Source organism: Campylobacter concisus (assembly GCF_002913945.1).
GTDB lineage: Bacteria > Campylobacterota > Campylobacteria > Campylobacterales > Campylobacteraceae > Campylobacter_A > Campylobacter_A concisus_P.
In genome coordinates, this window is the sequence record NZ_POZK01000038.1 from 115,343 (window position 1) to 171,857 (window position 56,515).

67 protein-coding genes (2 of these 67 cut by a window edge) are annotated in these 56,515 nt (G+C 34.6%); 28 read left to right on the plus strand and 39 right to left on the minus strand.

Annotated elements, in window-relative coordinates; genetic code table 11:
* The 4 genes in view from CYP64_RS09485 to CYP64_RS09500 are tightly spaced (at most 2 nt apart) and all read left to right on the plus strand, a layout consistent with a single transcriptional unit that may run on beyond the window.
* On the plus strand, nt 1-85 hold the 3' end of the coding sequence (locus CYP64_RS09485) for a prohibitin family protein (RefSeq protein ID WP_103618761.1). The gene continues 1,034 nt to the left of window position 1, outside the view; the window shows 85 of its 1,119 coding nt (coding positions 1,035-1,119); its start codon lies off the left edge, out of view; its stop codon occupies nt 83-85.
* 2 nt (nt 86-87) lie between these two features.
* Nucleotides 88-822, plus strand: coding sequence for a bifunctional phosphoribosyl-AMP cyclohydrolase/phosphoribosyl-ATP diphosphatase HisIE (hisIE, locus tag CYP64_RS09490; RefSeq protein WP_103649552.1), 735 nt, complete (start codon nt 88-90; stop codon nt 820-822).
* Nucleotides 812-1,342 carry a DUF2393 family protein gene (locus tag CYP64_RS09495; protein ID WP_103649553.1) on the plus strand — a complete coding sequence of 177 codons (531 nt, stop codon included), beginning with the start codon at nt 812-814 and terminating at the stop codon, nt 1,340-1,342. The genes hisIE and CYP64_RS09495 overlap by 11 nt, the downstream gene beginning before the upstream one ends.
* Complete coding sequence (locus tag CYP64_RS09500; protein WP_103649554.1) at nt 1,342-1,893, plus strand: DUF2393 family protein; 552 nt, start codon at nt 1,342-1,344, stop codon at nt 1,891-1,893. The genes CYP64_RS09495 and CYP64_RS09500 overlap by 1 nt, the downstream gene beginning before the upstream one ends.
* Nucleotides 1,894-1,949: 56 nt before the next feature.
* Here the strand turns inward: CYP64_RS09500 and CYP64_RS09505 are convergent, their stop codons facing one another.
* The 24 genes from CYP64_RS09505 to mqnP all read right to left on the minus strand — a co-directional run bounded on the left by CYP64_RS09505 (nt 1,950) and on the right by mqnP (nt 19,169).
* The gene (locus tag CYP64_RS09505) at nt 1,950-2,612 is read right to left on the minus strand and encodes a hypothetical protein (protein WP_103649555.1); all 663 of its coding nucleotides are present in this window, start codon (nt 2,610-2,612) and stop codon (nt 1,950-1,952) included.
* The gene (gene purF, locus CYP64_RS09510) at nt 2,609-3,946 is read right to left on the minus strand and encodes an amidophosphoribosyltransferase (protein WP_103649556.1); all 1,338 of its coding nucleotides are present in this window, start codon (nt 3,944-3,946) and stop codon (nt 2,609-2,611) included. Before purF ends, CYP64_RS09505 begins: the two co-directional genes overlap by 4 nt.
* A gap of 9 nt (nt 3,947-3,955) precedes the next feature.
* The gene (locus tag CYP64_RS09515; RefSeq protein ID WP_103649557.1) at nt 3,956-4,264 is read right to left on the minus strand and encodes a DUF2314 domain-containing protein; all 309 of its coding nucleotides are present in this window, start codon (nt 4,262-4,264) and stop codon (nt 3,956-3,958) included.
* A complete protein-coding gene (gene dapB / locus CYP64_RS09520; RefSeq protein WP_103649558.1) occupies nt 4,257-5,027 on the minus strand; it encodes a 4-hydroxy-tetrahydrodipicolinate reductase in 771 nt (256 codons plus the stop codon). Before dapB ends, CYP64_RS09515 begins: the two co-directional genes overlap by 8 nt.
* Nucleotides 5,028-5,367: 340 nt before the next feature.
* A complete protein-coding gene (locus CYP64_RS09525; RefSeq protein WP_103649559.1) occupies nt 5,368-6,306 on the minus strand; it encodes an NAD(P)/FAD-dependent oxidoreductase in 939 nt (312 codons plus the stop codon).
* A gap of 9 nt (nt 6,307-6,315) precedes the next feature.
* On the minus strand, nt 6,316-6,762 hold the full coding sequence (locus tag CYP64_RS09530) for a hypothetical protein (protein WP_103649560.1): 447 nt from the start codon (nt 6,760-6,762) through the stop codon (nt 6,316-6,318).
* Nucleotides 6,762-7,076, minus strand: a complete 315-nt coding sequence (gene trxA / locus CYP64_RS09535) for a thioredoxin (RefSeq protein ID WP_012001054.1) — start codon at nt 7,074-7,076, stop codon at nt 6,762-6,764. Before trxA ends, CYP64_RS09530 begins: the two co-directional genes overlap by 1 nt.
* A gap of 72 nt (nt 7,077-7,148) precedes the next feature.
* Nucleotides 7,149-7,490, minus strand: coding sequence for a YraN family protein (locus tag CYP64_RS09540; protein WP_103649561.1), 342 nt, complete (start codon nt 7,488-7,490; stop codon nt 7,149-7,151).
* Nucleotide 7,491: 1 nt separating this feature from the next.
* Nucleotides 7,492-8,754: a homoserine dehydrogenase gene (locus tag CYP64_RS09545; protein ID WP_103641547.1), complete on the minus strand. Its 1,263-nt coding sequence runs from the start codon at nt 8,752-8,754 to the stop codon at nt 7,492-7,494.
* Entirely contained in the window at nt 8,751-9,959 is a 1,209-nt protein-coding gene (locus tag CYP64_RS09550; protein WP_103641548.1) for an LL-diaminopimelate aminotransferase, read from the minus strand. Before CYP64_RS09550 ends, CYP64_RS09545 begins: the two co-directional genes overlap by 4 nt.
* A 9-nt stretch (nt 9,960-9,968) precedes the next feature.
* Complete coding sequence (locus tag CYP64_RS09555; protein ID WP_103649562.1) at nt 9,969-10,751, minus strand: hypothetical protein; 783 nt, start codon at nt 10,749-10,751, stop codon at nt 9,969-9,971.
* Nucleotides 10,745-11,686, minus strand: a complete 942-nt coding sequence (locus CYP64_RS09560) for a phosphatidylglycerophosphate synthase (RefSeq protein ID WP_103649563.1) — start codon at nt 11,684-11,686, stop codon at nt 10,745-10,747. The genes CYP64_RS09555 and CYP64_RS09560 overlap by 7 nt, the downstream gene beginning before the upstream one ends.
* Nucleotides 11,679-12,359, minus strand: a complete 681-nt coding sequence (gene rlmB / locus CYP64_RS09565) for a 23S rRNA (guanosine(2251)-2'-O)-methyltransferase RlmB (protein WP_054196059.1) — start codon at nt 12,357-12,359, stop codon at nt 11,679-11,681. The genes CYP64_RS09560 and rlmB overlap by 8 nt, the downstream gene beginning before the upstream one ends.
* Nucleotides 12,360-12,470: 111 nt before the next feature.
* Nucleotides 12,471-13,286: a 16S rRNA (cytidine(1402)-2'-O)-methyltransferase gene (rsmI, locus tag CYP64_RS09570; protein WP_103649564.1), complete on the minus strand. Its 816-nt coding sequence runs from the start codon at nt 13,284-13,286 to the stop codon at nt 12,471-12,473.
* A 3-nt stretch (nt 13,287-13,289) separates the two neighbouring features.
* Nucleotides 13,290-13,490: a 50S ribosomal protein L31 gene (rpmE, locus tag CYP64_RS09575; RefSeq protein WP_002942443.1), complete on the minus strand. Its 201-nt coding sequence runs from the start codon at nt 13,488-13,490 to the stop codon at nt 13,290-13,292.
* Between the two features lie 83 nt (nt 13,491-13,573).
* Complete coding sequence (locus CYP64_RS09580; protein WP_103649565.1) at nt 13,574-14,230, minus strand: 16S rRNA (uracil(1498)-N(3))-methyltransferase; 657 nt, start codon at nt 14,228-14,230, stop codon at nt 13,574-13,576.
* Entirely contained in the window at nt 14,231-14,632 is a 402-nt protein-coding gene (locus CYP64_RS09585) for a hypothetical protein (RefSeq protein WP_103649566.1), read from the minus strand.
* Nucleotides 14,629-14,832, minus strand: a complete 204-nt coding sequence (locus tag CYP64_RS09590) for a hypothetical protein (protein WP_103649567.1) — start codon at nt 14,830-14,832, stop codon at nt 14,629-14,631. The genes CYP64_RS09585 and CYP64_RS09590 overlap by 4 nt, the downstream gene beginning before the upstream one ends.
* Nucleotides 14,832-15,413, minus strand: coding sequence for a 6-pyruvoyl trahydropterin synthase family protein (locus CYP64_RS09595; protein WP_103649568.1), 582 nt, complete (start codon nt 15,411-15,413; stop codon nt 14,832-14,834). Before CYP64_RS09595 ends, CYP64_RS09590 begins: the two co-directional genes overlap by 1 nt.
* Nucleotides 15,413-16,168 carry a 7-carboxy-7-deazaguanine synthase QueE gene (locus tag CYP64_RS09600; RefSeq protein ID WP_103649569.1) on the minus strand — a complete coding sequence of 252 codons (756 nt, stop codon included), beginning with the start codon at nt 16,166-16,168 and terminating at the stop codon, nt 15,413-15,415. The genes CYP64_RS09595 and CYP64_RS09600 overlap by 1 nt, the downstream gene beginning before the upstream one ends.
* Complete coding sequence (moaA, locus tag CYP64_RS09605; protein WP_072593973.1) at nt 16,168-17,136, minus strand: GTP 3',8-cyclase MoaA; 969 nt, start codon at nt 17,134-17,136, stop codon at nt 16,168-16,170. The genes CYP64_RS09600 and moaA overlap by 1 nt, the downstream gene beginning before the upstream one ends.
* 138 nt (nt 17,137-17,274) lie before the next feature.
* Entirely contained in the window at nt 17,275-17,781 is a 507-nt protein-coding gene (locus CYP64_RS09610; RefSeq protein WP_021091068.1) for a DUF6115 domain-containing protein, read from the minus strand.
* A gap of 9 nt (nt 17,782-17,790) precedes the next feature.
* Complete coding sequence (locus CYP64_RS09615; protein WP_103649570.1) at nt 17,791-18,312, minus strand: hypothetical protein; 522 nt, start codon at nt 18,310-18,312, stop codon at nt 17,791-17,793.
* Entirely contained in the window at nt 18,309-19,169 is an 861-nt protein-coding gene (mqnP, locus tag CYP64_RS09620; protein ID WP_103628328.1) for a menaquinone biosynthesis prenyltransferase MqnP, read from the minus strand. The genes CYP64_RS09615 and mqnP overlap by 4 nt, the downstream gene beginning before the upstream one ends.
* A gap of 105 nt (nt 19,170-19,274) precedes the next feature.
* On the opposite strand from mqnP, the gene CYP64_RS09625 reads away from it, so the two are divergent.
* Nucleotides 19,275-20,489, plus strand: coding sequence for an FAD-dependent oxidoreductase (locus CYP64_RS09625; RefSeq protein WP_103649571.1), 1,215 nt, complete (start codon nt 19,275-19,277; stop codon nt 20,487-20,489).
* A gap of 2 nt (nt 20,490-20,491) precedes the next feature.
* Nucleotides 20,492-21,367 (plus strand): tRNA (adenosine(37)-N6)-dimethylallyltransferase MiaA, encoded by an 876-nt coding sequence (gene miaA / locus CYP64_RS09630; protein WP_103649572.1) that lies wholly within the window; start codon nt 20,492-20,494, stop codon nt 21,365-21,367.
* Between the two features lie 30 nt (nt 21,368-21,397).
* On the opposite strand, the gene CYP64_RS09635 is transcribed toward miaA, so the two are convergent.
* From CYP64_RS09635 to CYP64_RS09670, 8 genes are all read right to left on the minus strand, one after another.
* Complete coding sequence (locus CYP64_RS09635; RefSeq protein ID WP_054196048.1) at nt 21,398-22,390, minus strand: iron-sulfur cluster assembly scaffold protein NifU; 993 nt, start codon at nt 22,388-22,390, stop codon at nt 21,398-21,400.
* 17 nt (nt 22,391-22,407) lie between these two features.
* Nucleotides 22,408-23,598 carry a NifS family cysteine desulfurase gene (locus tag CYP64_RS09640; RefSeq protein WP_103649573.1) on the minus strand — a complete coding sequence of 397 codons (1,191 nt, stop codon included), beginning with the start codon at nt 23,596-23,598 and terminating at the stop codon, nt 22,408-22,410.
* A 414-nt stretch (nt 23,599-24,012) separates the two neighbouring features.
* Complete coding sequence (locus CYP64_RS09645; protein ID WP_103649574.1) at nt 24,013-25,371, minus strand: thioredoxin reductase; 1,359 nt, start codon at nt 25,369-25,371, stop codon at nt 24,013-24,015.
* Nucleotides 25,372-25,374: 3 nt separating this feature from the next.
* Nucleotides 25,375-29,049, minus strand: a complete 3,675-nt coding sequence (locus tag CYP64_RS10080; protein WP_181001716.1) for a hypothetical protein — start codon at nt 29,047-29,049, stop codon at nt 25,375-25,377.
* A gap of 24 nt (nt 29,050-29,073) precedes the next feature.
* Nucleotides 29,074-32,613, minus strand: coding sequence for an Mbeg1-like protein (locus CYP64_RS09655; protein WP_103649575.1), 3,540 nt, complete (start codon nt 32,611-32,613; stop codon nt 29,074-29,076).
* Nucleotides 32,614-33,234: a tRNA 2-selenouridine synthase gene (locus CYP64_RS09660; RefSeq protein ID WP_103649576.1), complete on the minus strand. Its 621-nt coding sequence runs from the start codon at nt 33,232-33,234 to the stop codon at nt 32,614-32,616.
* A gap of 147 nt (nt 33,235-33,381) precedes the next feature.
* Nucleotides 33,382-33,519: a diadenosine tetraphosphate hydrolase gene (locus CYP64_RS09665; protein WP_085657902.1), complete on the minus strand. Its 138-nt coding sequence runs from the start codon at nt 33,517-33,519 to the stop codon at nt 33,382-33,384.
* Nucleotides 33,520-33,837 carry a hypothetical protein gene (locus CYP64_RS09670; RefSeq protein WP_103649577.1) on the minus strand — a complete coding sequence of 106 codons (318 nt, stop codon included), beginning with the start codon at nt 33,835-33,837 and terminating at the stop codon, nt 33,520-33,522. It lies immediately after the preceding gene.
* A gap of 112 nt (nt 33,838-33,949) precedes the next feature.
* On the opposite strand from CYP64_RS09670, the gene CYP64_RS09675 reads away from it, so the two are divergent.
* From CYP64_RS09675 to CYP64_RS09760, 17 genes are all read left to right on the plus strand, one after another.
* Nucleotides 33,950-34,906 carry a transposase gene (locus CYP64_RS09675; RefSeq protein WP_103649578.1) on the plus strand — a complete coding sequence of 319 codons (957 nt, stop codon included), beginning with the start codon at nt 33,950-33,952 and terminating at the stop codon, nt 34,904-34,906.
* 175 nt (nt 34,907-35,081) lie between these two features.
* The gene (locus tag CYP64_RS09685) at nt 35,082-35,537 is read left to right on the plus strand and encodes a hypothetical protein (protein ID WP_103649579.1); all 456 of its coding nucleotides are present in this window, start codon (nt 35,082-35,084) and stop codon (nt 35,535-35,537) included.
* Nucleotides 35,538-35,798: 261 nt separating this feature from the next.
* Nucleotides 35,799-37,052, plus strand: coding sequence for a hypothetical protein (locus tag CYP64_RS09690; protein WP_258033002.1), 1,254 nt, complete (start codon nt 35,799-35,801; stop codon nt 37,050-37,052).
* Nucleotides 37,040-37,339 carry a hypothetical protein gene (locus CYP64_RS09695; RefSeq protein ID WP_103649581.1) on the plus strand — a complete coding sequence of 100 codons (300 nt, stop codon included), beginning with the start codon at nt 37,040-37,042 and terminating at the stop codon, nt 37,337-37,339. The genes CYP64_RS09690 and CYP64_RS09695 overlap by 13 nt, the downstream gene beginning before the upstream one ends.
* Nucleotides 37,340-37,354: 15 nt before the next feature.
* Nucleotides 37,355-38,191, plus strand: coding sequence for a hypothetical protein (locus tag CYP64_RS09700; RefSeq protein WP_103588411.1), 837 nt, complete (start codon nt 37,355-37,357; stop codon nt 38,189-38,191).
* Nucleotides 38,192-38,209: 18 nt separating this feature from the next.
* Nucleotides 38,210-39,412, plus strand: coding sequence for a hypothetical protein (locus CYP64_RS09705; protein WP_103649582.1), 1,203 nt, complete (start codon nt 38,210-38,212; stop codon nt 39,410-39,412).
* Nucleotides 39,412-40,176, plus strand: coding sequence for a hypothetical protein (locus CYP64_RS09710; RefSeq protein ID WP_103649583.1), 765 nt, complete (start codon nt 39,412-39,414; stop codon nt 40,174-40,176). The genes CYP64_RS09705 and CYP64_RS09710 overlap by 1 nt, the downstream gene beginning before the upstream one ends.
* Nucleotides 40,166-40,363, plus strand: coding sequence for a hypothetical protein (locus tag CYP64_RS09715; RefSeq protein WP_072594637.1), 198 nt, complete (start codon nt 40,166-40,168; stop codon nt 40,361-40,363). The genes CYP64_RS09710 and CYP64_RS09715 overlap by 11 nt, the downstream gene beginning before the upstream one ends.
* Nucleotides 40,363-41,172, plus strand: a complete 810-nt coding sequence (locus CYP64_RS09720) for a hypothetical protein (RefSeq protein ID WP_103649584.1) — start codon at nt 40,363-40,365, stop codon at nt 41,170-41,172. The genes CYP64_RS09715 and CYP64_RS09720 overlap by 1 nt, the downstream gene beginning before the upstream one ends.
* Nucleotides 41,135-41,494 carry a hypothetical protein gene (locus CYP64_RS09725; RefSeq protein ID WP_181001717.1) on the plus strand — a complete coding sequence of 120 codons (360 nt, stop codon included), beginning with the start codon at nt 41,135-41,137 and terminating at the stop codon, nt 41,492-41,494. The genes CYP64_RS09720 and CYP64_RS09725 overlap by 38 nt, the downstream gene beginning before the upstream one ends.
* Before the next feature lie 53 nt (nt 41,495-41,547).
* Entirely contained in the window at nt 41,548-41,952 is a 405-nt protein-coding gene (locus tag CYP64_RS09730; protein WP_103649585.1) for a hypothetical protein, read from the plus strand.
* Between the two features lie 397 nt (nt 41,953-42,349).
* Nucleotides 42,350-42,697, plus strand: coding sequence for a hypothetical protein (locus tag CYP64_RS09735; protein ID WP_087586097.1), 348 nt, complete (start codon nt 42,350-42,352; stop codon nt 42,695-42,697).
* 10 nt (nt 42,698-42,707) lie between these two features.
* Nucleotides 42,708-43,043: a hypothetical protein gene (locus CYP64_RS09740; protein WP_103588406.1), complete on the plus strand. Its 336-nt coding sequence runs from the start codon at nt 42,708-42,710 to the stop codon at nt 43,041-43,043.
* On the plus strand, nt 43,043-43,429 hold the full coding sequence (locus CYP64_RS09745; protein WP_103649586.1) for a hypothetical protein: 387 nt from the start codon (nt 43,043-43,045) through the stop codon (nt 43,427-43,429). The genes CYP64_RS09740 and CYP64_RS09745 overlap by 1 nt, the downstream gene beginning before the upstream one ends.
* Entirely contained in the window at nt 43,410-43,667 is a 258-nt protein-coding gene (locus CYP64_RS09750) for a hypothetical protein (RefSeq protein WP_103649587.1), read from the plus strand. The genes CYP64_RS09745 and CYP64_RS09750 overlap by 20 nt, the downstream gene beginning before the upstream one ends.
* Complete coding sequence (locus tag CYP64_RS09755; protein WP_072594645.1) at nt 43,642-43,941, plus strand: hypothetical protein; 300 nt, start codon at nt 43,642-43,644, stop codon at nt 43,939-43,941. The genes CYP64_RS09750 and CYP64_RS09755 overlap by 26 nt, the downstream gene beginning before the upstream one ends.
* A gap of 1 nt (nt 43,942) precedes the next feature.
* Entirely contained in the window at nt 43,943-44,167 is a 225-nt protein-coding gene (locus CYP64_RS09760) for a hypothetical protein (protein ID WP_258033003.1), read from the plus strand.
* Between the two features lie 132 nt (nt 44,168-44,299).
* Here CYP64_RS09760 and CYP64_RS09765 read toward each other — a convergent pair whose 3' ends face one another.
* The 7 genes from CYP64_RS09765 to ccoG all read right to left on the minus strand — a co-directional run bounded on the left by CYP64_RS09765 (nt 44,300) and on the right by ccoG (nt 52,823).
* The gene (locus tag CYP64_RS09765) at nt 44,300-44,608 is read right to left on the minus strand and encodes a hypothetical protein (protein ID WP_141091158.1); all 309 of its coding nucleotides are present in this window, start codon (nt 44,606-44,608) and stop codon (nt 44,300-44,302) included.
* A 211-nt stretch (nt 44,609-44,819) separates the two neighbouring features.
* Nucleotides 44,820-45,047: a hypothetical protein gene (locus CYP64_RS09775; RefSeq protein ID WP_021090435.1), complete on the minus strand. Its 228-nt coding sequence runs from the start codon at nt 45,045-45,047 to the stop codon at nt 44,820-44,822.
* Between the two features lie 16 nt (nt 45,048-45,063).
* Nucleotides 45,064-46,446: an efflux transporter outer membrane subunit gene (locus tag CYP64_RS09780; protein ID WP_103649590.1), complete on the minus strand. Its 1,383-nt coding sequence runs from the start codon at nt 46,444-46,446 to the stop codon at nt 45,064-45,066.
* Nucleotides 46,436-49,561, minus strand: coding sequence for an efflux RND transporter permease subunit (locus CYP64_RS09785; protein ID WP_103649591.1), 3,126 nt, complete (start codon nt 49,559-49,561; stop codon nt 46,436-46,438). The genes CYP64_RS09780 and CYP64_RS09785 overlap by 11 nt, the downstream gene beginning before the upstream one ends.
* Before the next feature lie 10 nt (nt 49,562-49,571).
* Nucleotides 49,572-50,732: an efflux RND transporter periplasmic adaptor subunit gene (locus CYP64_RS09790; RefSeq protein WP_103649592.1), complete on the minus strand. Its 1,161-nt coding sequence runs from the start codon at nt 50,730-50,732 to the stop codon at nt 49,572-49,574.
* A 108-nt stretch (nt 50,733-50,840) separates the two neighbouring features.
* Nucleotides 50,841-51,467, minus strand: a complete 627-nt coding sequence (locus CYP64_RS09795; protein WP_103649593.1) for a TetR/AcrR family transcriptional regulator — start codon at nt 51,465-51,467, stop codon at nt 50,841-50,843.
* 30 nt (nt 51,468-51,497) lie between these two features.
* Complete coding sequence (gene ccoG, locus CYP64_RS09800) at nt 51,498-52,823, minus strand: cytochrome c oxidase accessory protein CcoG (protein ID WP_103649594.1); 1,326 nt, start codon at nt 52,821-52,823, stop codon at nt 51,498-51,500.
* A gap of 138 nt (nt 52,824-52,961) precedes the next feature.
* Between ccoG and rpsU the strand changes: the two genes are divergently transcribed.
* The 5 genes from rpsU to CYP64_RS09825 form a co-directional block, all read left to right on the plus strand.
* Complete coding sequence (gene rpsU, locus CYP64_RS09805; protein ID WP_009294994.1) at nt 52,962-53,174, plus strand: 30S ribosomal protein S21; 213 nt, start codon at nt 52,962-52,964, stop codon at nt 53,172-53,174.
* A gap of 103 nt (nt 53,175-53,277) precedes the next feature.
* Complete coding sequence (locus tag CYP64_RS09810; RefSeq protein WP_103649595.1) at nt 53,278-53,910, plus strand: DNA-binding protein; 633 nt, start codon at nt 53,278-53,280, stop codon at nt 53,908-53,910.
* Complete coding sequence (locus tag CYP64_RS09815) at nt 53,907-54,524, plus strand: UPF0323 family lipoprotein (protein WP_087578236.1); 618 nt, start codon at nt 53,907-53,909, stop codon at nt 54,522-54,524. Before CYP64_RS09810 ends, CYP64_RS09815 begins: the two co-directional genes overlap by 4 nt.
* Nucleotides 54,525-54,527: 3 nt before the next feature.
* Nucleotides 54,528-55,709, plus strand: a complete 1,182-nt coding sequence (locus CYP64_RS09820) for a glutathionylspermidine synthase family protein (RefSeq protein WP_103649596.1) — start codon at nt 54,528-54,530, stop codon at nt 55,707-55,709.
* Between the two features lie 2 nt (nt 55,710-55,711).
* Nucleotides 55,712-56,515, plus strand: the 5' portion of a protein-coding gene (locus CYP64_RS09825) for a D-2-hydroxyacid dehydrogenase (RefSeq protein WP_103649597.1). 132 nt of this gene lie beyond the right edge of the window; only the first 804 of its 936 coding nucleotides appear in the window; it begins with the start codon at nt 55,712-55,714; the stop codon falls past the right edge of the window.

The window sequence follows — 56,515 nt, forward strand, 5'->3', positions numbered from 1 at the left end:
TTTCTTAACACCTGGTGGAGCTGTGCCAAATATCTGGTTAGATGCAAAAGATAAAGCAAGAGCTAGCTCAGTAAGCGAGAGGTAAAAATGAATAGCGTAACAAAAAGTATAGACTGGCAAAAGGTTGGTGGATTGCTTCCAGTAGTGGTTTGCGATCATGCCACAAACGAAGTTTTAATGCTTGCTTACATGAACGAAGAAGCATTAAATTTAAGTCTATCTAGCCGTTACGCTCACTACTTTTCACGCACCAAAAATAGAATTTGGAAAAAAGGCGAAGAAAGTGGCAATACTCAGGAGATAAAGGCTGCTTTTTTAGACTGCGACAACGATACTTTGCTTTTAAAGGTGATTCAAAACGGCGGCATAGCTTGTCACACTGGAGCAAGGTCGTGCTTTTTTAATGAAATAAATTTGCATGACGGCAAAATTTTAGATACAAAAGTTGAAGTCAAAAAAATAAATTATGGTATGCTTGATGAGCTTTACCATGTGATAGAAGATAGGAAGCTAAATGCTAACCCTGAAACTTCATATGTGGCAAGTCTTTTTAAAAAAGGCGAAAATCAAATTTTAAAGAAAGTTGGCGAAGAGGCTGGCGAATTTATAATGGCCGCAAAGGATCTTAGTTTCGCAGAAAACTCAAAGCAAAATGAGCAAAAAGCAAAAGATGATCTGATCTATGAAGCAGCCGACCTTTGCTTTCATGCACTTGTAGCACTTTCAGCCCATAATATCCATCCAGATGCTGTAAAAAACGAACTTGCAAGGCGTTTTGGTATGAGCGGCATTGAAGAGAAAAGATCGCGAGATGTTAAATAGCATTAAGCACAACTTGCTTTTTGTATTGCAAAATGCAAAGCTCATTGATTTTCTAACCTATGGCTGGATATTTTTAGCATTTATACTAATTGTGCTTTTAGGAATTTTTATCGCGATAAAGTCGTGGTGGCAGATAGGATTTTTATTTATTTTGGCTGGTTTTTTTGGACTTTTTGTAGGTAATTACTACGCGAACAAATATATAAATGAAAATTTAAGACCAGTTAGCATAAGCAAAATAACCACCAAGCAGCTTCAATATGTCGATGCGTTAATGGTCAATTTTAATATTACAAATAATTCAAATAATGCACTTAGTGTCTGTAAAATCGAGCTTAACTTCTATCTAAGCTCAAGGCAAAATACGAAAGATTTTTTTAACTCGCTTAATCCATTTGCTAGAAAAAGAATCATCTTAAACGAGGAATTTTTGCCAAAGCAAAGCATTGAAGTTAAAGAATTTGTCAATGATTTCGCATTTATAGACTACAATATCTCTAAAAAAGTGGAGTGTTTTTGATGAGCTCAGCATATTTTACGATCGTTCATATTATCGTTCTTTTTGCGATCGCTCTGCTTTCTATTTTGTTTCTTGTTCTTTCACTTAGAGCTGAGCGAAAGTTATTTTTATCACTATTTTTTACAAACATTCTAGTCTCAACCACACTTGCTGTTTTTTTAATGCTAGTGCTTGACAAATATACAAAAAAAGGCATGCTCGAAAATGTAAAAAGTGAGCGAATTTTACGAAATGAGAGTATTGTTTTTAAGGGGCAAGTGAGAAACATCGGTAAATTTACAATTAGCAACTGCACGCTGACAGTCAAACTAATCAACCAACCGCTAAATAAAAATGACCTTGGCGGCGAAGCATTTTTTAAGCCAAGTGGACTTTCATTTTTCTCATGGGTTCTTGGCACAGATAAGGAAGAGAGGCCAAATACAGTTGAATATAAATTTGATGTAGCCAAAAATTTACCAAAGCAAAAAAGCACACCATTTACCGTATATATGCCATATCCGCCTTACTTTAAAAATGGTATGAATATCACTAAGTTAAATTGCTACTAATGTCTCTAAATATGATTGGATGTATCAATACAATTAGAAATTTTTACTGCCAAATCCTAAAATGTGCAAAGTATATCAAGCAATCTACCTAGCTTTTGCATATCCTTTAAAAAAAGATCATTTGGCTTTTGCGTAAAATCCTTGGCCTCGTCAAGCATTTTTGGATCAGTGATGTTGTAGTCAAACTCTTTTTTTAATATCTTTGCGCCTTTTTTATAAAAGAAATTTGCTTCAATAAAGCTTGCAAAAAAGCTGTCATCTCTTAAATAATAGTTAGTAGCTGCCTTCACAAAGATAGGTTTTTGTACCAAAAATTCACTACAAACACCGTTTTTGGCGCTAAATTTGACACTTTCAAGCACATCTACCCTAATCTCGTAAAATCTGATCTCGTTAGCTTTTTTAAGAGCCAAAACATCGCTTACTTCATTTAAATTTATAGAAACGTTGTCCGCCTCAAGCACATTTATAAAACCTTTTGCAAGAGAGTAAGCTTTAGATGTTTTGTTTTGATTTATAAAATTTACCACACCAAAAAATGGCACACTAGCATTTTGTTCTATAAAATTTTGAACGGTTTTTATTTGCAGCTGCTGTTTTGCGCCATTTATCTCATAGTAGCTTACGTAAATAGAAATTTCATCTTTTTTGCTTGGATTCTTTTGTGAACAACCGCTAAAAAATAGCGCAACAAGCAAAAAAATGGCTAAATTTTTCACTTTATGAAATAGTCACCATCAAAGCTCACAAGCGAATATTTTCGCTCATTGCCGATACTTTCTTTAAGTTCGTCTATGCTTAAAAATTCTAAGCTATCTGCACCGATATATTCTCTTACTTCTTCTGCACTTTTTTTAGAGCTTATTAACTCTTCAAAACTTGGTGTATCAATACCATATCGCTCAGGGTATTTAAGCTCAGGACAAGCGACTCTAAAATGAATCTCTTTAGCACCCGCATGTCTTAAAAGATCAACCACCTTTTTTGAAGTAGTACCGCGAACTATACTATCATCGATAACAACGATGCTTTTACCTTTTAGAACCGATGACATCGGGTTAAGTTTTAGCTTAACCTTTAAATTTCTCATCTCTTGGCTTGGCTCGATGAAGGTTCTACCAACATAGTGGTTTCTGGTGATAGCTAGCTCAAAAGGGATCTTGCTCTCATTTGCATATCCAAGCGCTGCTGGTACTCCGCTATCTGGTACAGGTACGACAAAATCTGCTTTAATTTTGCTCTTCTTAGCTAGTACTTCACCCATTTTTTTTCTAACTTCATATACGCTTTTACCTTCTATCACGCTATCTGGACGTGCGAAATAGATATATTCAAATGCACAAATTCTAGGATCTGGATCATAAATTTGAATGCTTTGAAACTCACTTTTTCCATGTTCAAAAACTATCATCTCACCAGGTCTAATATCTCTTATAAAGCTAGCCCCCACAAGATCAAAAGCGCAAGTCTCGCTAGCTACGATATATCCACCATCTTTTAGCTTGCCAAGACTTAGTGGCCTAACACCCCAGCGATCTCTTATGGCAAAGGTTTTATGGCGTGATTGGATAAGCAGACAATAAGCGCCTTTTATCTTATCAAGTGCCGCGATAATACGGTCCTGCAAGTGTTTGCTATGGTTTCTTGCGATTAGATGTATGATATTTTCAGTATCCATATTTGTCTGAAATATCGCACCATCCTTAATAAGCTCATCTCTAACCTCATCTTTATTTACCAAATTTCCATTATGGACGATTGAAATTTGTCCCAAAGAGTAGTTAGCGGCTATTGGCTGGGCGTCACGACCTGAGTTTTTACCAGCCGTTGCATAGCGGTTGTGACCGATCGCCATATCGCCTTTTAGTGATTTTAAAATTTCTTCATTAAAAACCTCTGTAACTAGGCCATTACCCTTGTGAGTAGAAATTTCTCCGTCATCACAAACGCTAATACCACTTGCCTCTTGCCCACGATGCTGCATAGAAAATAACGCATAATAGGCAGTTTTTGCTGCATCTTTAGAATTTATAATACCAACTATTGCACACATTTTTTTCCTTTAGTTTTCATCATCTTTGTAAATTTCAAGAACATTTTTGTAGTTAAACTTGATCTCATCGCCAGCATTTAAACAGCCTTTTGTAAATGGCTCATTGTCTAAAATACCGGTAAATTCGCCGTTATTTGTCTCGCTAACGACCACCCACATGCGCTCAACCTGAGCAAACTCATCATCTTCAAATCTAAATATAAGCTTTACTATATCGCCAGTTCTTAAATTTTGGCGCTTTTGGCGCTCTGGCAGGTAGAATTTATTACCAAATTCTAGCCTATAGCTCTCTATATCATCAAGCTCAAATTTAATCATCAAGCCCTAAACTATCGTCTATCGAGTAAAGGCCACTATTTTGATCTTTTAGCCAAATGGCAGCCCTGATCGCACCCTTTGAAAAGGTTGCCCTACTCGTTGCGGTGTGATTTAGCTCGATAAATTCGCCGTCATTATAAAAGCCAACCGTGTGGCGACCGACTACATCGCCACCGCGAAGTGCCATGACTGCGATCTCGTCTTTGCTCCTAGCCCCTACCATACCGGCTCTACCAGTCACTAAAACATCTTTTAAATTTAAATCTCTTGCCTCAGCTACACTTCCTGCAAGTGTCATCGCTGTGCCACTTGGAGCGTCTTTTTTATGCCTGTGATGCTGTTCGACGATCTCTATGTCAAATTCTCTTAATGTTTTTGAAGCAATCCTTGCAAGACGGTTTAGTACAGCTACACCCAAACTCATATTTGTTGCGTAAAGAATAGGCATAGCCCCTGATGCTAGGTGGAGCAAATTTTTCTCGTCATCATCTAGGCCGGTCGTACCGATAACTAGTGGTTTTGGATTAGTTCTAGCGTAGTTCAGCAGTGCTACCGTAGCCTCTTTTTGACTAAAGTCGATTATTACATCACACGCTTCAAAAAATTTAGCAAAGTCGTTTGTCAGAAGTTCGCTATTTAAATTTTCAACTTGATTTTTTTGGCTAAAAGCGACACTTAAAAGTGCATTTTTCTCATCTCTTAAGCAAGAGATAATACTTTGAGCCATCTTTCCGCTAGCACCGTAAAGTCCTATTTTTACCAAAATTTATCCTTTGAATTTTGGTTGAAATTTAACATAAAATTTATTATAGGGAGATTACGAAACGGCTTTTGAAAAGAGCTACTTGTGGTTAGAATTTAATTAAAAATTAGCGTCGTGACAATTACTGCGATCAAAAAATGGCTATTAATAGTTATATGCCACGTATTTATCATTTTGTGCCAAAAATGCAGCTACATTATTTCTTAAAGTTATTTTATTAATGTAATTTTTGAAAAATTCTGATAAGCCTAAAAATCAAACATTTTTAAATATAAATTTTGCCAAAAAAGGTTTATTTTGAAAGAGAAATTTAGCCAAAAAATTTGGCTAAATTTTAGTATTAATGCAAGCTTTCTATGTAGCTCATAGCGCTTAGTGCTGCCACTGCGCCGTCACCTGCTGCGACAACTACTTGCTTTGGAGCGTCCTCTCTGATGTCGCCTGCTACAAAAAGACCTTTTAGGCTAGTTTGCATCTTGAGGTTTGTTTTGACCTGTCCGCCATCAGTCATTTCGCAGATAAATTTGCCGTTTTCATCTTTTAAAATTTCGTTATTTACATTTAGTCCGACAAAGGTGAAAATGCCCGGCACATCAAGCACGCGCTCGCCATTTTTAGTATCAAGCACGATCTTTGTTAGACCCGTATTATCGCCAAGTGCCTCTTTTATAGTTGCACTTGTTACAAACTCGATCTTTTCATTTTTTCTAGCTTTTTCAACGGTTGTTGGCGCTGCTCTAAACTCGTCGCGTCTATGCACAAGATAAACTTTTGAGCAGATATTTGCTAGGTAAAGTGCCTCTTCAACAGCCGTATCGCCACCGCCAAGGACGGCTACCTCTTTGTTTTTGTAAAAGAAGCCATCGCAAGTTGCGCATGTGCTAACGCCCTTGCCAAAAAACTCATCCTCGCCTTTAAATCCAGCACGTCTTGGGGTTGAGCCAGTAGCAACTATGACCGCTTTTGCCTGCTCGCTTTTGCCGCCTTCAAGCAAAATCTCAAAACTGCCGTCGCTATTTTTTCTAACACCAACGACATTTGCCCACTTATGAACTAGCCCAAATGCGCTGCACTGCTTCCACCAAGTACTCATGAAGTCAAAGCCGCTCTCGCCAGGGGCTTTTTGGCCTGGGTAGTTTTCTATCTCTGAGCTAGAGGTGATCTGACCGCCAGGCTCGCCTTTTTCAAACATTACAACATTTTTTAGTCCGCCTCTAGTGGCGTAAAGTCCGGCGCTTAGTCCTGCTGGACCGCCTCCGATGATCGCTAAATCAAGCATAAATTTCCTTTATTCTAAAACATTTATGGGCGAATTTTGTTTATAAATTTCGCCCCTTTGATGAACTATCTCAACACTGCTCGGTAGCTTTGTGATGCTCAAATTTCGCATCAGCTCTAGGACTGTATTTATATCCGAGCTTATGTATTTTAGTGTTGAGTTTGACTCATATCTTCTTTGAAAGATATCGATCGCCACAACTGCTTCATTTTTGGTTGGTAAAATTTCGTCTAATTTTGATTGATTTGAACTGAAGATTAAAAGCGTGTATTTTGGCTCTTTTGGAGTGAAAATTTCGCTTTTTTCGTAAAAAACTAGCTTCGCAAAATCAACAAATTTATATTGTGAAAAACGATAGTTACTATACGCAAATGCAGCTGCTATCATAGCTGCACCAAAAAATGAACCAAATATATAGGTAAGAGGAAGCAGACTTCCTCTTCTTTTTTCGCTCATTAAAGAAGCGAATTTAGTTTGTCAGTTAGGGCTTGTTTTGACTGTGCACCGACCATTTGCTCAACTAGCTCGCCATTTTTGAAAAATAGCAATGTTGGGATCGATCTGATGCCAAACTCAACCGCAAGATCTTGCACTTCGTCAGTATTTACCTTGCAAATTTTTGCTTTACCGTCAAAGTCTTCAGCAAGTTCTTCGATCACTGGAGCTAGCATACGGCAAGGTCCGCACCATGGAGCCCAAAAGTCTACTAAAGCAACGCCTTCTTTTGTAACATCAAAATTTTCTTTTGTAAGTTCGATGTATTTTCCCATTTTTTCTCCTTATTTTTAAAATGTGGCAATTATACAAATTAAATTTAAATTTTATCTAAATAATAAATTTTATTATAAACTAATATTTTCTATCAGTTCTAATTTTTCATTTTTTATGACGAGTAAATCGACTTGGAAATCTCTATTTGGCTCATTTTTCATCATATAAAAATTTATAGTTTTTAAAATTTTTATATATTTTGTCTTATTTAGTCTATACTCTGCCTCATATTCTCCGCTAGTTGATTTTACCTCTATGAAGTGCAAAATTTTATCACTACTTAGTGCAATAATGTCGATCTCGCCAAATTTAGAGTGAAAATTTCTCTCTAAAATGACAAAACCAAGTTTTTGTAAAAATTCACACGCCCTATCTTCTGAGCTTTTGCCAAAGAGATACTCTTTTAGCCCCAAGCTACTCCTCGATCCTCATCATAAATGGCTCTTCTTTTATATACTCTTGCTCTTTTAAAATTTCAATTGTCCTTCTTACATCAGCCTCAAGACTCGTATGTGTCGTAAAAAACAATACCGCAAATTCGCTCTCATCTTTTGGTTTTTGAAGTATGCTATCGATCGATAAGTTATTTTCGCTCATTAAATTTGTGATCTTTGCTAGCACACCCATTTTATCTTCGACTTTTAATCTAAAGTAATACTTTGTCTTTATCCTATCGCGGTCAAGTAGCTCAAGCGTATTTAATTCAAACGGCGCTTTATATCCAAGCATCGGCGACTTACTATCTCTTGCGATGTCGATAAGATCGCTGATCACCGCGCTTGCCGTTGCATCGCCACCAGCTCCAGGCCCATAGTACATCGTCTCGCCAACGACCTCGCCAACGACGCTGATCGCATTTGTCACACCGCTTGCCTTTGCTATCATTTTATTTTGCGGCACAAGTGCTGGATGTACACGTAGTTCGATTTTACCCTCACTTTTTTTGGCGATAGCTAGAAGTTTTATTGAGTATTCGAAATCTTTTGCGAAAAATATATCCTCAGGTGTAATACCTTGTATTCCTTCTATCAAGATATCCTCTGGGTCGCCGTGCACGCCGTATGCGATGCTTGCTAAGATAAGTAGCTTATGAGCCGCATCAAAGCCTCCCACGTCAAAAGTAGGATCAGCCTCAGCGTATCCGAGCTCTTGCGCCTTTTTAAGTGCGTCTTTAAAATTTGAGCCCTCGTCCATCATCGAGGTTAGGATAAAGTTACTAGTTCCGTTTAGTATGCCATTTATACTAACGATATGGTTTGCGCTTAAGCCTTCCCTTAAGGCTCTAATGATCGGCACGCCACCAGCCACACTTGCTTCAAAGCCAAATGGTATATTTTTAGCTAAATTTTGCAAAGCATATCTGTGATAGGCCAGAAGTGCTTTGTTTGCAGTCACGACTGCTTTTTTTCGCTTTAAAATTTCACTCACAACCCTAAAAGGCTCTTCAACTCCGCCCATAAGCTCGACAAAAACGTCGATATCATCGCGGTTTATAACGCTATTTATATCGTCAGTCAAAGGGATGCCAACGTCTCTTTTTTTATTTAAATTTCTGACCACTCCGATGACTGGCACTATCTCCTCGCCACTTCTTGCTGCGATTAGCTTTTTGTTTTTTAGCAAAATTTTAGCAACTGACTCGCCAACGGTTCCAACGCCCAATATCGCTACATTCATTCAAATTCTTTCAAATATTTTTTTATATTTCTTGCTGCTTGTCTTATTCTATTTTCGTTTTCGATAAGAGCTAGACGTACATAGTCGTTTCCACCCTCGCCAAAACCAATACCAGGGCTAACTGCAACTGACGCCTTTGTAAGAAGCTGCTTTGAAAACTCAAGGCTGCCCAGATGGCTAACCTTTGGCGGAAGTTTCGCCCAGATAAACATACTTGAGCTTGGTTTTTTAAGCTCCCAACCAGCCTGAGCAAAGGCCTCTATCATCACATCTCTTCTTTTTTCATAAATTTGGCGTATCTCTTCAACGCAGCTTTGATCGCCATCAAGTGCAACTGTGGCAGCCACCTGGATCGGCGTAAACATACCGTAATCAACCCATGATTTTATCTTTTTAAGTGCTGCGCAAAGTCTTTTATTTCCACACATAAAGCCAACTCTCCAGCCAGCCATATTGTAGCTTTTTGAAAGTGTATAGCACTCGACAGCAACGTCTTTTGCGCCATCGGCCTCAAAGATACTTGGCGTTTTGTAACCATCAAATGTAAGATCAGCGTAGGCGATGTCAGAGATGACGTAAAATCTCTCTTGTTTTGCGATGCTTACAAGGCGCTCGTAAAAGCTCTTTTGCACTGTCACGGTCGTTGGATTGTGAGGGAAATTTACAACTACGTATTTTGGTTTTGGTGAGCTTGCGTGTATGGTTTGGATCAAATTTTCAAAAAATTTATTCTCATCTAACTCAAATTTATCATTATAGTGAAGTGGCATCTTTGCGACACTTCCGCCAGCAAATAAAAACGCTTGCGTGTGTATCGGATAAGCAGGATCAGGCACGATAGCCACATCGCCTGGGTTTATCACGGCTTGAGCTAGGTGAACAAAACCCTCTTTACTACCCATCGTGGCGACTGCTTCGGTATCTGGGTCTAAATTTACGCCGTATTTTCTCTTATACCAGTTGCAAATGGCAAGGCGGAGCTTGTAAATTCCAGCACTGGCTGAGTAACCGTGAGTCTTGTCCTTTTGCGCGCTTTCACATAGTTTATCGACAATGTGCTGTGGCGTTCTGCCCTCAGGATTACCCATAGAAAAGTCTATGACGTCCTCGCCAGCTCTTCGTGCAGCCATTTTTATTGCATTTACTTCGGCAAAAACGTAGTTTGGCAAACGCTCAATTGTATTAAATCTTATCTCATCAAACACTGCTTACTCCTATTTTATAAGCTTGATAATTATCTCATTTTTTATATTATTTATATCAACATTATCGCTAATTAATGCGTATTTTGCGCCTATTGCTAAATTTATAGAAACGGCGGTTTTTGCTTGCTCCTCTTTTATAGAGTCAATCTGATTTAAATTTTTATCATAAATTCTAACAAGTGGCATCCATCTATTTGACTCTTTTGACGCGATATCCAGACTACTTGCACCCTCAACATCAACAAAATAAGTACCACCGCTTTTTAAAAGTGGCGTCTCTTCGTCAAAATTTACCTTTGTAGCCTTAAGAATCATATTCTGAGCATCTAAAAATATCTCCAAATTCCCATCAACTCTATCAAATCCTAAAATTTTAAAACCGCTTTGACTAAGTGCTAAGCTTAATAAACTTGGATCTATTCCTCCATTTTTTATGGTCGAAATCCCATAAGAAATTTGATCTCCATTTTTTAGGGAATTTATCCTTGAAATACTTATGTTGGCATCATCTAGAGTTGAATTTATTGATTTTACAAATAATGTAGAAGGAACTTTTTGCTCACTTATGAATTTTAAATTCAAACTATTTGAACCAAATGAAATGCTATCGTAACTTGAGTTTTGTTTTAATCTTGATACTAGCTCATTGACATTGAGTGAGCCATTTTGGTCTAAATTTTCTAAAGAAATTTGCACATTTTCAACATTGCTTAAAGCACTTGCACTAGTTTGTAAGCTAAAAGCATAGGCAAATACACTAAAAGCGGTGAAAATCGCTATTTTTCTTACCAAGATTTACCCTTGTTAAGTTCTACAAACTCATCATAGCTCACAAATTTCATCTCTCCATTTTCTACTAAAAATCTAGCTGGACGGCTTGGATTATATTTTGTCACCTTATCGCCGATCTTTAGCTCAATGTTACCATTTCCACAAACCACAAGCTGTCTTTGGTCTAAATTTATATTTATGCTTTTACTTGTGTCGTTTGATATTTTTTGACCATTTTCAAGATTAATTATCCCTATCCAGACACGTTGTTTTGGTGTAATGACCGCCTCATTTAGTGGCTTTGTAATGTTTTGCTCTATCTTAGGAGCTGGCTGAGCTGCCATGCTTGGCTTCACAGCATTTTGCTCCATGCTTGCAGGACTTGTTGTCACATTTTGCTCAACTGGAGCTGAAATTTTTACGCTTGATATGTTTGCTTCTATTTTAGGGCTATTTTGAGAGATGGTGATATTTGTATCGATGATATTTTTCTTCACCTCATTTACTATACTTGACTGCGAATAGCTCACGCTTTTATTCTCATCATTTAAAAACGATAAAAAATTCTCAATATATTTGTAAGCATCAAAATAATATGCCCCACCAGCGATAATAGCTAAAATGATAAGCCAAAATAAAAATCCAGCACCGCCGCTACCGCTTTGTTTTTGTATGGTAATATCTTTTGGAGTGTAAGAAGAAATTTTTGGAGTAACTTTAGTTTTGTGACTCTCATCTGGGGTGTTTTCTTGCATAAAGGCATCATATTCAGCTAGTAACTCGCTCAAATCAACATCATATTCACGTTGTAAAATTTTGGCATAGCCTCTAATATTTAAACGTGATAATTTTTCAAAATTTTTATCAAAAATATATTGTAAAAATGTAGGCTCAATATGCGTTTTACGTGAAATTTCCTTTATGCCTATCTCTTTTAAATTCTCTAATTCATTCATCTATCATCCTGTCACAAATTATTGCAAAAGCTGCACTTACATTTAAGGAGTCCCAGCCCTCTTTTAACTTTATACCAATACACTCATCACACTTCGCTAGAGCCTTTTGCGGTATGCCTTCGCCCTCTGAGCCCATCACCAAAGCTCTTTTACCGGCAAACTTCATCTCTTTTACGTTTTTGCCATTACTTGCTGTTGCATAAATTTTAAAACCAAATTGTTTTAGTTCATTTAGCAAACTAAGCCCGTCTTCAAAAATCGCTATTGGTATCTCATAAGCAGCGCCACTACTTGATCTTAAAACACCTTGCATATTTATACTTTTTGCCACTATCACAAGACCTTCGCAGCCTAGAGCATAGGCACTTCTAGCGATAGCACCGATATTGCCAACATCGCTTATACCATAAAGAATAGCGATAAAATTTAGCTTTTTAAGCTCAGCAATGTCTGAAAATTCAAACTCACTAACATTCGCTAAAAAACCTTGATGATTCCCACCGCGAGCTAAAGACTGTGCTTTTTGATTATCCACGCGGATGATTTTTTTGCCTGTGCCACAAATTTTAGAAAAGAGTTTTTTGTCACACTCTTTTGAGAGATATATCTCTTCTAGTATCTGTGGTCGCTTATTCAAAATATGTAAAAATAGTTGTTTTCCGTATATTATCATGGTAACTTATGGTAGCTAAAGTCAATTAAAATTTAACTTATTTTTGTATGTAACTAGAGTAAATTTTACACTTTCGTTTTAGTATCACTTAGTAGTTTTATAGCCTATAATTTAAGCTTTTATAAGCTCATCATATATCTTTTTTACATCTTCTCCGGTTATTTTGTTAAGCAATTTTGCTTTTACTTTTGGGGCAAGATCAAGCGAAAGTATCTCATCTTTTGTGATATTTTGAGTGGCTGTTTTGTCACTTTTTGAGATGACAACCGCCCACTCACCGTTTAAATTAGCCTTTTCTAAAGTTTTTACTAAATTTTTAGCTTTTTCCTTAAATTTAGTTTCAAATTTTTTCGTAGCCTCTTTTATGGCAAAAATTTCTCTCTCAGGTTCTAGATTTGCGATGCTTTGTACTAAGCCTAGTATGCGTTTTGGGCTTTCGTAAATAACGGCTGGATAAGCTAAATTTAGAGCATTTTGGATAGCCAAAGACCTATTTCTACCAGTATTTGGCAAAAAGCCTAAAAAGACAAATTCCTTATCGCAAAGTCCACTTGCGACCACACTTAAAAGTGCGGCATTTGCTCCGCTTAAAATTTCATATTCAATGTTATTTTTTTGAGCATATCTTACTAGGCTAACGCCTGGATCGCTGATACCTGGCATGCCAGCATCGCTCATGTAGGCTACATTTTTACTAAAAAAATCATCACTTAAATTTGTGAAAAAGTCATCTTCGTTATGGGTGTGAAGTGGAATAAATTTTGATATATTTATACTTGCGTCAAAGCGTTCATTTAGCAGATTTACAAGACTTTTGCAAACTCTTGTATCTTCGCAAATAGCTATCTCGCATTCACGCAAAATTCTAATCACACGAAGCGAGATATCTTCTAAATTTCCTATTGGAGTAGGAATAAAGTAGAGCAAGGCTTATTTTTGAGCGTATTTTTTCTTAAATTTCTCAACACGGCCAGCACTGTCAACTATCTTTTCGCTGCCTGTGAAAAATGGGTGGCACTTGTCGCAAATGTCAATTCTGATTTCGCTTTTGTTTGACTTTGTTTTAAAAGTGTTTCCGCAAGCACAAGTTACAGTGCAATCTACGTATTCTGGATGGATATCTTTTTTCATCATTTTTCCTTTATTATTTTTGGGCTAATTATCTACATTAAAAGTTGCTGATTATATAAAAAGAAATCTAAAAATCAAATAAATTAAGCTAGGAATTTTGCCGCTACTGAGATAACCGCAGTCTGTGATCTTAAGATATTTTTAGTATTTAGGCAGTAGCTATTTTTAAATTTAGCCGTCTCATCCTCGCTAAATCCACCCTCTGGACCAATTATTAAAAGCTCATCATCTTTTTTCCCATTTAAGCTTTTGCCACCAAAATTTATAGCTGAGACATTTTTATAAACGCTCATTAGCTCGTCCAAATTTTTATAAATTTCAAACTCCATTAGTGAAGTTCGTCCACACTGCTCACATGAAAGTGCATTTATATAGTTTAGCCTTTCAATATCTATCTTAAAATTTGCTTGAGAAAATTTAGTATAGACAAAAGCTATTTTACCAACGCCAAGTTCATTTAAAAATGGCAATGTCTTTTCTATCGTCTTTGGATCGACGATAGCCCAAGCGATCGTAAAGTCGAATTTTTGCTCGCCATTTGAGCTAGCAAAGACAAGACTTAAGCTCGCACTTCGCCTATCAATCTCATCAATTTCATAAATATACTCTTTAAAGTCTCGTAAATTTCTAACACTTATTCGCTCACCAGCTTGCATTCTTCTAGCTTTTAGGTGCAAAAAAGCTTCATTTACTATCTTTAAGCTTTCATTACCTGCATTTTTATCATATAAAAATTTCATCTAAATCCCTGCAACTACAACTAAAACAAGATCACAAAATCCCTTAATAAGGGCGAATTTTTTAAATTTTTCTAAGTCACCATTAGCTGCATAAATTTTTAGCCTTTTAAACCCTATGGCACTAAGCGCGATTAAAATTATTAAGACAATTAACATTTTTATGACATTAAATTTAAGCTCATATCCATAATACGTCCATAAAATAAGTCCGGTTAGCACAAGAAAACTAAGTAGCATATGATAAATTGGTAAAAAATATCTTATACGAAGCACATAGTTTTTACTATTGCTACCAAACTGAGTAAGTATTAAATAAAGTATATTACAGGCAACTAGTGCATAAAAAAATATCACATGAAAAGGCAAAGTATATGCAAAAAGTGAGGAGAGATGTTCGTTCATTTCTTATCTTTAGAAGGCTCGTTCTCTTCTACAACTGGCTCAGGTGGAAGTTGTTCATCGATTGTGACATTTGCGTCTGGTTGAGCTATGGTCACATCACTAGGTATAGGCTCGCTAATATCGTTTTTAGCCTCATCTTTATCTCCACAACCCGCAAATAGACCAGCTATAAATAAAAAAGAAGTTATAATTTTTTTCATCAAACGTCCTTTGGAATTTCTATTTTTAACCTATTTTTCATTTTCTCGAATAAATTTTTATCTTCCCACTCTTCTATGATAGCATCTGAAAATTTGATATCATCTAGCCTTATCTCGCCCATTTGCTCATTTACGGCGTCCTCTTTAAAGCACTGTGCATAGCCCGTATCAGTCTCATGCACGATAATGCTATGAAGCTTCACTTCACGCTCGCCGTTATTCATCACGCTAAGTTCAAGCAGTCGCTCTATCATAACAAAAAATATGCGGCAAAACTGCTCTGCACTTGGATTTAGCGGGATCTCGATCCATCTTGCCGAGTGCTTTTTTAGATCATTTTTATACTCATCATTATCGCCTGAAAATATTGTTGTAGCGTGATCAAAACTATCAATGATCGTTTTTATATTTTGTTTCATTAAGCCAAAGTCATAAACCATGCCGGCATTATCAAGAAAATTTGAGCTAAGTAAAATTTCAGCCACATAGCTGTGCCCGTGGATGCTAGTCCTGCAACGCTTTGAGCTGCAAAATCTCACAATATGTGCATTTTCAAATCTAAAAAGCTTTCTAATAATCATCAAACACCTTCTTTATCGCTCCAAAGCCTGATGTGGATACGCTCTGAGTAGTTAAATCCATACTTTATGGCAAATTCTGCTGTTTTTAAAGCATTTTCGTTTAGCTCAGCTCTATTCGCCCCTATTGCCATACACCAAACTGGCAAATCCACTTGATTTTTTATATTTATAATTTCGTCTAACTCGCTTTTGTCAAAGTGCGAGAGGACAAATTTTAAAAAGCTACTTCTTGCATTATTTTTAATAGCCAAAATAGCATCTAAATTTATACGTTTTTGCTCATTAACTCCGCTATTTGCTAGCTTTACACCAAGTGCAAAATGGCATTTTTTATAAATTTCATATTTAGCAAAATCAATTAAGATAGTGCCATTCGTCTCAAAATGCACTTCATAATCTTCAAGCAATTTCTTTACCAAATTTATAAAATTTTCATTTTCATGCCAGATGAGCGGCTCACCACCAGTCAAAACAATGATCGGTTTTTGTATTAAGCCTTTACATAGGTTATCAACTAAGCCTAAAATTTCATCTGCGTTGTATGTTTTGTGATCAAAATGCCCTTTAAAAACAGCCCTTATACTATCGCATCCTAGTAGGCTTTCACCGGTCTTTAAAGACTTTTTTTGCACGCCAAAGCCAGAGCAGTTTAGGTTGCAACCTAAAAAGCGTAAAAATATGGCGAGCCTGCCTTGGTAAGCTCCCTCGCCTTGAATACTTAAAAACGCCTCAACTAGCTCTAGCTCTTTGCTCATCAACCACCAGTTTGATAAAAGGCACGCGAAGAGGTTTCATTGCTAGCACCTATTGCCCATTTGTTCTCTTTTGGTTTGTTTGCTAGTACTTGCCTTAAAATTTCACTTGCAGCTACGATATCACCTTTTTCAACCGCTTTTTTGATGCTAAGAGCCTCTTCAAAGTAAAGGCAAGGTATCAAAAGTCCCTCAGCACTTAGCCTGATGCGGTTGCAACTCTCGCAAAAGTCGTGCTTGTGCGGATCAATGATACCAAATTTATAACCATCATCAAGTCTATAAATAGACGCAGGCGCATTTGGTAGTTTTCCATCTTTCGTGACATTATATTTTTGTGAGATGATTTTTAAAATTTCATCGCTACTTAGCCCTTTTAAATCATCTTTTGCGTGTGAATTTTCCATATACTCAATAAATCTGATCTGAGAATCTCTAAATTTAGCAAACTCAAGCAAATTTATAAGCTCATCATCATTTACGCCTTTTAGTGCAACAGTATTGATTTTTACCTTTAACCCAGCATCATGGGCTGCTTCAAAGCCAGCTAGAACTTCGTGTAAAACGCTTTTTTGTGCGATAAATTTAGCCTTTTGCTCATTTAGTGTATCAAGCGACATATTTATGCGCTTTAGTCCAGCGTCTTTTAGCCTTTTGGCAAAGTGCGAAAGCATATAGCCATTTGTAGTAAGTGCTAGATCGATGTCTGGATTATAATCACTTATCATCTTTATAAAAACATCCAAATCCTTACGCACAAGCGGTTCGCCACCAGTGATTCTTATCTTTTTTATACCTTCGTCGATAGCCACTTTTACAAATAAAAATAGCTCCTCAAAGGTTAATAAATTCTCTCTTGGCGTCCAGCTAAATGGCGTTGTAGGCATACAATACCTACACCTAAAGTTGCAACGCTGAGTTACAGAAATCCTTAAATAATCAACAACCCGACCATATTTATCGATTAGCATAAAGCACCTTCTTAAGCTTGGTTAGAGCTTTTTATAATTTTTTCAATTATATGTTAAAAGATTTAAATCAAAATAAAAATTTAAGCCAATTCTTGTAGTTTAAGAGTAGATTAGTCTTTTTAAAATTAGCCTGTAAATTTAGGCTAATTTATGAAATTTAAGCACAAACTCGACTCGCCCCATTCCAACATGAAGGTCCTTTGCGATCATCGCTGCACTTTTTCCGTCTTTAAACATTTTTAAAATTTGCTCTTCTTCATTGATGACGCTTGGGGCGATTTTATTAATATCTCTTGTTCGCTCTTCAAGACTAACTATCCTATCTTTTTGCTCTGTTGCAAAATCATCAATTACTCGCTCGATGCTCTTAATCGCACGAATTATTGGCACAATTTTCTCATTTATTTGCAAATCAATATTTTCTTTTATCTGTTTTTTAAGTGGCTCATATTGTTCACTATTTTTAAATGCCTCACCCTCAAGCATTGAAATTTGCTTTTTTAGATTGAAATTTTCTTGCATAACGCTTTCTATCGCTCGCTCAAATCTCGCAAATTTTTTATTTGTCTCACTATCTTTTATTAACATCAAGGCTACTATTATCGCCAAAACGATACCAAAGCCTAAAAAAATATAAATTTCCATATTTTTCCTTTATGAATTCGCTCTCATTTCTCTTATCATTACACGCTCTCTAGCTGTTACGTAAGCGTTCCAGTCGGCTTCATCCTCTTCGTGCATATTTTCTATCTTTGCTAAATTTTTACTAATAGCTCTTAAATAAAGGCTCAAATTTCTCTTTGGGAAGATAGGCATAGCAATCCTTGCGTAGTAAATTTCATCTTTTATAAATTTTTCTTCGCTTATTTTGATGTGTGTAAAGCCTATTTCTTCAATACTCGCTCTCTCTTTTAGTGGCAAATATTGCTTATGTTCATTTTTAATATAATCACTTAGCGCATCAACTTTTCTATGAAGCTCGATCAGCAGAGTTAATAAAACTTGATCGCTCTCTTTGGTTTCGCCACGTGATTTAGCTCGTTTTAGCCAAGCCCCAAGCGCGTCCTCTTCGCCCGGCAAGATAGAGTCAAACTCTCTTTTAAATTTCTCGCTCCCATCTTTATCAGACTCAAATTCCATATCAAGAGGCGCCTTAAACAGCTTAATCTCACTCATAATACGCTAATCCAAACAAAGATAAAAAATAAAATTCCCAAATAGCCATTTAACGTGAAAAACGCCCTATCTATCTTACTAAAGTCGCGTCTTACGATCCTATGCTCAAAAAATAAAATAACGCCACTTACTAAAATTCCAAAAAATGCCATCGCTCCAAGCCCAGCCGCCCAAGCAAAAAGTAGCCAAAATATAAAAGCTAAAGCATGAAAAATGGCTGATAAAAAAAGTGTAGCCTTGTCGCCGTAAATAGCTGGTATGCTAAAGAGCTTGTTTTCTTTATCAAATTTCATATCCTGAAGTGAGTAAAGCAAGTCAAATCCAGCTACCCAAAATGTCACACCAAGGCAAAGTAATACGCTCCAAAGCGGTATAGCAGCGCTCACTGCGACCACGCCAGCAATCGGAGCAAGACCTAGGCTAAGACCAAGCACTAGGTGTGCTAGCTCGCTAAAGCGTTTAAATAGCGAATACCCACCAAGAACAGCTAAAATAGGAAAACTTAGCCAAAATGCGAGCGAATTTATAAAATAAGCGCATACAATAAAAATAAACGCATTTGCCACGATAAAAAGCTGCATATTGCTCCTACCGATACGACCATCAACACTTGGGCGGCTTGCAGTTCGCGGATTTAGCTTGTCGATGTCTTCGTCTTTATATCTATTAAAAGCCATAGCAAAATTTCTAGCACTAACAGCGCAAAAAGTACCTAGAATAAGCAGTTTTAAGCCAAACCAAGCCGAGCCACTTTCTATCTTACTAGCAACTATCATCGCAACAAAAATAAAAGGCAGAGCAAAAACAGAATGCTTAAAAACGATAAGTTCAGCGATAATTTTTAATTTTTCTATCATTTGATAAATTTCCATTTTCTTTAAAAATGGTTGATTTTACACCATTTTGCTTTAAATTTGAATTTATATTATCATTACAAGATTAATTTAAAACAAAGGGTTATTATGGGCAAAATAGCGATTATTGGAGATAGTTTTAGTGCGTTATTTACGGCTTACGAATTAGCTAAAAAAGGTGAAGAAATTTTAATTATTAGCAGCCAAAAAGATGATTTTACAAATGGAATTTTAGCGCCTTTTGGCACACACGCTCTTGCAAAAGATGGAGCAATATCTAGCTCATTTATGGGGCTAGTTAGCAAAAAAAGCGAGCTTGATATAAGTATTTGCTTAAATAAAAATTTTAGAGCTTGGATGACAAATTTTACACTTAAATCAACCAAAGCTCACGACAAAAAGATGCAAATTTTGTTTTCAAAATTTGGTAAGAAAAGCTTTGAAATTTTAAAAGATTTAAACAACAAATATCCGCAGATAAATTTCGATGAGAGCGGCGTTTATCTACTTTTTAGCAATGACGAAAGCTTTAAAAAAAGGCTTGATGAGATAAAAGTTGCCCATAGCGAGCAAGAAATTTTAAGCGTAGATAAAGAGCTTGCAAATTTTGGGCTAATAAATAAAAACATAAAAGGCGCTATAAATTTAGCCAAAAACGCAAGTATTGATACAAATGAGCTAAAAAAAGCTTTGATAAACGAGCTAAATTCTCTTGGGGCAAAATTTATAAATGATGAAATTTATGAGCTAAAAACGCAAGGGCAAATAGTGCAAAAAGCCATCGGCAATAACGGCGAATATGAGGCTAATAGCTTTGTGATCGCTTCAAAAAATTTAGAGCTTTCAAATAAGCTAGGCACGAGCTTAAATGCGATTTTGGCTAAATTTTATACTATTGATCTTAGCCTAAACGAAGGGCAAATTCCTAAAAAACCAATCATTTTAAATGATTTATTTGCCAAAATTTATCCAACTAAAAATGGCGTTACGATTATTACAAATTTACAAGTCGGCGCTATCGATACGATTGTTAAAACCGAAAAAATTAATGCTTTTTTAAATGAACTAAAGATACATCTTGGTATAAGCGAGCTAAAAGAGCCTAGCTTTAGGGCAAACTACGTACTTCTTAGCTCAAACGATAAGCCAGCTCTTGGACGCGATAACATATATAGCAACTTGATCTATAACCAAGCTTATGGACTAAATGAGCTTAGCTTTGCTCCGTATTTTGCTGGTGTTTTGGCAGGTCTTATAAAAGATGGCAAAAATAACGAGGAAAATGATGAAATTTTACTCTTTAGCTCGTTTTACGAGGGCTAGACTTGTTTAAAGAATTTGCAATAATTGGCACCACGGCAAGTGGCAAAAGCGATCTTGCATTTGAGCTTGCAAAGAAGCTTAATAGTATCATCTTAAGTCTTGATTCGCTCGCACTTTATAAAGAGATAGATATCGCCAGCGCAAAGCCAAATAAAGAGCAGCTTGAAGCCATAAAACACTTTGGTGTAGATGAAATTTATCCTGATGAAGAATTTAGCGTTGGGGCATTTTTTGAAATTTATAAAAATGCAAAGGAATTTGCACACTTACAAGACTGCCCGCTCATCATTACAGGAGGTAGCGGCTTTTATCTAAAATCAATGCTTAGCGGACTTGCACCAGATGTGCCAAAATGTGAGCTAAATTTAAGCAATCAAGAAATTTATGAGTTAGCTGTAAAAATCGATCCAGAGTTTGCAAGCAAATTTAGCCAAAACGACTCTTATCGCCTCGAAAAATGGTATCAAATTTATAAATTTAGTAGCCAAATTCCAAGCATTTGGCTAAGAGAAAATACTAAAGAGAGCATCATAAAAGAGCTAGCGATATTTGAAATTTTATGGGATAAAGATGAGCTTAGAGAACGTATTAAAAAGAGAACAAAAGGCATGCTTGAAGCTGGGCTCATAGATGAGGCAAAATTTTTATTTAATAAATACAAAAGTGAGCCAAAACCCCTAAAATCAATAGGTTTAAAAGAGTGCAAGCAATTTTTAGATAAAGAAATTTCTCAAAGTGAGCTTGAAGAACTAATAACCACACACACAGCCCAGCTTGCTAAACGCCAGCGTACATTTAATCGCTCGCAGTTTGAAAAAAAATTTGTGGGTGATTTGGATCAAATTAGAAGTGAAATTTTAAAATTCTTAAGAGAATAAAAACTAGCCCACAAGGGCTAGTCAATAAAATCAAATAGGCATAACCCTAATTTTTGGGCTTAAGCTCTCTTGCAAGACATTTTCAATCGCATAAAGAGTACCAGTTGAGCCACTCGCACAGCCCGAGCAAGCACCAAGATAGCGTATGTAAATATCAGTATTTTCGCCGTTATCATTTCTGATATCTAAAATTTCTAAATTTCCACCATCCATCTCAAGCATTGGGCGAATTTCTTTATCTATGACAGACTCTACTGCTTTTAACTGCCCTACCATCGTCATATTTTCAAAGCTAATGTCACCTAAAGTGTGATTTGCTTGAGCATTTGCCTGAGCTTCGATCTTCTCACGCTCCATCTCAGCCCTAGTATCACGCAAAATATCCACCAAATAATATTCTCTTTTTTCATGACCACCAGGCTTTACGCAAGACTTGCAAAACGCACCAGCTTTGGTGTATTGCGTGATCTCCTCTACTGTGTGAAGGTCATTTAGTCTTATCACTTCTTTAATCGTACCAAGGCTTACCCTAGCGCACTCGCAAACGATGATCTCATCTTCAAAATGCTCTGGGTCTATGCCCTTGTAGCTTGCAGCTGCTGCTTTTATAACATCATACGCCATAACTGAGCAGTGCATCTTTTGGGGTGGAACTGCTGGCGTTTCTGGGTTGTCACGCATAGCCTTTTCTACATCAAGATTTGTGATCTTGACTGCTTCATCGACCGTTTTGCCGATACAAAGCTCGGCCATCGTATCAGAGCTAGCTATCGCTGTGCCACAGCCAAAGCTTTTAAATTTAGCATCTATTATTTTGTCTGTCTTTTCATCAACAAGCCAGTATAGCCTAACCGCATCACCGCAGCTTTCTGCACCAAAGTCAGCCACAATAAGCTTTGCGTTTGCCTTTTTAGCATCTTCTTCGGTTATCTCTCCCATAAATTTAGGATTATTCATCCTGTCTTGCACTACCTTAGAATACTCATCCCAGATAGAGCCTCCGATCAAATTATTCTTTGCCATGTTATTTCCTTTAAATTTTATAATCCACTCTTATGCCATTCTGGGGCGTAGGCAAATGTACTAGAGATACCTCTTAGTCTATTTACTGCTTTTGTTATGTGCTCGATCGCATAATCAATCTCTTCTTCTGTATTAAATCTAGAAAGAGACAATCTAAGTGCGGTGTGAGCCAGCTCTTTATCTGCCCCTATGGCCTCCATTATTGGGTTACTCTCTAATGTTTCACTTGCACATGCTGAGCCAGTAGATGCTGCTATGCCAGCTTTGTTTAGATCCCAAAGCATAGCTTCACCTTCAACGCCTTTTATAGAAGCCAAAATTGTATTTGGCACACGTTGTTCTTTTTTACCAACTACGCTAACGTCAGGAATTTGCAAAATTGCATCTTCAAGCTTATCACGTAAACGGCGAACATGAGAGTGCTCATAATCCATAAATTTATTTGCCAGTTCAAGTGCTTTACCCATGCCGATGATGCCAGGAACATCAAGCGTGCCGCTTCTGCGTCCGCCCATATGCTCGCCGCCATGAAGCAAGCTACTTAGTGGCATACTATTTTTTATAAATAGTGCTCCAACACCCTTTGGTCCGTGAAATTTATGCGCAGAAAAGCTTAAAAAATCAACGTCAAGGTCTTGAACATTTATCTTTATCTTACCAACTGCTTGAACGGCATCCGTGTGGAATAAAGCCCCGTATTCATGAGCGATACTAGCAAGCTCTTTTATAGGAAAGATCATGCCAGTTTCGTTATTTGCACTCATTATAGAAACAAGCGATACATTCTCATCCATTACAGCTCTTAGTTGTTCTGGCGTGACTATACCATCGTTATTTACATCTAAAACAGTAAGCTCTACGCCATATTTTTCTAAAAATTTACAAGTCGCCAAAATAGCTGGATGTTCAACTGCGGTTGTTACGATACGCTTTTTCTCGCCAGTTGCTATTTTGTCAAAGTAGATGCCTTTTACTACCCAGTTGTTGCTCTCAGTTGCACATGAGGTAACGACGATATCATCGCTATCTTTTGCGTTTAGTCCGGCATAGAGCTGATCTAGCGCTGTTCTTAAAGCTGGATGTGTTTCAGAGCCAAATTTATGAAGCGAGTTTGGATTGCCGTATTTTTCACAAAAATATGGTTTCATAAGCTCAAAAGCTTCAGGATCAACCATTGTTGTAGCGTTATTGTCTAAATATACTCTCAAATTTAAAACCTTAATTAGGATAAAAAATATCCTTTTTATTTTTGATGGGATATTATAACAAAAAAGTTAAAAGCAAGTTTAAAAATATGCTTTAATTTTTTCAAAATTTAGCTCATTTTGATATTAAAATATATTGAAATTCTTTATCAAGATTTGTATAAATCGCTATTTGCGATTTTTCTTATAAAAAGGTCTAATTATCTCTTAAAATTAATTTATTTTTTTAAGTTAATAGTGTGATAAACATATTGCCTGCGTGCATTACCTTTTTATAGTTTTCTTCTAGTTTTTCATATGAGGTTTTATAAAGTTCTATTAGGCCAGTTACCATATAGATGCCTATGTCTTTGATTGTAGTGGCTTAATATATTTATATTTGGCCCCGTTTGGAGCCATAGATATTAAATTTATTCTTTAATCCTTTATATTATGCTCTTTAGCATAGCTTAGTATCTTTTGCCTAAGATCTTCAGGGAAGCTATCTCTATACATTACTGGCGTTAGAGGGTTTAGCTTTTTATCTAATTTACCAGCCTCATATAGTCTTGTTAATTCTTCTGGAGTGTTATAGTATGGTGCGTTAGGATATCCCTCTGGTGGGGTTAGAGACATTATTTTAGATTCTAGAAGGGTGGAGTCGATAAAAAGAGAAAGGGTTCTCTCGTCCCAATCTTTAGGGAAACCCGGAAGCTCTAGTCTATCTTGAAATTTAGGAAGTTCGCTTTTTACATATGTCATAAATTCTTCCCTTGTAGTCTCATTGGCATCTAGATCTCTAGGGTCTAGTAGTTTTCCTTTATCTTCTACAAGCTCTCTTAGGTCTTTATATAAAGAATTATCTGGCATTGCTGCCACCCCACCCCTATTAAAATCCATCACGAAATAGCTTCCTACTATCTCATCAAGATAAGGGATCATGCCATATTCATCTAGTGGTGGATTTTTATATAGTTTAAGAATTTTCGTGTAGGTGTCTAAATTTTTATTTACTCCAACTGTATATGTATAGTATTTAAAGCAATCTGCTAATACATGTAATGCTTCTACTTCTCCTAGTTGGGCTGCTAAAAACACTGCTTGAAATTCTCTTGCTTTAAATCCACCTTCATTTCCATTGCCTAGTGATTCACTATCTCCTAATACTCCAGCACAAATTCCCCACTCTCCTATAAATAGTTCTGATTTAAGTGTATTTTTATTTCTATCTACTTCATCATAAATTTCTTTATACTCTGGTTTAGTTAATTCACCATTGCTATCTACTCTACCTATGGCATCATCTGGGATATCTATCATAGTGCATTTTAGATTACTTCTTTTTACTAGATAGATATATCTATCTCTTTTATCTTTTAAACTTTCATAGTAGGCTTTTTCTGTCTTAGTCCAAGGAGCTATCTTATTTGAACTTGATTTATAGCTAATATCTAGCCAAGGTTTAAATGATAGATAGTCTGTTTGACCTAAAGAGTTTGGTTTAGGGTTATAGTATAGTGGTTTATAGTTTTTATATGGAGATGAGTCTAGGATGGAGCGGGAGTCGAGAACTAGCCTAGAGGAAAGATCATTGTTTGTATTGTCTGATTTTTTACCATCATAAACAATCAAATGTGTCTCTTTATCAAATTTTACCTCTCTGCCGTTGTGAGCCATAACCGTATATGTGTTGGTGTTATCCATTAAATTTCCTTTATCTTGTAATTTTCCTTTGCTTATTACTGCTACTACTATGACTGCTAAAATAGCTATGATGATAAATATGATCTTCTTCATAGCTTATCCTATATATAGACCATCTTCCATTATTATGGTAGTAGCTAGACGACCGATTAGGCGTGGCGGGATTTCATCTTTGTTTCTTTCTTTCTCTTTAGACGCTTTACACCCCACATACATACCCTTTACATTGTTGTTTCCTATCACATCTAATGCTTTTAGTAGTCTTCTTGATTTATTATCTACTTCACATACATTGGTATTTAAATTTCCATTTTTAAAGTCTTCTAGTATCTCCATAGCTTCGTTGTATTTGTCTATTGGCAGGGCTTGTTTTGAGGTGCTTTTATTTGCTTTATACATCTCATAAATTTCATCTCTTTGTTTTATATCTATTGAGTTTGATGGACTTATTGTTAGCAATGTTTTAACTCCTTGTAGCATAAGCTCTTTTGGTGAATATGCTAGTTTTTTATTTCTTTTGTTAAGGTTATTAAAGAACTCTTCATCAGTTTTATTATCTGTTCTTAGCTCATCTAGGCATAGATAAGATATCATAGTATCTAGGCTTATATCTTTAGATAGATTAGAGTCTAGTTTGTTTGTAGTGGTATTTATATCATAGTAGAAGAAGTTATGATAGTCTAGTCCTCCACTAGATAGTCTTCCTCCTATGATAGTTCTTTTTAGATCTATATTTATAAAAGATGAGTATATCTCTATAGGGTAGTAGGTATATTCACTTGTTTTATTTGAATAAGGTTCATAAGATATATTCTTAACAGCATAGGTATCATTAAATTTATTTGTGAAATACTTATGAAGTATTAGTTCATAAGATCTTTTTTGTTGTTCGTAGTTGTTGATAAAAAAACTATCTACTAAAAAGCCAAATCCAGCTTGTATTAAAGTTTCTGCATAAGTTTTTAAGCTATTTTTTAAAAAATTTTTACCAGCACTTATAGCTATTTGTCTTTTTACATTTATGCCTACTTCAAATTCATCTATCCATTGTTTTGTTTTTTTTATGCTGTGTTTGGATTTTTTTTTGTTATCTACATATATATAGAGAAGTTGGTTGCCTTTTACTTTGACCACTCCAGCAAATGCTGTTTGTTTGATTTTTTTCAAGGCTTTTTTATTGTTTTCATGAACTAGTTTTGCAACTGGCGCTTCGCCTAGCATACTAAATACTTTTAGTTCTCCTATTAGCTCCATAAAAATATTCTTAAAGATATTGCCTTTACCACCTGAGAACACAGCGTCAATTACTTTTTTCATTATATCGTCAGACTTGTCTATGAAAAAGCCATAAAATGGAAATATATCATATAGGGCATCATCTAATGTTGATGTTAAAGATAGATCTATAGTATATTTATACTCATCATCGTCTATCTGTTTAATATACTTTTCAAAATTCTTATCATCTATGCTTTCTCCGTCTATGCCGGTAGAATTTTTAAGAAGCTCTTTTAGCTCATTATAGGAGTCATCGTCTAGTATATTTTCACCATTTCTTACATGGCTTTGCTCTATTTTTTCTACTATCTCTTCTATGCAGATAGCATCTTGTTCTTTTTTTACTTCTTTTGTTTGCTTGAAGAAGTAAATAGGCACAATAGCATTATTTTCTTGTATATAATATGTATTTTCGTAAAGAACATTAAGTGTTTCACCAAATATCTCTAGTGTCTCATAGTTTGATGAAAGATATGAAAATTTTAATCCTTTTTGCTTAATAATAGAGCTATCAAATATCTGCCTTATGACATAATAGCCCATCACTAGAAGAAATATTTTTGTAGCAGGGTAGTAATAATGTGTCCTTATAGAAACTTGATTGTAAGATTCATCAGCTATTGCTTCAAAACTCTCCATCCCTTCATTAGGCATTTTAAAGTATTGGTTTAAAAAATAAGCCACTTTATCATGTTTCAAGTTTGAATTTAAGCCTGAAAAGAAAATTTCAAATTCCTTTATATTGGCTTTTAAAAATTCCTCTTCATTATTAACTATCTCTTCCATATCTTTGGCGTTTTTAAAGTGTCTATTTATGCGACCTAGATATAAATTTGCCTCATTAAATTTTTTGTATTTTGCGTTAAAAGTGGTGTTTAAAACCTCTACTGATTTTGCGTCACTTCCATGAAAATTTTTGACACCTTTCATATATGAGTTATACTCCTCTATATCCTTTTCAAATTTTGCAAGCCTAGAGTTAATAACTCTCGTAAAAGGACTTAAGCTTAAAAGATAAAGGTCTTCATCGTTTTTGGCACCTATTTGTATAGAGTACTGACTATAGTCTTTTACATTGCCTACATTTTTGGGATCAACTATCTTTTTACCGCTAACTCTGTTTATACTATCTTCTATCTTATAGCTTAAGATGTTTTGTATAAGGTGCTCGTTTAGCTTTGCGTTTAGTTTCATGGGGGTGTTTGAGACGACAAGATAGTTTTTAGAGATGCCGCTACTATTATTTGTATTGTGAGTATCGTCTTTTGTTGTTAGGGATTTGTCTTTTAGGAGATTTGCAAATTTGAAAGAGTTAAAAAATGGATATTGCATATAGACAAAATTTGCTCTATTTGCGATCACGCACTCTTCTATCCTTTTAAGTAAGCTCTCTTCGCTATTGTTCTTGTCGTTTTTACATATAGATATATTTTTAGACTTGTCTACATTTTCATTTTTGCTTACTCTAGCGTCAAATAAGCTTTGCTCATCGCCCTCTAAAATAAAATCAGAACAAATACCAATATACTCATCATAATTGCTCTTGGCTTTAGTGGCTGTTATATCAAAGCATGAAAAATCTATAAATTTTCCACTTTTTTGATCGTTATTTGTAAAAACCAATATATTATTAAACGACACTGTATTTAATAGACCTAGTATAAAGCCAAATTTAGTAGCTAGCAAGCTAGCGGCTGGACCAGAAAACGCGTAAAAGCCCCTTTTGTTTAAAAAGTCAATTATATTTGTAGTAGTAGTTATCGCCTCTGGAGCTGCCAGCAATAAAGCTAGCGGCTTAAACGATCCTTTTATATCGCTTATGTCGACAAGATTGATTAGAAATTTTGTGATTTCTTTTAAAATATATTTATTGCCATCATCTGAAGCTTTTTTGAGATTTTCTTTTATATTTTTAAAGCTCTCTTCTATGGCCTTTACGGTTTCATCTCTTTTATCAAAATTTTCACGACTTAGTATTGTATTGGTTTTGTTGATTAGCGAATTTTTTAGCTTATCTAATATAGCCTCAAAATTTGTCTCTATATTTTTATAGTTAGATACCAACTGGCTAGATGCATCGTCAAAATTTTTAATCTTATTGTCTTTGCTTCTACCATTATTTGCAAGTTCTATTAGCTCTTTTACGAATTCTGCTATTACATCTTGTTCTTTACTAAGAACCTCTACATCTATATCAATATCTTTGATTGTTATCTTATTGGTTGTGTTAACAGCTTTTTCGCTTTTAAATAAATTTGACTTTTCTAAATACTTATATGTTTTTATAAGCACATTTTTATTGGCTTTCTTGTGATTGTATAGCCTCGCGATTGTCTTGTTATATAAAGCATCTCCATTTAATATATTGGTATCATGAAAATGGTTTAAATCGCGACAATAAAATGTTATGTTTTGATATTTGTCAGCAAAAACATCAAATGCGTCAAGCAAGTCTTCTATGCTTCTAATAATTTTTGTATTATCTAATCTCAAGAACGATCCCTCTCTTTAAATTTTTCAACTAACAAGCATTACAAAGCTAGTTGTGTTTATGTCATTTGTATAGCCACTATCTAGCCCTTTAGCTATCTCAAGCTCTATGCTTTTAGCTCCAGTTGGAGACATAAAAACATAAGTGTAAGTACGTCTATTCTTTTCTATATTAGAACTATTAAATTCATCTAAACTGGCAAAAAAGCCTACCCCACTTTCCGGGCTATTTGCCTTTTTGTAGTTCTCTTTATCAAGAGAGCTAAAATTCTTTGGAACTACAAATATCAAATTCAGTTTATCCACTCCATATCTTAGTTTAAATTCTTTGATGTCATAACGCTTATCGTCATAATTATCCGCTAAAAGAGCCTTTAAATTCTTATCCTCTACGTCTCTTCCCTCATCTAAATTGAGTTTGATCTTGCTAAAGCCATTTTTATCTTCAAATTTTTTATCAAATAGATAATAGGTAGTTACCAAAAGATTATCTATTTGAGAAGCAAAAGCTTTTATATGAAGTCTGATCAATGGCTTATTTAAATTTGGATTTTGTACGGCAAGGTTATTATTCTCAAACGTAGGACTACTTAAACTATGCTCTAGTTTAAGTTTATTCTCTTTTTTTATGCACCTTAGCGAAGAGCCCGTGTTGCTTAGGCAGTTTGGCACTAGATCTTGCATTACAGCGTAGTGATCATTCATGCTTTTTAGACTAAGTGCCGATCTTGGCACATAAGCTACTATGACACATGGGATCCTAGCTGAGCAGCCTACTATCGGCGAGTTTATAAAATCAACATCAAGTATCACGCCTTGATCGTCTGATCTTATGCTCCTGCCTGCCCTACTTTTTAAGATCACATGACCGCCATGTGGGCAAATGATAGTGTCATCCTCTATGACAGGGCATGAAGTCGCAGTAGATGAAATTTCTTTAGATTGATTATCTTTTTGTAAATTTTGCCTTTGATTTAAATTTGAAAGAGCCTCTTTAGTCTTTTTGCTCATTGGTTTTAGATCGATATTTAGACTCTTATTTAATAGTGAATAATTTAATATATTTGCTTGAGAATTTCTATAAGCAACATTTAGCCTTCCTATATCTTTATCCTCATCTCTTGGCTGATGAGTAAAATTTAGAGGTATATTCTCATCACTGTTATATTTTTCATCTTTAAAATAAAGTGGATAATCCTCCTCTTCATTGGCTTTAGACAAAAGGGCAGAGTTTAGATATATCCTTTGATTCATATTTTTACTATCTAGCTTAAATATCTCCTTTAATACCTCAACATCGACTATACTTTTATCTACTGCACTTACACTAAGGGTATCGTTGTTTTTATAAAAGATACTTCCAACGCTCTCATTCATAAGAGCTTTTATATCATCGGTTGCTACTTTATTGTTGTAAGCTACATCATCGTTATTTTGAGTGGATTTATTATTAGCTATTACTATGGCTTCATCGCTAGAGCTTATATCCTTAGAGTCTATGCTAGCTAAAAAATTTTCATTTTCTTTTAGTTTTGCTAGATCCGCATATTTTAGATTTATTATGCTCTTTAGCATATCTATTCTATCTTTTACGAAGATGCTAGCCTCTGCTATATCCACTCTATTATCTCGTAGTATCGTTATATTTTTATAGATGTTTTTACTATAAGAAAAGTATTTACCAAGCTCATTTACGTCTATCTTTTTTTCAAATACAAATAAATTCAAAGCACAAATAGCCACTAGCATATCTATATCGCCAGCTCTAGCATCACTTACTATCTTTGTCGCATCTAGTTTATCTAGATCATCTATATCTAGTATCTTTACTAGATGTGCCTCTTTATTGCTATTTTTATCTATGTTGCTGCCTAAATTTTCTATTATATACCCGACCATATCTTGCTTAAAATTTTCATCACTAAATTTGCCATATTCGTAAAAGAGATTTAAATAAGCATAAAAGATATATAAAGGCGTATCTAGCATAGAAGCATCACTTATATCATCTATATTTACATCCAAATTTAACTTCGATCTTATGCATTTTAGTTTAAATTTAAGCGACTGGATATATTCATTTAGATAATCAAGTGCTTCAGCTATATCTTTACCCTCTATCTTGGCTTCATTTTCTTTGTTTTCCAAGAGATAACACAACATATATAAAACCAAAACGCTCTCTTTTAAAAAGTGAGATCTAATTAATATATTCACCAAGTGTCTATTCTCAGTATTTTCATACTTTACTTCGCCAGTTGTATCTATGCCTAGCTTATAGCCTAGATCAGATATTACTGAAAAGGTAGGTTCTATCAAAACAGCCACATCTTTTGAAAAGCTATCTTCATCTCTATTGATACTTTGTTTAACGCTCTCTACGTGATGTATCTCTATGTCTATATCTTTTTCTTTGCTAGCTTTATTTATATTAGAGCTCACCTTTTTATCTGCAAGAGTCTTTTGAGCTTGTTCATTATTTTTAACTACATCTACATATTCATCTACGCTGCTCTTATCATCTTTAAAGCCAAACATACCTTTTATCTTGTTAAAGACTGAGCCTACCATCTTTCCTATAAAGCCATCTTTGTCTATGACTCTTGCTATCCATCTTGCACCTTTTGCTATGGCTTTAGCCACAAAGCTAAGAAGCCTTAAGCTCCAAGTAAAAGCTGAAGCTAATATACCACCATAAATTCCTGGAGCGTTATAAGTATAAAGTTCTTTTACTCCGCTATCTTTAAAGGTTACTGCATATATTTGAGCTAGATGACCTCCTAATGAGTGACCTGATAGGATGATGTCTTTGGCGGTGTTATCTAAGCCACTTAAGTTTTGACTATGAGAATTTATAGCTTCTTGCATAGAGGACTGAAGTGATTTTAAAGCAGATATTTGCATAAGCGCTCTTGATGTGATAGCCATAAAGGCATCATCTAAGAGATCGTTTATTTTCATCTCTGTTCCTCTAAAGCCTATTATATAGTTTGACTTAAGCGTGTCATAAAATATAGTTGAGCTAAAACCTGATTTTTGATTAGGTATATGTTTTACTAGTTCATAGCGATTGACAAATAGTTTTGTGCGAGGGGAGAGGGATTCAGGGGCGTAGAAAATTTCTGCTTCTTGATAGCTACCGTCTTTACCTAATGGTGTATCTATAAAATTTGTAACATCATTGTCTAACTTAATAAATTTTTTACCAGTATATGGCTTTTTGATAATCTTATCAGCCATAAATCTAGCTTCAATTGCCAAAGCATAAGCAGTAGGGTCGCCAAATTTTTTACCATTGTTCTTTGCTTTCTCAGAAAGTTCCTCTATTGTGTCACCCTTGGTAATATCATCTGCATATCTCCAAATGGGCTTACCTATCTCGTCTTTTCTGTATGAATTTGCAATGTTTTCAGGGACATTATCTTTACCAAATTTATCATAAAGCTCATCAAGTCCATTTCTTTCATTCTCAAATACATTATGAAGCATTGCATAACTTGCATCAGCTATATCAATATAGTCTTTAAAGCAATTTATTAGCTCTTTATTTGATTTTTTAGTTTGCACTTACTTGTCCTTGTTTGCTTTTATAAATTTATTGTTTGTTAAGTAAAAAATATTATCTCCTGATTTTGTACCAAAAGACTCTTTGGTAAATGATACACCTCTACCTTCATCACCAAATAGCCCATATTTGGTTTCAATATAAGTATATGAAAGATATATTTTTATAATTCTCATCTCTTTTCCATCAAAATACATATATTTAGGATAAATTCTAGGTTCTTCTTTTAAAAAATCATCTCCAATAAATTCTTTTATTTTATTTATATAAATTTCTGGTACTTCTGCTTTTTTACCAGTATCTCTTTCATAATCTATCCAACGAGCATAGTATCTTTTACCATTTGAGAGGATTTGAGGGAGTTTTTGATCCATGATTTCTAGGTCAGATCTTTTAAAATTTCTTTTGTTATTTCTAAAGAAATCATCCATATAATCGCTTCTTTCTTTTTCTCTTCTCTCTATCTCATCAACAAATTTTTGATTAAATATATATACTCCACCATATTGTTTAGCTAAGTTTTCTAGTTCAGAGTTACTTATCTTTTTGTTTGCTTGATTAGCTGAGCAAACTATTAAGAATATACTTGTTAGAAGTAAGAGTGTTATAGCTAGAAATTTCATTGATTATCCTTTTATGTTTGAAATTTTAGTTTGGATATTTTATTGTTATTGTATTTATAATATTATTAATTTATTATGTGCTGTTTGGGGTTTATTAAAATTTATTATGCAGATAAAAATTTATTTCAAGTATTTTTATAGCTTAGTTCATTTATCATAAAGCTCATCAAGTCCATTTCTTTCATTCTCAAATACATTATGAAGCATTGCATAACTTGCATCAGCTATATCAATATAGTCTTTAAAGCAATTTATTAGCTCTTTATTTGATTTTTTAGTTTGCATTTACTTGTCCTTGTTTGCTTTAATGATTTTGTTATTTGTTAGAATGAATTTGTTTCCACCGCTTACTGGAACTATACTTTTTTTACTAAAGCTTATTCCCATTCCCTCATCTCCAAATAAGCCATATTTGGTTTTATAGTATGTATAAGACATTGATAATTCAATAGGTACTATTTGGTTATTATCTTCATAGAAGCCTACTAATATTGTATGATACTTCCATAAAATCAAAGAGAAATTACCTTGTCTTGTTTCGTTTTTCTCTTTTGATTTTATAAAATTTCCATAAGCCCCTGTTACTAAAATAAGCGATTTCACGCTGTAGCCAAGATTTAGGGCTTATGGGTTAATGTTTCGATTAAAAATCTTAGTGCTTGACACTGAATACAAGAAAGAAACATAACCTAAATTTTATTCAGGAGTATCAAAAATGAAAAAAGCGTTTTTTTGTGGTGTTGATGTTTCTAAAGATAAAATCGACGTTTGTTTTTTAACTTCTATTATGAGTGAGAAAGCTAAATTTGAAACATTGCCTAATAACTATGAGCTTATCAAAGTTTATTTTGATAGTTTTAAAAATGATGAAATTTTAGTTGTTTTTGAAGCAACTTCAAATTATCATTTAGCACTTCAAAAGGCTTTATCTGATTTAAGTATTAGATATTGTGTTACAAATCCTTATAAATCATCTTTGTTTTTAAAGCATCTTAGCACTATAAAAACTGATACAAGCGATAGTTACGGCTTGGCTGTTTATGCTAGGACTTTTAAAAGCGAGATCGCACCTGATAGGTATAATGCCGAGTATTTAGAGATAAAAAGTTACAATTCAACATTAAATTTACTCCAAAAAATAAATACTCAACTTAAAAATTTTAAAAGCTCTCAAAAAACTTTAAATAATAAAGTAATTGATGATGTTATCGCAAATCTTATAAAAGAGATTGCAAAACTTCAAGCTATGCTTCAAAAACTAGCTTTTGATCTTGTTAAAAAAGCTATTCCAGAAACCGAAGAGATTATTAAAGAAAATAAAGGCTTTGGTATTGATCTCGCTTTAAATTTATTTCCACAACTGCATTTTAATAGGGATAAATCTGAAAAACAATTTATAAGTTTTATTGGTCTTAGTCCTAGAATTTTTCAAAGTGGTTCAAGTGTTCATAAAAGCCAAAAAATAAACAAAATGGGTAATTCTAATATAAGGCGTATTCTCTTTATGACTGCATTATGTGCAATTCGTTTTAACGATAAATTCAAGGCACGTTATGAGCGTTTATTAGCTAACGGCAAAAAGAAAATGACTGCTATCGTTGCTGTTATGTGTGCGATAGTTCGTTATTTAAAAAGCTTATTTCCATTTAATCCAGAAATAAAGGCTATTTAATGAGAAAAATCCATTATAAGATAATCTTTTCAGTTCTTGAAATCCTATCATCTAAAAATTCTTTAACAAGGGCTGATATATGCGATCATTTAAAGATTAGCAAAGCTTATCTTTCTCAAATTATTAGTAATAGATATTTAATAAAAAATCAAATTTTTTCAAAAAGGATAAAACAATGGCAAAAAATGCAACAGCTCCATTAATGGATAGCACAAGCGAAAATCTTTATAGAGAAATTTATCAATCTCTCAACCAAAATTTAGATTATTTCGAGCAAAAGATTAAGGTCTTAAAAATTAAAAAGATCGATGGTAAGCAAAAGCTAGATAAAGATAATAATCCCATTATAAACGAGTTTGGAGAGTTTGAAAAGTGGGATGATAGCTATATGTTAACTTTCGTCGCTCTTAATAGTGGCGGAGAGCATTCTACAAGAATAACACAAGAGCAATATCTCGATTTAAAAGAAGATGAAGTATATATTGCTAGCGGTAAGATCGAATATAGACTTTATAAGGATGCTTATAACTCGACACCAGTTATTGTCTTTAATAAATTTGTGCCTGCGATTGATAGTTTTGTCACGGCGATGCTAAAAATGGAAGCACTTAAAAATGGCTCGAATGCTTGAAAAATAGGGGCTAAAGCTTAGCCCCGTGCCTAGACTATCAGCAAGGTTAGGCGGGACAAGCTGGATTTTGTTAAAGGTTTAAAAATGATATATAAAGACGATAGATTTAAAATACTTCATCAAGGCATCGATACTTTAGTTATCGGCGTAAATTGTATTGATGAAAAATTTTTTAATACAACTTTTTCAAGCTTTATCCGCAAGATCGCTACGCTAAAACAACAAGCACAAAATTTACGCACATTTGGCGAAAAATATATTTTGGATGATTTGGGCTTTGATTACGGAAATTTTAAAGTATCAAGTAAAGGCTTAGGTCAATATTTTGGATATTTTTCAAACGATGATATATTTTGCACCATTTCAGATACTAAATTCAAGCCAAAAGGGCTATATCATTTAAAAATTCAATTTAGAAGCATATTTTTACTTAAATATGGACACGTTAGAGCCTATGAGCTTGTAAATAAATTTTTAAGTGATATATTTAAAGAGCATTTTAAAATAAGTGTTTTAAGGCTCGATCTTGCAACTGATGTAACTGGCATAAAATATACTCCACAAGATTTTTTACAATTTAGAAGTTTAAAAAGGGTTTCTAACTATTCAGATCAATATAAAAAAGATGACGATGATTTAATAATTGATGAAAATTCACTAGTTTTTAATGATATAACTGAAATTAATGTCAATAATTTTATGCGTTTTACTCGCTTTGAAGGTGTAAGTTTTGGAAAAAATCCACACATGTTTAGGGTTTATGACAAAATAAAACAAGTTCAAAGCAAAAATATTTCAACTTTAATTTTCACAAAATGGGAAATAAATGGCTTTAATCCTGCTGTTGATATGTTTGTATTTAGACACGAAGCGGAGTTTGGACGATCTGCAATAAAAAGATTAATCCCTATTAATGAAAGTGATGAAATTACTTATATTTTTAATCATTTGGGGGCTTTTTGGTCGCAAGGGCTTAGTATTTGTAAATGGTATGATCTAACTGATGATGAAATTAATCGTTTAACTGCTGGCACTATTCAAAGTGATAGTGCAAGAAAAATTTATCAAAGATGTGATTTTGATGATAATAGGCTTAAATTTTGGGATATGCTTTTGCCTTGGGGCGATGATAAATTTAAAGCTCTTACTATGCACGATCTTATTCAATCAAAGGATATTAAGAAAGCAAAAATGGCTTTAAAAGCCTTTGTAAGTGCTGTTTATACTAATTTGGGTGTTAGCGGTGAGAATTTTTTATACGTTTTTACTGAAACGCTTAAAGATCTTGAAAATGATGGCTTAACTCTTCACGAATACGGCTTATCAAAGCTTGCTGGCAATTTTTTAAAAAATGAAAAAACTATAAAAAGTCAGAATTTAGATATAGATAATCCCCTTTTTGATGTTTTTAACGCTTCTTTAAATGATTTTTTTGTTGCCATTAGCAAAATAAGAAATGATGATTATATCCATCCTATAACGAATGCTTTAAAGGGGTTTCAATGCAAAAATTAAACGCTTATGGTCTTTTGGTGTGTGAATTATTAGATAGTGGCAAGGATGTTATTTGTATTGATATTAAATGTCCTATCGTTAAAAGGCTTTACGCCAAAAAGCTTGGTTTTATTTGGGCTGATATTGTTATTGGTAGTAGAAAGGCTTTTTATTCGGCTCTTGATGAATTAAATATTCTTTTTATTCAAACAAATTTGAAAAAGCTATTAGATAGCAAAGGTTATTTTTTGCGAAATGGTCGTAAATATATTTTTGCTGTTAAACAGCCTAGATTAGATTTATTTTAAAAAAAGGGTTATAAAATGTTAAATATTATTAAAAATTTAGGTGCTTTCTCTTTAAGTGATAGCGGTTCTTTAATAAATAGTCTTAGTCAGTATCAGCCTTGTAATTATTCTTTAGATGATATTAAAACTATTCATCGTTGTAATGCTAGTGATCCGATATATCTTAAAGATATTTATTCTAATCAAATTTTCGTTAAATTGTTTGATTTTTTGGTTTATGGTGGCGATGATGAATTTTTTATTTGTGATTGTATTTTAAATCCTTTAGATGTTTCTGATATACGTTTTGCTATCTCTGGTCTTTACGTTGAAATTGAAAAGAAAGATATACCAAAGGGACATAAGCTTCTCTCTTCTGATTTTAATCTAGCTAATATTTTTTCTTCTGCTCTTCTTGATTTGCCATTTTCAACTATACAAAGTGATATTACTTTAGGAGCTTTTTCTAAAGGTCAAATCGTTCAAATTAAAGATTTTAGCTTGCCTTTTTATGTTTTAGGTTGCTCTTTATTACAACTTGGTCTTAATAAATTTATTCTTTTTTATGATGTTTTTTGCCTTGATTATGAATTAGTAAAACTCGGTGTTTTTAGTGTTCGCCGAATTTTTGTTCCAGCTGGATTAGTTAGACCATTTAAGTTTGATAAAACATTTTATAAATATGTGATTGCTTTATATGCTTATATTTTTAAGAGTTCTGCCGTTAATTCTCTTGATTTATCTGATGTTGTTAAACAAATTTTTGAATATTCTGGTGAAGAAGATTTATTTAGTTTATTTTTAAGATTACGTAATGAAGCTGTTGAAAAGCAAGCTAAATCCGAAAGTAACGAGCCACCTATTTATTTATAAAGAAAGGGATTTTAAATAATGTATTCTGGTATTACTCAAGCTATTAGTAAAGTTAGTCAAGTTAATAGTGCTTTAAAAGCTGGTGGGGTTGCTGGTGCTATTGGTGCTGGTGCTAGTTCTAATTTTGATTTAAAAGATAACCCTGTTACTGATATAACTGCTCTTGGTATTTGGGGATTAAAAAATGTTTATAATAGTTTTTTTGATAAAAAAGAAAGTGTTGATGTTGATAAAAATATAAAAGAGCTTAGTGAATATTATGCTAAACAACGTGAAGCTAAAGCAATAGACGCACAAAAAGAAAAAGAAAAGCCTAAAGAAGACAATTTACCTAAGCCATCTGATAATGATAAGCCTAGTAGTGTCCCCTTAACTTTACTTGGTGTTTTAGATCAGCAAAACCATATATTAAAGCTTATGTCTTTAAATTTAGCTGTTTTAGGTGCCGTGAAAAATAACGCTTTTGATAAACAAACTAGCGTTAAAAAAGACAATTTATATAATCAATCTCCAGAAATTCAAGGGCGTGTTACATTTGATAGAAAAACTGGGTATTGGGTTGATCCTACTACTAAGACGCTTTATAACCCTTATACTGGCGATCGTATATACGATAATGCTTCGTCAAATACTGGCACTAATTCCGCTATTTCTACTGGTGTAGATTTTAAAGAAGTGTTAAAATCTCAAGAAAAAATTAATAGTGAAATTTCTAAATATATCTCAACTATTGGCGAAAATCAAAAAGTATATAATCAAAATTTAGAAAAGCTTGTTGTTAATTCAAAAGAGTATTCGCAAGCTATGAAAGATGGTTTGGCTGGTGTTAAACTTAAAGCTAGTGTTGCTGTCAATAATAATTTAAACGCTTCTTTGGCTATTGATAAGCCAGTTGAGGTTACTTTACCTAGTTCTTATGTCGATAATCAAAAAATACTTAGTGATAATTCAACTAAAACGCTTGAAATTTATAAAGAAAAAGCTGATTTTGAAAAAACTGATGTTGCGATTAAAGACCTTGATGGCAATATTGTTGCAACTACTTCGCCACGTGCTATTGCTTTATCTCGTCAAGCTGTTCAAACTCGTGTTTTAACTGATGAAAATAATTTTGAATTAGATAGTGACGCTTTAAATTTATTTGATATACCTATCCCAAACTTTAAAGATTTGTTTAATACTGAATTACCTAGTAAAACTTTACTTAAGGATTTAAAATAATGGCTGATAAAAGTTCTGAAGCTGGAAAAATTTTAAAGCTTGGTATTCACGAAATGTTTGAAGACTTGACCTATAGCGTTGCTTATGATGAAGTTTTAAGCAGGCTTAAAAAAAGTGGTATGGATGACGGCATTTTAAAAGATGCAATAAATAGCGGTATTACTATTATGTTTAGTGCTGCTTTAGTCAAATATATTCAGCTACAAGAAAAAGTCGTTGATAAGATTATGAGTGTTGTTTATGCTGGTGTTGTAGCTTTACTTTCTCCTTTAGGTAAATACGCTAAAAATAAGCTTAGCAATATAAAAGGCACTAAACTTAATAGGATGCTTGGTTTTTTAACTGGTAGTTTTTCTGATCGTGTTGGTGTTGCTAAAGTGTTGGTCGAATGTGGTAATCAAGTAATTAACGCTAATAATTCTAATAGTTCAGCACTCCAAAATGTCAATACTGTTATTAATCAACGTCAGCATATTTTAGAAACTAAAAATCAAGAATTTAACTATGCAAAAGCAAAGGTTGATAATATAAATCAAACACTACTTTTTAAGCTTTTTAGCTCTCGCTTTACTCCGCAAGATAAAGAAATTCTTAGGCGTATAACTGGAAGTGATAAGATTGATATTGATGCTTTAAATCACGTCGCTGATTTTATGTTTGTTACTGATGATGCTGGTAACGTTTTGGGGCTTAGCGAGATGTTTATTACTATGATGAATGGTTTAGGATATTTTAACGGAAAGGTTAAGAAAAATGGCTCTTGATTGTGAAAAAGCTTTTGAAGAAGAAATGAAAAAATTTGATAGTATTGGTGCTTGTCTTGCTCGCATTGAAAAAATATTAACTGACAACTTAAAAGATAAAAAAGATGATAAAAGCGGTTTAGCATCTTTGGATGAAACAAATCGTCTTTTAAAAATTCTTTGCCGTGATCTTGTAGGTAAAGAATAATGGTTTCTTTGCTATGTGGTTGCTGTAATAAGAAAAAAGACTTTACTTTTTCTATCGAGAGAGTATTATTTTTTCGTTCTAATACTGAAAATTTAAATGCTAGTATTGATGAAAAATATGATAAGAAAGATGCGCTTTTTGATTGCGGTTTTTCTGGTAATAATTGCATTCGTGATAAGCGTATTTCTTCTCTTTTTGGTCTTGGCTTTTATTTTTCTGCTTATACTAATTCTAGTATTAAAAAGGCTAATGCCCCTTTACATATGCATTATAATAGCGATGATGCTGACGATTATGAATATAGGGTAGGCACTGATTTTTTAACTCCATCTGGTAAGATCAATATTATGGATTTGCCTAGCTCTTCTGAAATTTCTTCTTATTTTGATAGTAATTTATTCTTTTCTTTTAGTGATCGATCTGATTACTTTTATTTTTGTATTCCTGCATCTTTTAATTATGCAAAATATACCAGCCATCTCTCCTTTTCTGATTTTTCTTGTTATTCATCTTCTAGTCCCTTTTTTAGAAGTGATCTTCGTCTTGGTCTTTTGGATTGTGACTATACTGGTATTCATACTGAAGCTTTTAATCTTTTTTCTATTTTTTCTAGTTTTGTTAATAAATCTTTTGTTTATGAATTTTCTGATTTTATTAATATATTTGAAAATTCTCTCTCTTCTTTTTATTCTCAATTTTATAGCGATGTAACTAACTTTAATTTACAACACCGCTATTTATCAGTTTATCGATTTTCAAAAAAGGAGTATTATGCCTATCTACAAAATTACACAACAGCAAGGCAATAGGGTTATCACTTCAACACTTGAAGCTAAAAGTGTTTCCGATCTAATTGCTTTTTTAGATGCTGTTTCTACTGCTGAGATTAAGTATATTTATAAAGTCGAGTTCGAAACTCAAAAAACTAATTTTCCGTATGATGACTTCAATTACAATAAGCAATTTAAAGCTTTTGTATCTAATAAAAATCGTATGTGCAAACAAATTTTAATTCATAATGTAAAAAAGACTAAAAACGAAGCTGAAATATCTGCTTTAATTAAAACACATTTAGAAGTAGGCGGACTTGCTGTAAAGGGTGTTTCTTGTTCGCTTTTTATGGATAAGTAAGAATTTAATAATTTGTCTTTATAATTATTTCTTTATATAAAAAGGAGTTGCTTATGCTTAGAAAGATTGTTGCTTTTTGTTTGTTTTTTACTCTTGCTTTCTCAACTTCTCGTTTTGATGAATATAAGAAAATATTTATGAATATCAGTCCTTCTGATGCTGTTTCTCTTATTTGTCAAAATTCTTCTTTTTTTATTATTTCTTCCGCATATCTTAATCCTCCTATTGTAAGAAATGACGTTTGCACTGCCGAATATGAGTTATTTTCTAGCCCAAAGGCTTTGAGTGATGCTGAAAAAGATTTGGATAGTCAGTTTTGCTTTAACCTTGTTTTAAAAGCCTTTCTTTCTTCTAGGGGTACTTTTGAAGCTAAATTTTATAATTCTAGCGGCTCTTTAGTGAAAACTAAACGTTATAATCAGAACAGCCGTCCTAGTTGTTCTTTGCTTCAAAGATAGTATTCCGTTCTTGTTCCCCCCTCTCAAACACGGCACCCCACCGCTCTGCGGTGTGTGCCGTGTTTTCTTTTCTCCCCTTTTAGTTTATTCTTTTTTATTATCTTATTTTCTTTCTTGATCTTTTTATCTTCTTTAGTTGTTTTTGTTTGCGTTGTGGCGATAGTTTCTGCGATTGCTCGAATATCTTAAAACTTATAATTATGTCTTTTTGCTAGCTATCGCCACGCAAACACTACGCGGACGAAAAACGCGATAGCGTTTTGAGCGTGCTGAAGCGTCCTTAATCTAACCTTAATTATTTAACTTTCTCTTTTTTGCTTAATATTCTCTTGTTTAAAACGTTTTAACAAAAACAAGCAAATTTAAAAAGTCGAATGACAAAAGAAAGGATAAAAAAATGTTAAGACAAACAATAGATGGACTTTATGCAAAAAGTCTTACTTTTTCTAGTGGTAGTGATGAAGATGCTTTACTCCCGCTTTTAGCTGGCAAAGTTGAAAGTTATTCAGTCTTTGGCGATGGTGGCACTGCTTTAACTTCAACACCTGATCCACTTAATCGTAAAAATGTGATCGTTGGTGCTAAGACTGCAACTGGTAGAATTTCTACTATGGTAACTATCCCGCACGTTAAACAAAGTTATATGTTTCAAAATTTTCTTTCTGATTTTACTGGCAAATTAGATGCAAATTATGATACTGCTGTTAAATGTGATTATGTAACTTTGAAATTTGATAGACTTTAAGGAGTAAGAGATGTCTAAATGTTTAGTTAAAAATACAATAAATAATAGAACTTATGGCTTTGCTTTGCCGTGCGGTGGTGCTGAAGCTAAAGCATTTTGTGATAATGCTCTTGAAGGAACTTACGTAATACTTTCTCGTGCTAACGAGCAAGGTAATTCAAGCGAAGCAAGCGTTATTGAATATACTATTACTGGTAAAAATACGGCTGGTAATAAAACTACTTTTAGCTTTTATACTAAGCCTAGTATCGATGAAGACCAGATCAAAACTGCTTTAGCTGGTAAAAAATTTAATGGCGTTAAGTTTGATGAAATTTACGTTATTAGCGCTAGAAAAGTAAAATAGTGTTTTCAATGTTAAATTTAAGCTCCCTATTTGGTAGGGGGCTATTAATACATATATTTGCTTATTCTATTTTGCTTCTTTATATATCTTTTTTAAAGGGTGAAGTAAGAAACTATGATGCAGAAGTTAGCACTTTAAAAGCTCATTTAGCAACTGAAAAAGAATATACTAAAAACGCTTTTTTAATTATTGATAATCAAAATTTAAAAATTAAGCAATTAAAAATAGATAGTGATAAACTATCTCAAAGAAACAATTCTTTAAATCAAAAATTACAAAAACGTTTTAGCACTATCGAAACACCAAAAACGGATGATTGCTTAAGTAAGCTAAAATTTTACGATACTTTACTTTTAGAGTTTAGCAATGGTAACTATTCCAAATAAGCTATTTTTCTTTTTCTTGCTATCTTATCTTGTCTTGTTCGTTGGTTGCTCTGCAAAATCTTCACAAGGTGCTATTCAAGAAGCTTATATGCCTATAAAATGTGATGTAACAATTCCAGATAAGCCTATTTTTGATCCATTAAATCCAGAAAGTTTAAAAGATTTAATTATTTACTGCATACGAGTAGAAGATTTATTAAAAGGCTGTGTAAATGGACAATTTAAACAAGGACGATAATTATTTAATTTTAGTTCTTTTTGTTGGATTTATAGCATCAATTTTAAATCTTGAAACTAAAGATTTTTCTAAGATCAAATATAAAATTTTATCTTATTTGCTTAGTTTTTTAAGTTCTATGTTTTTATGTTGGATTAGTTACGAAATATTTTTTTTCTTTTTAAACAATATTAGAGTTTCGGTCGCTCTTGCTGGTTTTGTAACTTGGCGTGGCACTGATTGGATATATTCAAAAATTGATAAAGCCTTAGATAAAAGGATAGAAAGGGATTAAAATGACACTTGGCGAGCATCAAGAAGCTTTTATGAAAGACGTTGAGAAACTTTTAGCTTATCTTCATTCTAATGGATACTCTGTAAGGGGTGGCGAATTAGAAAGGACACAAGCCCAGCAAGAAATTTATTATAATAGTGGTAAAAGTAAAACTATGAATTCTAACCATTTAAAAAGATGTGCGATAGATTTACATATATTTAAAAATAACGTCTGGCTACAATAAAAGCCAGAATTGCAAGATATTGGCAATTATTGGGAGAACTTAAATACTCTTAATCGTTGGGGCGGTAATTTTAAAAACTTTCTTGACATTCCGCACTTTGAAAGAAATTGTTAAATTCTCTTGACTTCTATCTTAAAATCTTGGTCTATTTGGTGACTTCTTATAATTATCACTACCCATAAGCTCTTTTATTTTATTTATATAAATTTCTGGTACTTCTGCTTTTTTACCAGTATCTCTTTCATAATCTATCCAACGAGTGTAGTATCTTTTACCATTTGAGAGGATTTGAGGATATTTCTCATCAAAGCCTTTTAAATTCTTTCTCATTTCAGCATCGGTCGTAGAAGCATTTATTATTTTTAGTTCTGCTTCTCTTCTTAACTTTTCTTTAATTTCTATCTCTTTCTCAAATTTCTCATCAAATATATACTCCACCATATTGTTTAGCTAAGTTTTCTAATTCAGAGTTACTTATCTTTTTATTTGCTTGATTAGCTGAGCAAGCTATTAAAAATATACTTGTTAGAAGTAGTAATATAAATGCGGTAAATCTCATAAATAAATTTTTAAAATAATTAATCAAAAATCTAATAATTTCACATAATGAAGTCAAGAAGTTCATCTAAGGATTTTGTCCTTAGATGAAAGATTAAGATTTTTTGATCGCTCTAATAGGAATAACAAATATCGCTGCGATCACATAAAAAGCAATACAAAAAACAGCCGCCATCATAAATATCTCACCGATATCATAAAAGCTTGACTCAAGCCTAAATGTATCCACGTAATTTATCGCAAACCATAATGCTACGCCAAGAGCAATAGCAAAAACAAAAAATCCCCAAGAAAACAAGAAATTTAATATCTTAGTTCCCAATTTCTCTCCTTTTTAATTATTTTTCTAACTTAAAACCGCCACCAAAAGCTCTATAAACTTCGACTGCGCTATCGACCTCATCAAGCTTTGCTGAGACGTCTTGTAATTTTGCTTGAAGCAAATTTCTCTCCGCATCAAGAAGCTCTAAGTGGCCGATATAGCCAGCGTCATATTGCTCTTTAGCAAGCGAGTAAATTCTTTGTTGGGATTTTAGCAAATTTTTCACTTGTTCCAAAGAAATTTTTGCATTTTGCCTTGAAACAAGCGCATCTCTTACTTCACCAAGAGCCGATTTTACCGCGGCTTCATAATTAACAGCAGCAATTTGTTCATTTGTTTTAGCCACTGCAACATTATTTTTTGTCCTACCAAAATCAAAAATTTTCTGTGCTAAAGAGCCACCTATGCTCCATGTATTGGCATTTCCAACAAAGATATTTTCAAAATCAATACTTGAAAAGCCAAAAAGTCCAGTCATTGAAATGCTTGGAAAATACTCAGCCCTTGCAACACCAACAAGAGCATTTGTAGCTTTTAAATCAGCCAGTGCCTTTGCCACGTCGCTTCTTCTTAGCAAAATTTCAGAGCTGATGCCAGCACTTATCTCTGGAGAAGCTGGTAAATTTTGCGAGCTAGCAACAGCTCCACCTAAAATTTCATTATTACTTTTACCAGTCAAGATAGCTAGTGAGGTGATAGCTTTTGACTTTGCATTTAATATAGAAGTAAGATTGGTCTTAGCGCTTTCTACTGCTGCCTTACTTTGCAAATAAGTCATCTCATTTATGCTTCCAAGATCAAGCTGTGTTTTGCGAAGCGCTAGCGTGTCTTCATAAGTTTTTAAAGTCTCTCTTAGCACAGCTTCTTGCATATTTAATGAAACTAACGCAAAGTAGCTTTTTGCAACACTTGAGCTGATACTTAGTCTCGCGCTACCATAGTCAAATTTGGTTGCATTTAGGCTTTCTTCAGCTGCAGCTACATTATTTCTTACTCTGCCCCAGAGATCTATCTCGTAGTTTAGTCCTAAATTTATGCTCGAACTTCTATAACGTGTTTGAGGCTGCTTAGTGTATGTTTCCCCACTGGTTTTTGCCTTGGTGTAGCCTACATTTAAATTTATACCAGGAAGCAAATCTGCTTCAGCTACGCCAAGACTTGCCTTTGCTTTCTCTAAATTTAAATAAGCAACACGTAAATTTGTATTTTTCTCGAGTGCATTTTCTACTAGAGAATTTAAATTTTCATCGTTAAATTCTCTCCACCAAAGATCCCTTATATCGCTTGTCTCGAAAGTATATGTTGAGGTGAAATTTGTATCTACATTTGGCATATCTGGACGAAATGAGCAACCAGCTAAAAACGCCGCTGTTATAAGTATAAATGCCTTATTTTTCATCTTTTTTTGCTCCCTTTTTCCAGTATTTCTCATTTAAATTTTCAAGCAAATAATAAAACATTGGCACGAAAAATATAGCTATTGTAGTAGAAGCAATCATACCACCAACCACGCCAGTTCCTAGTGAGTGGCGAGATGCAGCGCCTGCGCCTGTGCTTATAACCATCGGGAATACGCCTAGAGTAAATGCGATAGATGTCATTACGATAGGTCTAAAGCGAAGTTTTGCCGCATTTATCGCTGAGTCAAATATACTCTTGCCGCTATCACGCTCTTGCATTGCAAATTCTACGATCAAAATGGCATTTTTGGCCGCTAGACCAATAAGCAACAAGAGTCCGATCTCAAAGTAGATGTCGTTTGTTAGGCCTCTTATCCAAACAGCTAGCAACGAGCCAAATACCGCAAATGGCACGGCTGTGATAACCGCAAGTGGAATGAGCCATCTTTCGTACTGAGCAGCAAGGATGAGAAATACAAAGATCATACCAAAGATAAAGGCGACCGTGCCTGTTCCTTGAGAATTTACCTCTTGATACGCAGTTCCTGCCCAGCTTATAGCGTAGTCCTCGCTGCTTAGCGTGTCATTTACGACCTCTTGGATCGCTCTTATCGCATCGCCTGATGTGTAGCCAGGTTTTGGATCGCCCATGATCTTAGCTGATGGAAAGAGGTTAAATCTATCAACGATATCAGGTCCGATCGATCTTGTAAGCGTCGCTACTGAATTTAATGGCACCATGCCGCCATCATATGAGCGGACGAAAATTTTTCTTAGATCCTCAGGATTATTTCTAAAACTTTCCTCAGCTCTTGCATATACGCGGTAAGATTTACCAGCAAGGTTGAAGTCGTTTATATAGTAAGAGCCAAAAGTAGCCGCTACCGTGCTAAAAATTTCGCTCTCGCTTACGCCAAATAGCTTTGCTTTTTCTTTATCAACTGTTATCTTAAACTGACGATAATTTGTCTCAAGCGTAGTTCTCACATTTGTTAGCTCAGGTCTTGCATTGGCTATTGCTGATACTTTTCTAGCGTCTGCTTCTATCTCATTGTAACTCTTGCCGCTTTTATTTTGTAGATACATCTCAAAGCCACCAGTCATTGATAGACCCATGATAGGTGGTAAATTTACAACGAATGTCATTGAGTTTTTTGAGCTCCAAAGCATACCGTTAAACTGGCCAGCCAATGTATCAGCTCCATTGTTAGCACCTTTTCTCTCACTCCAATCTTTTAGCTTTATAAAGCTAACGGCTGAGTTTTCTCTAAGCGAGTTAGCTAGCATATCGTATCCTGCAAAGCCCATATTAAATTCAACATTTGGATTGCTCAAAATGGCATTGCTGATAGAATTTACCTCTTCTTTAGTTTTAAGCATATTTGTTGAAGGTGGAAGTGAGGTGATAACCATCAAAGCACCCTTGTCTTCTGAAGGCACAAGCCCTTTTGGCACCTTTTGAAATAGGTCATACGTTGCAAATCCCATTATGCCAATGACTATAAAGCTAATGATGACATGTTTTAAAATTTTTGCCACGCCAGCTGTAAAGAGCTTAGTGCTAAAGTCAAAGAAGTCGTTAAATTTCTGAACTATCCAAAATGGCTTGTTCTCTTGCTTTTTAAGCATAACCGCACAAAGTGCTGGTGTAAGAGTAAGAGCGACAAAGCCCGAGATACAAACAGCAACGACAAGTGTTAGCGCAAACTGCTTTTGTATAACGCCAACAAAGCCCTCCATAAATGAAACTGGCACGAAAACCGCGCAAAGCACGAGCACGATAGAGATGACTGGAGTTTGCACCTCCTCCATTGCCTTAAATGTCGCGTCTTTTACGCTTATCTCTTTATCTTCATGCAAAATTCTCTCGACGTTTTCTATAACGATGATCGCGTCATCCACGACGATACCGATGGCTAGGATCAGGGCAAAAAGTGTGATCAAATTTATACTAAAGCCCATCACATAAAGTCCGCCAAATGTACCTATGATAGAGACTGGCACAGCAAGCATCGGAATGATAGTTGCACGAAAACTTTTTAAGAAAAAGTACATTACGACAAGAACTAGCACCATCGCCTCGATAAAAGTTTTTATAACCTCATCAATTGAAACATCTATAAATTCTGTTGGATTGTAAGCTATGGTGTGCTCTAGGCCAACAGGATAAGTTTTCTTTAGCTCGTTAAGCTTTTCTTTTACAGCATTTGCGGTAGCAAGAGCATTCGCATCGTTTTGTAAAAATAGCAAAAGTGGCACTGCTGGTTTGCCATTTAGCATAGCTTCAGATGCGTAGCTAGCAGCTCCAAGCTCGACTGTGGCGACCTCTTTTAGCTTGACGACTGTGCCATCTTCACTTTTTATCAAAATTTCGCCAAATTGTTTTGGATCTTTAAAACGCCCCTCAGAAACGACAGAATAAACATAAGGATTATCGCCTTTTGACGGCTGCTCGCCTATTTTGCCAGCGGCGTATTGTGAGTTTTGAATTTTTACTTGAGAAATGACGTCGCTTGGAGTTAGTTTAAACTGAGCAAGTTTGTCTGGCTTTAGCCAAATTCTAATCGAGTACTCTTTGTTGCCAATTAGCACTGTATCGCCGATACCATTTACCCTTTTAATCTCGTCAGCAATGTTTAAATTTACATAGTTATATAGCTCAACTTGGTTCATATTTGGATTTGTAAAGCCAACAACTTGAAGGATCGAGCCACTTCTTTCACGCACCGTTACGCCCATATTTTGCACTTCTTGAGGTAACCTTGAAAGGGCAGCTTGCACGCGGTTATTTACATCGATCGTAGCTTGTTTTGGCGATGAGCCGATCTTAAAATATACGCTTATATTCATAGTACCTGCTGAGCTTGAGGTGCTTTGCATATATAGCATATTCTCAACGCCATTTATCTGATCTTCAATCGCACTTGCGACCGAGTCGGCGATAGTCTGCGCATCAGCACCGCTATATGTCGCACTTACAGAGACGGTAGGCGGTGTAAGGCTTGGATACTCCTCTATTGGAAGCCCCTTGATACCCATAAAGCCTGCTATAACTATGATGATAGATATAACAGTTGCAAATATCGGGCGGTTTATGAAAAATCTTGAAAACATCTATCTGCCTTTACTTGCTACTTGTAGCGTTTACATCTTTGCCGTTTATAAATTCCGCACTTAGGTCTTTATCAGTTTCAACTGGTGCACCAACTCCTATTTTAAGGAAGTTATTAACAATTATCTTATCACCCTCTTCAAGACCTTCAGTGACTGCTACCATATTTTTTGTTTGATATCCTATTTTTACATTTTTTTGGCTTACTTTGCCATCTTTCACGACTAAAACATAAGAGTTTGTAGCGCTTTGTTGAAGGGCAACTTGTGGGATGTTAAAGGCATTTTTTTGAACAAATCCACTCATCTTTATATGACCAAACGCACCTGGTAAAATTTTACCCTCGCTATTATCAAAGCTAGCCTTTGCTAAAACGCTGCCAGTCGCGGTATTTACGACACTATCTATAAAATTTACTTTACCATTAAAATTTTCGCCATTGACACTTAACACAGTGTCACTATTTAGCTGTTGCCATGAGCCGTTATCCAAATTTGTCTTTCTAGTTAGATTATCCACATCGGCGATATAAAATTCTGCTTCAATAGGATTTATTTTTGTAAGTCTTACAAGCTTTGTTTGGTTTGCTATGACAAGCGAGCCAACATCTACTTGGTTATCACCCACTACGCCGTCAAATGGCGCTGTGATAGTCGTGTAGCCAAGGTCGATTTTCGCATTTTTTAAATTTGCTTTTGCGCTTACTAAATTCGCATTTGCAATGTCATAGGCTGCAACTGCTGCGTCATAGTCTTTTTGAGAGACTGCATTTTTCTTATAAAGGGCAGAAATTCTTTTAAACTCGGTCTCGGCATTTTTCAAATTTGCATTTGCCACACCAACAGAGGCATCAAGTGAGTCAAAGCTAGCTTGATATTTTTCTGGATCTATTAAAAATAACTTATCGCCTGCTTTTACTTTGCTTCCCGGCTTAAAAAACTGCTTTATGATAGTTCCGCCAACTTTTGGATAGATAATAACATCTTGACTACTTGTAACCGTTGCGGTGTAATCAAAACTAATAGGTATGTCTGTTTTTTGTGCAGTAAAAATATCCACATGAGATAGCGGCATCTGGCGACCTGCTGCCGCTTTATTCTCTTTATTTTCAAAACAACCACTTAGAAATAAAACTGCAACCGAAAGCACAAGAGCACTTTTAAAATTTGCCATAAAAACCTCTCTTAATTTTAAATTTTAATATCATATTTAGTTTTTGTAATAATTGTTACAAAAATTTAAAGTTCTCGATTCTATTAGAAAACAAATAAAAAGTCAATTTTATTTTTTACTAATTCCATTTAAAAACAACTCAACACACAAGCTAATATGCTTTTTACGCTCTTTTTCACTAAGCTTTGGTTCTTCATTTATCAAAAGCGAATCGTAGTAATAAGCCCCGATCACGCTTTGTATAAAGTACTTTGCAGCAAATTTGGCTGAAAATTTTGAATCAAGTTTGGCTTTTACCTCATCTCTTTCAAAGAAATTTATAAGCACAAGATCGATCTTTTTTAAAATTTGATCCAAAAACGTCTTACCAAGTTTGCCGCCATTTTTAGAACCCTCACTCATCATTATCCTACCAAGAGAGATATGCCTTTTGCTGCAAACGATAGAAAATATTATGGTTGCAAATTTGGTTAAAAATTCCTCCAAGCTGTGAGAAATTTTAAGATCTATTTTCTCATCGATCTCTTTTATAAGGCTATCTATCTCTTGCTCAACGATCGCCTCAAAAAGCCCCTCTTTGTTCTCAAAAAACGTATAAATGCTAGAAAGTGATCCGCCACTTATCGCTACTATGTCACTTAAGCTTGTCTTTTCGTATCCTTTTTCTAAAAATAGTTCAAGTGCTGTTTTTACGATAAGTTCATATCTTTTTTTATCCTTTTCTGAGATCGCCATCTTGCTTCCTATTAAATTTTTGCCATTTTATCATCTTTTAGGATAGATAAAAGTACTTTGCCTTTGCACGCTGATAGCTGGCTCGTCAGTGGCATAGGCTTTGATATTTATATGTTTTAAAAGATCTTTATCGCTTAAATTTTCATTTTTTGATTTTAGCGTGACGATTACTCGTTGCTTTGCACCAGCTTTTAATATAAATGGCTTATTTGGACGAGAAATTTCTATATTCTTATCATCTACTTCAAAGTAAAAGGCGTGCTCTTTATTTTGTGTGTTCTGCACCAAAAATACGTAAGAATTTTCGACTTCATTTTCGCCTAAAATTTTATAAAGCTCGCTTGTTCTATTTATATTTAAAAGCATACTTTCTTTTTTGCCACTCATCAATACCCCAGCTGTTAAGACAATGCCCAAAATGACAAGGTAAGCAACCGTTCTAAAGCGTAAAATTTTGACTCTTTTTTGCTCTTTTATAGAATTTATACTTCTCCACTCAATAAGCGAGCTTTCATCAAAATGCTTCATCACTTTAGCGCAAGCATCGCTACACTCTAGACAATTTATACATTCAAGCTGCATACCTTTTCTTATATCAATGTGCGTTGGGCATACTCTTACGCACGCCTCACAGCCAGTACACAGCGCGCCCTCTTCTTTTGGTTTTTTAAATTTCTCTTTTTCGTTATAGATTACGCCGCCTCTTTTTTGATTGTAAATAACTTGGATCGTATCGTTATCAAACATCACTGATTGCACCCTAGCGTAAGGACAGACATAAATGCAAAAATTTTCTTTTAAAATGACGACATCATAAACTAACCAAATAGCTATAACAAGCCAAAATGCAAGCAAAACTCCATGTTCGCTTGGCTCTTTTAAATAAGCAAAAAAATCAAGCGGCGGCACAAAATACCATAAAAAATTTGCTGAAATAACAAGAGCTAAAACACACCAAATTCCAACTGCTAAAGCACACTTTAAAATTTGTCCTTTTGGCTCATTTTGTTTATTTTGGATATTTTTTCTGATCTTTAAAATTTTAGTTTGCAAAAGGTCACGAAATATCGTTCTAAAAATAGTTTGTGGACAGCTCCAACCGCACCAAACGCGCCCTGCAAGTGTCGTTAGGAAAAATATGCTTAAGAACAAAATGATAAATAAAAATGGCAGCAAATAAAGCTCTTGCATATCAAATTTTGTAAAAAATAGATCAACTCTACTTTTATCAAAACTTAGCAAAAATAGCTGTGCATCATTTACCCTGATAAATGGCAAAACAAAGACAAATAGCGTAATACAGGCGAAAAAAATGTAACGCCTCTTGGCGTAGCTAAGATGAAAATCCTTTGACATAATAAGCCTTTTTTGAAATTTTATGATTATAAAGCTTATGGCATTAAAAGAGTTTTAAAAAAAAATAGTTAAAAGCTTAAATTTATGAAAATTAAACTATACTCACGGCTTATTTTAATCTGAAAGGTGGTGAGGACGTTGCCTGGTATTAAGGTACATCCTAACGAGTCATTTGACGAGGGTTACAGAAAGTTTAAGAAACAAACTGACCGTAACTTAGTAGTAACTGAAGCAAGAGCTAGACGCTTCTTTGAGCCTAAAACTGAGATCCGCAAAAAACAAAAAATTGCAGCTCGCAAGAAAATGCTTAAACGTCTTTATATGCTTAGACGCTACGAGTCAAGACTCTAAAACCAAGACAAAGAGGGCTTTGCTCTCTTTGTTTAACTCTTCTTTTAGCCTTATTTTTTTATAATCAAAGCAATTTTTTTATTTTATTTTAAACGGAAATTCGATGCAAAAGCTAGCTATAAACGAAGCTGCAGAAATTTTAGGCATAACAAAAGAAGCAGTCTATAATAGAATCCGCCGTGGTTCGATAAATACAGTCATTGAAAATGGCATAAAATTTGTCATCCTTGATGAGAAACCAAGTAGCGAAAAAGTCACAAAATCCGCTCCAAAAAGCATAAAAACTAAATCCCAAAATGATGAGTTTGTAAATTATTTGCTAAATGAGTTAAGCGAGTTAAAGAGTTTAAATTTAAACTTGCAAGCCGATAAAGATAGGCTTTTTAAAGAAAAGGAGCAGATGCTAATCGAGCGAAAAAATGAAATTTTGCAAATTTATAAAGATAGAGATGAAAAGCTCATGCAGTTTCTAAATGCTATGCAAAGGCCGCTTTTAGCACAAAAAAATGACGATATGCCAAATAATGAAGCGATAGAGGCTGAGATAGAAAATGAATCAAAATGGATAAATTTAAGTGAATTTTTAAAGGAGCTAAATCTAAAGCCAAAGGCAACGAAAAAAGCCAGTGAAAAGATAATAAAAGCGATACACCACTCAAAATTTATAAAATTTAAACGAGGTGTGATACTTGTTAGAAGACATAAAAATTTAAAAGAGTTGATAGGAGAGATATGAAACACATTAAAAAGATAGCTACTTATGCTGCGGTAGGCGGATTTGGTGCGATCGTTATGGCTGGCCTTGCTGGTTGTGGCAGTAACAATGGCGGTGATGAAAACGCACTAAACGAAGTTGCGCAAAAAAACGGCGCCTTTGTTATCATCGAAGAGAGTGCACCTGGAGTTTATAAAATTTTAGAAGAGTATCCAAGTACTGAAACTAGAGTTGTGTTAAAAGATATAAACGGTACTGAGCGTGTGCTAAGTAAAGACGAGATCGATAAACTCCTAGCTCAAGCAAACGCAAATATTGACAATGGCACTTCAAATTTAACAAAAACGAGCGACGCCCAGCTAAGTAGCGGTGGGCTAAGTCTTGGTGAGACGATACTTGCTTCAGCTGCTGGTGCGATACTTGGTAGCTGGATAGGTAGCAAGCTTTTTGGAAATCAAAATTTCCAAGCTACTCGTCAAAATTCTTACAAAAATCCAAGCGCATACACAAGAAGCGTTGATAGCTTTAATAAGCAAAAAGCGGCAAATTCTGCTGCAAGAAGCAGTGGTGGCAAGAGTGGATTTTTCGGTGGTGGCTCAAAATCAAGCTCTAGCTCATCAAGCTTTGGAGGCTAGAAAATGATAAATTTAAGAAAAATCACGCCATTAAACAACGAATTTATGGAAAAAATCGGCTTTGCATGGCATACAGATAACGATAACAGCTCATATATCTCAGATGAGATCGTACAGGTAAAAACAAGCGAGGCGGATGCTTACTACGAAGCGGCAAATGAGCTATACGATATGTATGTAAATGCTGCTCAGTACGTCATTGACAACAACCTTTTTCACGAGATAGGCATACCATTTAATCTCGTTGATAGTATCAAAAAAAGCTGGGAAAACGACGTTCACTGGCACCTTTATGGTAGATTTGATCTTGCAGGCGGGCTTGATGGCAAGCCGATAAAACTGATCGAATTTAACGCCGACACGCCAACGGCAGTCTTTGAGACGGCGATCATTCAGTGGGCGATGCTTAAACTAAATCACATGGATGAAGCAGAGCAATTTAATAACCTTTACGAAGCTCTAAAACAAAATTTCAAGCGTCTAATCACTCTTGGCGACGATAATGTAAATTTCGAGGATGTTTACGAGGGCTGGGGGATACTCTTTAGCTCTATCGCTGGCAGTATCGAGGATGAGCAAACCGTGAAATTGCTGCAATACATCGCAAAAGAAGCCGGCTTTAAAACAGACTTTGCTTACGTTGATGAGGTCGTTTTTAACGATGACGAGGGCATTTTTAAAGGTGATGAAAATTTTGAATACTGGTTTAAGCTTGTACCTTGGGAGAGCATAGCAATCGATGAAGGCGAGCTAGCACTCATACTCTCAAATATCATCAAAAATCAAAAAGCCATCATCATAAATCCCGCCTACACGTTACTTTTCCAAAGCAAGGGAATTTTAAAAATTCTTTGGGACCTATATCCTAATCACCCACTCTTGCTTGAGACTTCAAACGAGCCACTAAAGGGCAAAAAATATGTGAAAAAGCCGGTATTTGGTAGAGAAGGCGCAAACGTCTCGATACACGATGAAAACGGCGCACAAATAGCAAGTAATGACGGCGAATACGACTCAAACAAAGCCATCTATCAAGAATTTTACGAGTTTAACCAAGATGAGAGAGGTGATAACTACCAAGCTGGCGTATTTTACGCTTATGAAGCGTGTGCGCTTGGATATAGAAAGGGCGGCAAAATATTAGATAACTACTCTAAATTTGTAGGACATTTCATTAAGGACTAAAGATGAAGATCGTTTGTTTAGACGCGGCAACGCTGGGAGAAAACGTAGATCTTAGTGTTTTTAAGAAATTTGGCGAGTTTATCAGCTACCAAAAAACAAAAAGCGAAGAGATCGTGCCACGTCTAAAGGGTGTTGATGTGGTCATTACAAACAAGGTCGTTATCGATAAAGCCGTGATGGATGCGCTAAATTTAAAGCTTATCTGCATAAGTGCAACTGGCATGAATAATGTCGATTTGGAGCATGCAAAAGCTAAAAACATAGCTGTTAAAAACGTTGCTGGCTACTCGACTGCAAGCGTTGTGCAGCACACATTTGCCATGCTTTTTGAGCTAACAAATCACATCAAATTTTATGATCACTACGTAAAAAGCGGAGAGTGGGTGAAAAGTGAAATTTTTACCTATCTTGGCGCGGATATCAGCGAGATCGCTGGCAAAGAATTTGGCATTATCGGACTTGGCGAGATAGGGCGTAGCGTGGCGGCAGTGTCGCGCGCATTTGGCGCAAACGTGAGCTACTACTCGACAAGCGGAGCAAATAAAAATAGCGAATTTAAGCAAAAAAACTTAGAGGAGCTACTAAGAAGTAGCGACATCATCAGCATCCACGCACCACTAAATGAAAAGACTAGAAATTTACTAGGTATAAACGAGATAAATTTACTAAAAGATAATGCGATAGTGCTAAATTTAGGACGTGGCGGCATAGTGGACGAAGCGGCGATGGCAAAGGCGATAGATGATAGAAATTTACGCTTTGGCACCGACGTTTTGGAGAGCGAGCCAATGAGCAAAAATAGCCCA

Excerpts from the sequence above, each read along its gene's own strand:
- hisIE (WP_103649552.1), top strand. The coding sequence starts at position 88 with ATGAATAGCGTAACAAAAAGTATAGACTGGCAAAAGGTTGGTGGATTG.
- CYP64_RS09495 (WP_103649553.1), top strand. The coding sequence starts at position 812 with ATGTTAAATAGCATTAAGCACAACTTGCTTTTTGTATTGCAAAATGCA.
- CYP64_RS09500 (WP_103649554.1), top strand. The coding sequence starts at position 1,342 with ATGAGCTCAGCATATTTTACGATCGTTCATATTATCGTTCTTTTTGCG.
- purF (WP_103649556.1), bottom strand. The coding sequence starts at position 3,946 with ATGTGTGCAATAGTTGGTATTATAAATTCTAAAGATGCAGCAAAAACT.
- CYP64_RS09515 (WP_103649557.1), bottom strand. The coding sequence starts at position 4,264 with ATGATTAAATTTGAGCTTGATGATATAGAGAGCTATAGGCTAGAATTT.
- CYP64_RS09525 (WP_103649559.1), bottom strand. The coding sequence starts at position 6,306 with ATGCTTGATTTAGCGATCATCGGAGGCGGTCCAGCAGGACTAAGCGCC.
- CYP64_RS09530 (WP_103649560.1), bottom strand. The coding sequence starts at position 6,762 with ATGAGCGAAAAAAGAAGAGGAAGTCTGCTTCCTCTTACCTATATATTT.
- trxA (WP_012001054.1), bottom strand. The coding sequence starts at position 7,076 with ATGGGAAAATACATCGAACTTACAAAAGAAAATTTTGATGTTACAAAA.
- CYP64_RS09545 (WP_103641547.1), bottom strand. The coding sequence starts at position 8,754 with ATGAATGTAGCGATATTGGGCGTTGGAACCGTTGGCGAGTCAGTTGCT.
- CYP64_RS09560 (WP_103649563.1), bottom strand. The coding sequence starts at position 11,686 with ATGAATGAATTAGAGAATTTAAAAGAGATAGGCATAAAGGAAATTTCA.
- rlmB (WP_054196059.1), bottom strand. The coding sequence starts at position 12,359 with ATGATAATATACGGAAAACAACTATTTTTACATATTTTGAATAAGCGA.
- rpmE (WP_002942443.1), bottom strand. The coding sequence starts at position 13,490 with ATGAAAAAAGATATCCATCCAGAATACGTAGATTGCACTGTAACTTGT.
- CYP64_RS09580 (WP_103649565.1), bottom strand. The coding sequence starts at position 14,230 with ATGAAATTTTTATATGATAAAAATGCAGGTAATGAAAGCTTAAAGATA.
- CYP64_RS09585 (WP_103649566.1), bottom strand. The coding sequence starts at position 14,632 with ATGAACGAACATCTCTCCTCACTTTTTGCATATACTTTGCCTTTTCAT.
- CYP64_RS09590 (WP_103649567.1), bottom strand. The coding sequence starts at position 14,832 with ATGAAAAAAATTATAACTTCTTTTTTATTTATAGCTGGTCTATTTGCG.
- CYP64_RS09595 (WP_103649568.1), bottom strand. The coding sequence starts at position 15,413 with ATGATTATTAGAAAGCTTTTTAGATTTGAAAATGCACATATTGTGAGA.
- CYP64_RS09600 (WP_103649569.1), bottom strand. The coding sequence starts at position 16,168 with ATGAGCAAAGAGCTAGAGCTAGTTGAGGCGTTTTTAAGTATTCAAGGC.
- moaA (WP_072593973.1), bottom strand. The coding sequence starts at position 17,136 with ATGCTAATCGATAAATATGGTCGGGTTGTTGATTATTTAAGGATTTCT.
- CYP64_RS09610 (WP_021091068.1), bottom strand. The coding sequence starts at position 17,781 with ATGGAAATTTATATTTTTTTAGGCTTTGGTATCGTTTTGGCGATAATA.
- CYP64_RS09615 (WP_103649570.1), bottom strand. The coding sequence starts at position 18,312 with ATGAGTGAGATTAAGCTGTTTAAGGCGCCTCTTGATATGGAATTTGAG.
- mqnP (WP_103628328.1), bottom strand. The coding sequence starts at position 19,169 with ATGATAGAAAAATTAAAAATTATCGCTGAACTTATCGTTTTTAAGCAT.
- CYP64_RS09625 (WP_103649571.1), top strand. The coding sequence starts at position 19,275 with ATGGGCAAAATAGCGATTATTGGAGATAGTTTTAGTGCGTTATTTACG.
- CYP64_RS09635 (WP_054196048.1), bottom strand. The coding sequence starts at position 22,390 with ATGGCAAAGAATAATTTGATCGGAGGCTCTATCTGGGATGAGTATTCT.
- CYP64_RS09645 (WP_103649574.1), bottom strand. The coding sequence starts at position 25,371 with ATGAAGAAGATCATATTTATCATCATAGCTATTTTAGCAGTCATAGTA.
- CYP64_RS09660 (WP_103649576.1), bottom strand. The coding sequence starts at position 33,234 with ATGAAATTTCTAGCTATAACACTCTTACTTCTAACAAGTATATTCTTA.
- CYP64_RS09665 (WP_085657902.1), bottom strand. The coding sequence starts at position 33,519 with ATGCAAACTAAAAAATCAAATAAAGAGCTAATAAATTGCTTTAAAGAC.
- CYP64_RS09675 (WP_103649578.1), top strand. The coding sequence starts at position 33,950 with ATGAAAAAAGCGTTTTTTTGTGGTGTTGATGTTTCTAAAGATAAAATC.
- CYP64_RS09685 (WP_103649579.1), top strand. The coding sequence starts at position 35,082 with ATGGCAAAAAATGCAACAGCTCCATTAATGGATAGCACAAGCGAAAAT.
- CYP64_RS09695 (WP_103649581.1), top strand. The coding sequence starts at position 37,040 with ATGCAAAAATTAAACGCTTATGGTCTTTTGGTGTGTGAATTATTAGAT.
- CYP64_RS09700 (WP_103588411.1), top strand. The coding sequence starts at position 37,355 with ATGTTAAATATTATTAAAAATTTAGGTGCTTTCTCTTTAAGTGATAGC.
- CYP64_RS09705 (WP_103649582.1), top strand. The coding sequence starts at position 38,210 with ATGTATTCTGGTATTACTCAAGCTATTAGTAAAGTTAGTCAAGTTAAT.
- CYP64_RS09710 (WP_103649583.1), top strand. The coding sequence starts at position 39,412 with ATGGCTGATAAAAGTTCTGAAGCTGGAAAAATTTTAAAGCTTGGTATT.
- CYP64_RS09715 (WP_072594637.1), top strand. The coding sequence starts at position 40,166 with ATGGCTCTTGATTGTGAAAAAGCTTTTGAAGAAGAAATGAAAAAATTT.
- CYP64_RS09720 (WP_103649584.1), top strand. The coding sequence starts at position 40,363 with ATGGTTTCTTTGCTATGTGGTTGCTGTAATAAGAAAAAAGACTTTACT.
- CYP64_RS09725 (WP_181001717.1), top strand. The coding sequence starts at position 41,135 with ATGCCTATCTACAAAATTACACAACAGCAAGGCAATAGGGTTATCACT.
- CYP64_RS09730 (WP_103649585.1), top strand. The coding sequence starts at position 41,548 with ATGCTTAGAAAGATTGTTGCTTTTTGTTTGTTTTTTACTCTTGCTTTC.
- CYP64_RS09735 (WP_087586097.1), top strand. The coding sequence starts at position 42,350 with ATGTTAAGACAAACAATAGATGGACTTTATGCAAAAAGTCTTACTTTT.
- CYP64_RS09740 (WP_103588406.1), top strand. The coding sequence starts at position 42,708 with ATGTCTAAATGTTTAGTTAAAAATACAATAAATAATAGAACTTATGGC.
- CYP64_RS09750 (WP_103649587.1), top strand. The coding sequence starts at position 43,410 with ATGGTAACTATTCCAAATAAGCTATTTTTCTTTTTCTTGCTATCTTAT.
- CYP64_RS09755 (WP_072594645.1), top strand. The coding sequence starts at position 43,642 with ATGGACAATTTAAACAAGGACGATAATTATTTAATTTTAGTTCTTTTT.
- CYP64_RS09760 (WP_258033003.1), top strand. The coding sequence starts at position 43,943 with ATGACACTTGGCGAGCATCAAGAAGCTTTTATGAAAGACGTTGAGAAA.
- CYP64_RS09765 (WP_141091158.1), bottom strand. The coding sequence starts at position 44,608 with ATGGTGGAGTATATATTTGATGAGAAATTTGAGAAAGAGATAGAAATT.
- CYP64_RS09780 (WP_103649590.1), bottom strand. The coding sequence starts at position 46,446 with ATGAAAAATAAGGCATTTATACTTATAACAGCGGCGTTTTTAGCTGGT.
- CYP64_RS09785 (WP_103649591.1), bottom strand. The coding sequence starts at position 49,561 with ATGTTTTCAAGATTTTTCATAAACCGCCCGATATTTGCAACTGTTATA.
- CYP64_RS09790 (WP_103649592.1), bottom strand. The coding sequence starts at position 50,732 with ATGGCAAATTTTAAAAGTGCTCTTGTGCTTTCGGTTGCAGTTTTATTT.
- CYP64_RS09795 (WP_103649593.1), bottom strand. The coding sequence starts at position 51,467 with ATGGCGATCTCAGAAAAGGATAAAAAAAGATATGAACTTATCGTAAAA.
- ccoG (WP_103649594.1), bottom strand. The coding sequence starts at position 52,823 with ATGTCAAAGGATTTTCATCTTAGCTACGCCAAGAGGCGTTACATTTTT.
- CYP64_RS09810 (WP_103649595.1), top strand. The coding sequence starts at position 53,278 with ATGCAAAAGCTAGCTATAAACGAAGCTGCAGAAATTTTAGGCATAACA.
- CYP64_RS09815 (WP_087578236.1), top strand. The coding sequence starts at position 53,907 with ATGAAACACATTAAAAAGATAGCTACTTATGCTGCGGTAGGCGGATTT.
- CYP64_RS09820 (WP_103649596.1), top strand. The coding sequence starts at position 54,528 with ATGATAAATTTAAGAAAAATCACGCCATTAAACAACGAATTTATGGAA.